The sequence below is a fragment of the Streptomyces sp. NPDC030820 genome (assembly GCF_055572075.1).
Genome location: NZ_JBVIEB010000004.1, coordinates 595085 through 648469, shown reverse-complemented (window position 1 = coordinate 648469; position 53385 = coordinate 595085). Strand labels below are relative to the sequence as shown.

Here is a 53385-nt window from a genome sequence, read left to right as displayed (position 1 = left end):
GCTGGCCAATCTCCTGTTCACCCTGGAACTCCAGCGCCGCCTCACCGAGGCCGGCTCCCCCGTCCGGGCCCTGGCCGCCCACCCCGGCTGGGCAGCGACCAACCTCCAGAGCCACCACGCGAACCCTCTGATGAGGGTTGCCATGGGGGTCGGCAACAGGCTGTTCGCCCAGAGCGACAAGGCCGGCGCCCTGCCCACCCTCTACGCCGCGAGCCAGGACCTCCCCGGCGCGTCCTACGTCGGCCCGGCCGGCCTCGGCGAGATGCGCGGCGCCCCCACGCTGGTCGGCCGCAGCGCGGCGGCCAGCGACCCGGCGGCGGCCCGGCGCCTGTGGACCCTGTCGGAGGAGCTGACCGGGGTGGAGTGGGCGCTGAAGCCGGTCAGCCGGCCGTGATGTGCCGGTCCATGTCTGAGCGGAGCGAGCCCGGGCAACGTGACCCCCAGCGGGCCCGTCGTGCTGTCCGTGACTCGATGTAATCGTGCCTGGTCGGGGAAGTCGCCGCTGGCGAGCCTCGCGCCCGTCAGGAGGTTTCACAGGAAAATCTCAGTTAAGTCGCAGCAGGAATCTCACGTTCGTGGGGGACAGTGAGGACTGATGAAGCGCATCTCACGCATCATGGTCACCTCGCGTCCCGCGCTGCTCGGGGCCGTGGTGATGCTTGCCCTGACCTCGGCGTCCGTAGCGGCCGCCGATGACGGGCCGGGGCCCCTCGGGGTCACCGCCGATGCCGCCGCGACCCGGCAGACGGCACGCGTCGGCGCGCTGTTCGGTGCCGACCGGGCCGAGGACCTGTCCGGCGGCCACTTCTGCACGGCCTCGGTCGTGCACAGCCCGCGGGGCAACCTCCTCGTCACCGCCGCGCACTGCGTGGACGGCGCCGACAGCGATCTGGTGTTCGTGCCGGGCTACCGGGACGGACAGGCGCCGCACGGGGTGTGGAAGGTCGGGAAGCGCTACCTGCCCGACGGCTGGGCCAAGGACCAGGACGAGGACAGCGACCTGGCCCTCGTCACCGTCGACGACCTGGACGGCAAGCGGATCGAGGACGTCGTCGGAGCCAGCCGGTTCACCGCCGGTACCGCCACCGGCGCCACCGCCGTGACCGTCACCGGCTACCCCGACTCGCGCGAGACGCCCATCAGCTGCACCAACAAACCGGCCGCGCACAGCCGCACCCAGCAGCGCATCGACTGCCCGGCCTTCACCAGCGGCACCAGCGGCAGCCCCTGGATCAACGGTGACGACCAGGTCGTCGGCATCCTCGGCGGCCACGAGGAGGGCGGCTCGACCGATGACGTGTCGTACAGCGTGGTGCTGGGCAGCGGTGCGGCCGAGCTGTACAAGGACGCGATCGGCGATCCCTGAAGAGCAGGGGACACGAAAGCGGCTGCCGCGGGGGGTGCACCCCCGGGCAGCCGCCCTTCGGTCGGCCTGACGGTCGATCAGCGGCTCGCCGCGACCGGGGAGGTCTTCCCGTCCGTCGCCGTCACCGTCGCCGTCACCGCCGGCTTGACGGCCGCGGCCTTCGCCGCCGCTGCCGCCGCCGTGCGCTGGGCGACCCGGCGCAGGTACAGGTTGTTGAAGATCAGCGCCAGCGCGGTCAGCGAGGCGCCGGCCACCTGCATGCCGGCCGGGACCACACCGGTCAGCGCCGAGATGACGAACGCGGTGACAGGGACGACGTCCATGAAGAGGACACCGTTGAGCGGGCCGAGGTAGCGGTTGCCGAAGTTCCAGCCGAGGACGCCCACGAACCCGGCGATGATGCTCATGTAGGCGAGCTCGGGGAGGATCGTCGTCACGGCGTGGCCGGACGGGACCGGGACGCCGCCCGTGGCCAGGATGACCGCCGTGATGACGGTGGCGCTGGCCAGGCCCAGGACCGTGGTGATCGCGGTGTACTTGATCGGCGACCAGCCCGGGAAGTACGTCGCACCGGAGGTGTAGATCACCCAGCACAGCGCGGCGAAGAGGAGCAGCGCGTCGGGGCCGAGGTCACCCGGGTGGGAGAGCAGCGTGGACAGGCTGCCGTCGGAGACCACCAGGATGACACCGACGAACGACATCGCGATGAAGGCCAGCGCGCCCTTGGGCGGAACCACCTTGCGCAGCACCCAGTTGACCAGGAAGCCCATCATGGGCATGGTCGCCATCATGATCGAGGCGTTCAGGGCGCCCCGGGCACCGATGAGGTCCTGACCGAAGAACACGAGGAACTGGAATCCGGCGAAGCCCGCCGTGCCGAACAGCCAGGCGAGGCCGATCCGCTCGCCCTTCAGCTTCAGCCCGGCCGAGCCCTCGCGCAGCCGCAGGAACACCAGGAACATCGCGCCGGCGATCGCGTACCGCAGGCAGGTGAAGGTGAACGGGTCGATGTGCTTCAGGGTCACGTCCATGAGGGGGAACATCGCTCCCCAGGACACGGTCGCGAGGAGGCAGAGCAGCACGCCCCGGCCGTAGTTCTTCTGATCGTTCATGACTCTTCCTGTCGAGTGGGGGACGGAACGGGGTGGGTCAGGCGGGGATGAGGTCGGTGGTGCCGCGGCGGGCCGCGGCCTCGGCGCGGACCGGCGGCAGGACCGTCTCCAGCAGCCGCGCGGCGCGCACCTTGCCGGTCGGGCTGTACGGGATCGCCTCCACCGGGACGACGTACGCCGGCAGGCACGGCACCCGGCGGGCGCAGGCGGCGGTGACCGCGCGCCGGCCGCTCTCCAGCCGCTCCGGGGAGACCGCGGCGAACGGCACGATCAGCACGTCCTCGCCGGTCTCGGGCAGCTTGGTGCGCAGCACGGCGGTCTCGCGGACACAGGGCAGGTCCATCAGGTCGTTCTCCAGGCCGAAGATGTTGACGTCGAGCGGCTTGCCCTCGGCCGCCTTGGAGACGCCGTCGTTGCGGCCGGTGAGTTCGAGCCGGCCCGCCTCGTCGATGAAGCCGCTGTCGCCGGTGAGCAGGAAGCGCTGGGTACGGCCGCCGTAGTCGAGGGTGAGGAACTCCGGCTCGGCGGTGGCGTAGGCGTCCATCAGCTGGTAGCTGGCGATCGCGACCCGGCCGCGCATGCCCTTGGGCAGCGGACGGTTCTCCGGGTCCAGTACGGCGATGGTGTTGCCCGGCATCGGACGCCCGGAGCGGCAGGGGGCCACATGCAGCTCCTCGGGGCCGATCATGACGTTCACGCCGGTCTCGGTGGTGCCGTAGTAGAGGTGCAGCACCGGGCCGAGGCGGTCCCAGGTGTTGTTGACGACCCAGCGGTTGAGATGCCGGCCGCCGGAGAGCACGAAGTGCAGCCGGGAGGTCTTGTGCAGATGCTCGGAGGCCGGGTGGGCCACGACCCGCTTGAGGACCGGCGGGACCATGAGCGTGGTGGAGACGCCCTCGTTCTGGATGAGCCGGATCAGGGCTTCCTCGTCGTCGTACGGGCCGAGCACGATCGTGCCGCCGAGGGCCAGGAAGATCCGCGCCCAGCCGGGGCCCGAGGCGTGGTACAGCGGGACCGTCACCAGGTGGACGTCGTTCTCGTCGAAGGAGTACTGGTCCACCAGGTCGGCGAACCGGCGCGCCTCGAAGGAGGCCCGGCGGATCACCAGCTTGGGGATGCCGCTGGTGCCGGAGGTGAAGGAGAACGCCTCGAACGGCTGCTCCACCGCCCGGGGTTCGCGCGGCTCGGACAGCAGCAGGTCGGTGAAGGAGACGCCGGCCGTGTTCTTCGGTGGGTCGCTGTCCAGCCGGATGTCGAGCACGTCCCGCCCGTCGGGCCAGCCGACCTCGGTGAGTACGGCGCGGTGGGCGGTGGTGCTGATGACCACGGTCGGCCGCAGCTGCTCCAGCGCGCCGGCGGTGGCCTCGGGCCCGGCGGTGTAGTCGAGGCCGACGCACGGGATGCCGAGCGAGGAGACGGCCGCCATGGCGACGACCAGCTCCCAGCGGTTCTCGGCGACGAACACGGCACGGGCGGGCCGTATGTCCGGCAGCCGTTCCTCGATGGCGCTCGCCACGCGGGCCACCTTGTCGGCGAGGCTGGCCCAGGTCAGCCGTACCTCACCGTCGACCACGGCGACGTGCCCGGGCCGGCGTGCGGCGTGCTTGCGGATGTCCGACAGCTTGATCATGGACGGTCACTTCCTTCCGGCGGGGATTGCGGGAGCAGCGGTAACAGCGGCGGTGGGGGTGGGGGCGGGCGTCGCGGGGACGGCCGGTCCCGAGGGGACGCCGTACGCGGCCGTGGAGGCGCCCGGCTGGTGGAGGGTGTAGATCTCGCAGCCGCTGGAGCGCAGCGCGTCGATCTCGCCGAGGGTGCGGTCGCACAGCCGCTCGCCGGGCACGGTGATGGGGATGCCGGGCGGGTAGGCGATGATGAAGTGGTCCGAGGTGCCCTGGGTCAGGGCCGCGGACGCGGTGCGGTAGGTGCGCTGGATGGTGCGCAGCGCCTCCAGCAGCCGCAGCAGCGTGGCCTCGTCGACGCCGATGTGGACGTGGAAGAGCACGGCGTCGCCGCTCTCCCGGGCCACGTACAGGGCGTAGTCGTCGAAGAGGATCCGGCGGAAGTCGGCCGCGGTGATGCCGAGCGCGCTGATGTCCACCAGCACCCGGGTCGGGTCGTCGCTCACCAGCAGCGCCGGGTCCGTCAGATGACCCTCGGGGCCCAGCGCCCGGTACGCCGACAGGCGCGGGTCGCCGCCGAGTTCGGCACGCAGGGTGCGGGCCAGGTTCAGCGACCGCTCCAGCAGCTGCTCGCCCTCGGTCTCGGCCTGCAGCCGGGCCAGGTCCAGACTGGCCAGCACCGGCCAGCTCGGCGAGGTGGTGTGGTGCTGGAACAGCGCCTGCGCGGTGCGTTCCTGGGCCTCGCCGTCGCCGATCAGATGCAGATACGAACCCTGCCGCAGCGCCGACATCGACTTGTGCGCGGAGTGCGTCACGGCCACCGCGAGCGGCAGCGGGCCCCCGGTGCGGCGCAGGTGCTCCACCGCGTGCAGCGCGGTGAGCGGCCGCAGTTGCGGGTGGAAGCGGTGCACCGCGCCCCAGGCCTCGTCGACCAGCACGGACACCGTCGGGTGGGCGGCGGCCAGGTGGGCCAGCACCGTCGGCAGGTCGTAGCGGACACCGTCGTACGACACCGCGGACAGCACGACCGTGTCGTACGGCCGCCCCTCTTGCACCGCCGTGCGGAACGTCTCCAGCAGCCGGGGCAGGTCGCCGAAGGTGCGCGGGCAGTCGGCGCAGCAGCGCTGCATGGGCGCGTAGGTGACGTCGACGCCGAGGGCGCCGAGCGCGAAGTGCACGGACTGGTGGCAGCTGCGGTCGGCGAGCACCCGGCTGCCGGGACGGGCCAGCGCGGTCAGGGCGACCCGGTTGGCGGTGCTGGTGCCGGTCGACAGGAAGAACGTGGCGTCGGCGCCGAAGCCGGCGGCGGCCAGCCGCTGGGCCTCGCGGAGCGGGCCGCGCGGCCGGAAGAAGGAGTCGAGCATCGTGCCGCTGTACGACACGTCGGCGGCGAGCTGGGCCGCGCCGAAGAGGGCCTCGTAGGACTCCCGGACGCGGGAGTCGCGGATCGATCGGCCGTGGGAGAGCGGAAGGGCGTGGAAGGAGGCGATGTCCCGGCGGGCCACCGCGAGCACGGCATCGGCCAGCGGCGTCCGGCTCGCCCCGTGACGCCCGGGCAGGGACGCCTGACGCCCGGGGGAGGGCGCCGGAGCGCGCTCCCCGTCGTCGGGAGTGGAGCTGGTGGGTTCGGTCATGAGTCCCATGAAACAAAACCTTCGCGAAGGTATCAATTATTATCGGGAACGCTGATGACAGCGGCCGACGGCCTCAAGCGATCATCCTCTGACCTGCGAAAACACGCCGGCCGTGTACGCCGCTGCCGCCGACCCCGGCTGGAGGGCGCCGTGCGCCGCCACGGCGTGCAGGTCGCGCCAGGCCCGCTGCAGCGGATTCGAACGGTCCAGGGCGCGGCTGCCGGCCGTCCGGAACAGTTGCTCCACCGCGCCGGTCAGCATGCCGGCGGCGAGCGAGGCGTCCCGCTGGTTGCACGCGGCCGTCTCCGGTTCGAAGGCGGCGGCCGGGGTGAGCGCCGCGCGGTCCGCGCGCTGCGCCGCCGCCTGGAGCAGCAGCGCGGCCGCGTCGATCTCGCCCGAGCAGCGGGCGAACGTCTGCTGCACACCGGGGTCCCCCGGCCCGCCGCGCTCACGGGCCAGCGCGGTCCACGCGTCCAGGGCACCGCGCGCCGCACCGAGCCCGGGCGCGCAGAACAGCAGCGCGGCGACCAGGGTGTACGGCACCCGGTGGCAGGGCGCCGCGTCGGCCTCGGGCACGCCCGTCATCAGGGTGTCGCGCAGACAGCTGCGGTGCTCCGGGACGAAGGCGTCCTCGACGGAGACCGAGTGGCTGCCGGTGCCGCGCAGACCGACGCTGTCCCAGGTGCGGTGTACGCGGATGTCGGCGCGGGGGAGCAGCAGGATGCGGTAGGCGGGGGGTGTTGTGGGGGGCTGCGGCTGCTGGTTGGTGGTGGGCGCTGTGGTCGGCGGTCGGTTGGGGGTGGTGGGCGGTTCGGTCGGCGGTCGGTTCGGGGTGGTGGGCGCTGCGGTCGGCTGCCGGTCGGGGGTGGTGGGCGCTGCGGTCGGCTGCTGGGTGAGGGTGGTGGGCGGTTCGGTCGGCTGCTCGTCGAACGGAGCGGTGGGTCTGCCCGCCGGTCGTTCGTCGAGAGTGGCGAGCAGGATCCAGTCGGCGTGTTCTATGCCGCTGGCGAAGGACCAACCGCCGGTGAGCCGCCAGCCGCCGGGCACCCGGGTGAGCCGGCCGGCGGGCGGTACGACGGCCGCCGCGATCGGCGTGTCGGGGGTGTCCGCCCACAACTCGGCCTGGGCCGCCTCGGGCAGATGGGCCGCCAGCCGACCGTGCCCGGCCAGCAGGGCGCAGCACCACGCGGTGGACGCGCAGGCCTCGCCCACGGCGGCCACCGCGTTCACCAACTCGGTGAAGCCGCCCGCCCGTCCGCCCCAGCGGCGCGGAACGAAGTGGCGTGCGAATCCGGCGGCGGGCAGGGCGGCGACCACCTCGGGGTGCAGACGGGCGGCCTCCTCGGAGGCGCGGGCGTGCCGCGCGGCGAGGCCGGACACGAGGTTCGGGGCGAGGGGAAGGACGGCGGGGAGGGTGTTGGGAAGCGCGGTGGGAAGCGCGGGGACGGTGGTGGTCATGGCTGCCTCTCTGGAGACGCTCGGAAGACGGGTAGAAAAAAATTCGATCGGGAAGGTATTTTCTTGGTGAGTACATCGGTCGACACGGGGACGGACGAGGTGAAGCAGGACAGAGCACGACGGACACACGAGCTGCTTCTCGACACGGCGGCGGCCGAGTTCGTCCTCCACGGATTCGCGGGCACGAACCTGTCCGACATCGCCGCCCGCGCCCGCCTCACCAAGGGCGCGCTCTACGGCCACTTCGCCTCGAAGGCGGAGCTGGCCGAGGAGCTGACCCGGGGTTTCGAGGAGGCGTGGGACAAGGTGCTGGCCTCGGCCGGGACTTCGCTGCGGGAACTGACCGTGGGGCTGGCCCGCAGGATGGACGAGGACGTGCGGTTCGCCGCGGGGTTGCGGCTGACGACGGATACGGCGCGGGTGGAGCGTACGGAGCCGACGCCCCTCGGTGAGCTGAGATGCCGGGTGAGGGAGTTGATCCTGGAGGCGCAGCGGGAGGGGCGGATCGACGCGGGGCACCGGCCGGAGGTGCTGGCGCGGATGGTGGTGGCGTTGGTGGTGGGCGTGCAGGGCACCGCGTGGGCCTCGGCCGGGGACTCCGCCGAGCTCTGGGAGTCCGTGCTGTTGGCGCTGTCGGGGTCGGGCGCGGCTCAGCTCGGGGAGTGACGGGTTCGCCGGCGGGTGCGGGTGTGCCGTGGCCGGTCGCGCAGTTCCCCGCGCCCCTTCGGGGGCGGCGACCCCGCCGTTCTCTTCGAGGCGCGGGAAACTACGGAATGACTGGCCGTCAGGCGGCCGGCGTCAGAAGACCGCTCAACGCCGGGCTCGGCAGGCGGGGCCAGTTGCTGAGGGCGGCCCGGGCGGTCAGGACCGGGTCACTCCCTACGACCACCGGGTGGCCCACGCTGCTCAGCAGGGGCAGATCGCTGGCGTCGTCCGCGTACGCGTGGCAGTCGGCGGGGTCGAGGCCGAAGGCCGTCATGACACGGTGGGCCGCGTCCGCCTTGGCGTCGCCGATCATGGGGCGGTCGACGAGGTCGCCGCTGAGGATGCCGTCGGTGACCTCGGGCGTGGTGCAGATGAGCAGGTCGGCGCCGACGGACCGGCTGATGGGGGCCAGGCAGGCGGCGAAGGAGCCGGACAGCAGGATCGTGAGGTGTCCGGCGCGGTGGTGGTGCCTCAAGGCCTCGCGGACCGGTGGGTGGAAGAGGCCGCGGGCGTGTTCGCGGGCGAACCACAGCCGGCCGCTCTCCTCCAGGTCCCGCTCGTGGCTGCCGCGCAGCAGGTGGTAGTAGGCGCGGTTGACCTGTTCCCGGGGGACGCCCGAGCGGAGCTGGTGGCCGAGGGCGGCGCGGGCCGCGGTGAGACGGGCGGGGGCGCGGCCCTCACGGTCCCAGTGGAAGGCGAGGAAGCTCAGCATGCTCTTGCAGGAGATGAGCGTCTCGTCGACGTCGAAGAAGGCGGCGGTGTCAGGTCTGTCGGGGTCGGTCGTCGTGGTCATGAGTCGGGAAACCTCTGCGGAAGAAGGGAAGCGTGGGCGGCGTGCGTGGTGGCCGTGGTGGGCCGGGTGTCGCAGCGCAGTTCCGTGCGGGCGGCCTCGACGAGGTCGAGGATTCGGTCGGCGTACGGGCACAACCGGGCGCCCGCCGGGGTCAGTTCGACGGCGCGGTTGCCGCGGCGGACGAACAGCGGCTGGCCCACGGCCTCCTCCAGGCCCTTGATCTGGGCGGTGATGGTCGGCTGGGAGTAGTGCAGATTGCGGGCCGCGCGGGTGAAGCTCAGCTCGCGGGCGACCTCGCGGAAGGTACGCAGGCGCTGGATGTCCATGCCGGGTCCTGTCAGTCCCATCAGTCCTGTCGGTCCCGTCAGGCCCGGACGAAGAGGGCGTCGGCCTCGGCGAGGGTGCGCTCGCCCTGGACGGCGGTGAGGCGCAGCAGCCCCTCGGGGCCGGTGGCCGAGCGGATGACGATGGGCTGGAACAGCTCCCCGAAGGACAGGAACCGGGCCTGGAGCGCGGTGAGGGCACAGTCGCGGGCCGCGGTCAGATGGCCCGCCTGGCGGAACGCCTCCAGCAGCATCATGCCGGGCACGTGGTCGGAAGGGTGTTCGAAGTACCCCGGGTGCCGCAGGTCGACGTGGAGCAGCCAGGTCGAGGAGTCGGCGTCGGTCGCGGTGCGCAGCAGCACGTTGGCGTCCTGGCGGCCGGCGATGACGGGTGCGGTCGAAGGGGCCGCCGTGCCCGGGGCTTCCGAGGCCGCCGGGGTTGCCGGAGTTGCCGGGGTGCTGCCGACGATGTCGCGGCCGCGGTGCCGTATGACCCCGTAGCGACGCGCGTCGACCACGACGACGGCGACCGAACCGTAGGCGCAGGGCCGGCCGTCGACCTCGATGGTGATGTCGAGCCGGGCGTCGAAGCGGCGGGCGTCGGAGGTGGCGGTCGAGGCGACGGTGACGTCCAGGACGGCGCCGAGCGGGGTGCCGCCCACGCGGAGGGCGTCGAGATCGCTGATGTGCAGGTCGAGCGACTTGAAGACGAAGTGGTGGCCGAGCGGGACGTCGTAGTACCGGTGGAGCAGGAAGATCCCGGCCTGCCGGACCGTTTCGGCAAGCAGCATGAAGTCGCAGCGGCCGGACGGGTCGGGGTGGTAGAGCGCGTGGTGGCGCGGCCACTGGGCGCCCACCACGAAGCGGTCGGTGGCGACCGGGGCGCCGTCGGTGAGGAAGACCTCGGTGACGGAGGCGCGGTGCACCAGTTGCCGCGGGACCGTGCGGTCGAAGGTGAGCGCGGCGCGGGCGTCCTCGGCGGACGCGGACGCGGATGTGGACCGGAGCGTGCTGACAGACATGCCTGTTTCCCCCCAAGGCTGAATGCGTACGCGCAAAGGGGACCTTCGTGACTCTTCGGCCTTACGCGGCCCCCCGCCAAGAAATATACCTTCGAGAATGTATATTGCAACGCAGAACATGGGGAAGGTGGAGCGACATGCAAACCAGCAGGGCGGAGCCGAAGCAGGAGCGGGCGCGGCGGACCAGGGCGCAGATCCTCCAGATGGCGGCCGAACTCTTCGCCGAGCGCGGCTACGCCACGGTGACGCTGCAGGACGTCGCCGAGCGGGCGTCCATGACCAAGGGGGCGGTGTACTTCCACTACAAGAACAAGGAAGACCTCGCCGTCGCCGTGGTGCAGGAGCACTACGCCCGCTGGCCGGTGCTGCTGGCGGAGGTCTCGGCCGGCGAACTGCCGCCGTACGAGGCGCTCGTCGCGGTGCTGGACCGGGTCACCGGGGCCTTCCGCGACGATGTGGTGGTGCAGGCGGGTGCGCGGCTGCAGATCGAGCGGTCGCTGATCGACGCGGACCTGCCCGAGCCGTACGTCGGCTGGGAGGACTATCTCACCGGGCTGGTCGAGGCGATGGACAAGGCCGGCGAACTGCGCCCCGGCGTCACCCCGCGCTCGGCGGCCCGGGTGCTCGTCTCCGCGTTCTTCGGCATGCAGCACATCTCCGACGTCCTCAGCCGTCGGGCCGATCTGGCGGAGCGGTACGGGGAGTTGCGGACGGTGGTGCTGGAGGGGTTGCGGGCCTGAGGTGGGGGAGGCGGGGCGCGGGCCGAGTCTGACGGGTCGGCGGGGGCCGCCTCCAGGCCGCCGCCTATGCCGAATGTGCCCGTTACCCCTCGGGCACGCAGATGAACGAGGTGGGCGAGCCGGGCTCCCGCCTCGGGTGACGCCGGTTCAGTTGCGGGGGTGAGGTCGTCCGGCCTCTGCGGGAGTGAGATGACTCACGGCGAGCCACCTGATCTTTACCCTGCTTTGGCGCAGCTCGCAGTCGTGAACGAAACACCGCTGGCTAGAGTCGAACTTCCGGGTAGTCAACGGAGGGGGAACGCCAAGTCATGGGCGACAGCGGAAAGATACTCGACATCAAGATCGATGATCTCAAGGCGACCGCGCCGCACTTCCACGATGAAAGCGTTGCTCTTGCACACGCTCTGACCAAGCTGAAGCACGGCCTAGAGGCGGCCGGGGCGCCATGGGGTGACGACGAGCAGGGGCAGAAGTTCCACAAGGTGTACGGCCCGCACGTGACGCAGATCGAACGCGCCACCCAGATCCTGGTCGACGGTCTGGCCAGTATCCGCGAGGCCATGGTCGACATGGCGGACGGCCACATCGACAACGAAGAGCTGGTCCGCAGCATGTTCAGTCGGATCCACGTCGACCACGGCGGTAAGGGCGCGCACCAGTGAGCGTCGCGGACAAGGCCCGCAAGATCGTCCAGGACATGACCGGCATGTGGTGGCCGGCTGCGGACGAGGGCGGGCTGCGGGACGCGGCGAAGACGTGGCGGGACTTCGCCGACGACGTGGAGAAGGTCACCTCGGGTGCCAACAACGCGGCCCGCACCATCATCGAGCACAACAAGGGCGAGGCCATCTCGGCCTTCGAGGACCCGTTCTGGCGCCGCTACTACTACGACAAGCGCGGCTGGCTGAAGGATCTCGCCGACGCCGCCCGTGACATGGCCAAGGCGCTGGACGCGTACGCGGATTTCATCCACGGGGTGAAGAAGAAGCTGGAGCACGAGCTGGAGATCGCCGGTGCCACGCTTGTGGTCGGCGGCGTACTCTCCGTCGTCACGTTCAGCTTGTCCGAGGACGCCGCCGTGGCGGTGGCGGCCGGAATCGCGGACGCTGCAGCCAGCCTGGGTGTCGCGGTGTCCGAGGAGATCGCCGCCATCGCCAGTACCACCTTGGCGACCGCGGCGTTCGCCGGCGTCGAATCCGTCGCCGTGAACCTCGCCCTTACCCAGCCGATGTCTATCGCGCTCGGCGAGCAGAAGGGCGGACTCAGCATCGACGAGGCCCGCGACGCGGGCGTGGACGGTGCCATCACCGGGGGCCTCCTGGGAGGGGCCGGTGCGACTTACCGGGTTGCTCGAGCCGGAGGGTTGAGCAGCTTCTTCGACAGCATCGATGTTGGTCTCGGCGGCCCTCGTATGGCCCTGGCCGGGATTCCGGGGGATCTTGCGGAAGTCCCCGGTGACCTTGCGGCCGGTGATCGCTATGCGATGAGGGTTGGTGACTCCGACGCAGGGGGGACCGGGCCGGGAAGAGGGCCATGGCCTGTAGCCGATGGCGTTGAGGGGCCTGCGGCCGGCAAGAATTTGATGACCCCGAACGCTCGCCATACGGTCTCAGGCGCAGCGCACACCGGCAAGATTGTCGAGGCGAACAGTGTCATCCTCCGCGGCTACGAGCAGCAGGTCAATCAGGACATCGCTGACATCGCGGCCGGTAGGGGCGTCTGGAATGATCAGACTTCTCGTTACGAGGTCAACGGGCGCACGTATGGAGTCGAACCCACAGGCAGGGTGTATCCCGACAGCGGCACGGGCATCGCTAAGCTCGACCGGAACGAATACGCCGCCCTCCAGCAGATCTCCAAGGCCAAGGGTGACATCAGTGCGGCACCTCAGTTGGCCCATGCCCCGCGCTTTGTAAACAACCCACAGGCCGTACAGAAGGCCCTGGACATCTACAACGGGACCTATCCGCAATGACGTACAACCTCCTCACTGTGAAGCTTCTGACGCTCGACGCCGTCACGGAGGCGCTCGCGCAGTGCTTGCACGTGCAGGTGCAGGAAGTGGACGTCGCCGACGAGGACACCGACCAGGAGTTGCGCAACTGGGACGCTCTGGTGTTCTGCGAGAAGGCGACTGTCTGCGGTGACGTGTCCACGTACCTGGACATTTACGTTCAGGAATCGGTGCACCCGCAGCCCACCGAGCGCGAACTGGCCTCCGCCCTCGCCCGCACGGCAGGTACCGCGGTTCTCTTCCATGCCGAGGAAATGCTGCCGAGCGCGTACTGGCTGGCCACGGAGGACGGGGTCGTTACACGAGCGCGTGTGTATGAGTCCGACGACGAAGAGGCCCACTACACGATCGACAGGGTCGAGACTCCCGTCGGCCGGCTACCTCATGTCACGGTTGCCCGTATCCCCGAAGTGGTCAGCGAAGCGAAGATCGCCACCCCGCTCGGCGACGTTTTCGCGGCGCACCTGCAGCGTCTGTACCCGGAGGAGGCCGGTACCCCGGGAGCGCCGCTGTGGCGGGCACGAAGCTCCTTGGGGGCCTGGGAGAAACTCGTCCGGCAGATGGATGCGTCTTGGGCACCCTCCGGCTGGTATCCGTCCGATCTCTACCGCCAGCGTCTCGAATCGCGGGACAAGCTGGAGCAGGTACGCGGTCAACTTCCTGAGAATGCAGTTGCCCTGCTCCAGAACGCTCTTGAACCCCTGGACGCCCTGTTCGTCGAGCTGACAGTGGAGGACACCAGCCGTCTGCTCGACAAGGAGCTGGCCCGCACGGAGGGCGCAGCCTCGGAACGCGGCTGGTGGTGGAACCGCCGCCCTGACCCGCTGCCCTGGTGACGGGAGCGGGCGCGTTCCCGGGACCGTGCTTCGAAGACGGGGCTACGGATTCTCGTCTGCGCTGGCTCGATTCCTCAGCACGTGGCGACAAAGTGGTCGAACTCGCCTGCCTGTACGCCGAGTACGAAGGCGTTCCACTTGTGGCGGGTGGTCGTGACGACGTTGTCCGCGGAACGGAGGCGGAGGGGGGCGTCGCCGTTGTCGTCCCGGCTCGTGGGGGCCGGTTCCTTCTTGAGGGCGGTGAGGAGGGCTTCGAAAGCGGCGGGGGTTGTGGTGAGGATCGCTCCGGTGGGGTCGGAGGATTCGGTGAGGTGGATGGTGCCGGGGGTGGCGGCGATGTGTATGCAGGAGGCGCCCTCGGAGCAATACGACGACTTCTGCCAGTGCGGGGTCATGGGGAATCCCTTCACAGCTCACGCATCACGTTGTGGATGAGGTCTCGGGTCTTCTCCGGGACGAGCGCGACAGCGTCGATCCGGCCGAACAGCGTGCGGTATTTGTGCAGTTGGGCCTCTGCGTCGAGGAACGCCAGCCCATGGGCCTGGTCGAGATAGACGGTGTCCAACTGGGGCACCGGGCCGTGGGCGTAGTGGATCGACTGCCCCGATCCCGGGTAGGCGCCGACGCCGAAGGTGATGGCGCGCAGGGTGATGTGGTCTCGCTCGCTCATGTCGAGGAGGTGCTGAAGCTGCTGCCGGGCAACCGTGGAGCCGCCGACCTTCATGCGCAGGGCAGCCTCGTGGATGATCGCCTCGTACGGAGTCGGGTCGTCCTCGCGGAAGAGGATCGCCTGTCGTTTGATGCGGAACGACAGCCGGTGCTCGATGTCGGGCGGCGACAGTTCGGTGACCGCCTGCCGGAAGATCTCGAGTGCGTATTCGCGGGTCTGGAGCAGGCCGGGGATGCGAGCTGTGGTGGAGTCGCGCAGTGAATGCGCGTGGTGCTCCAGCTCTGCCAGATCGATGAGTGGACCGGAGAGCACTTCGCGGTACTGCTCCCACCAGCCGCGTGTCCGTTCGGAGGTCATGGCGGCGAGTGCCTGGACGAGGGCCTCATCGGCGCAGTCGTAATGGCAGGCGAGCGTGCGTACCCGTTCAGCGCTCACCCCAATGCGCCCGGCCTCCGTGTTGCTGATCTGGTTCTGCTTCACGCCGAGCAGTTGACCGGCCTCCGTGGCAGTCAGTCCCGCGCGCTCGCGCAGTTTCCGCAGCTCGGCACCGAGCCGAAGCTGACGACCCGTCGGACTGCTTCTCACGGGCTTGCCGCCTCCTTGGCGCTCCGGTCACCCACACAGGTGAAAGCTAATACGGATCCCGATATTCGGCTAATGCATTAGCCGAACGCCGCTACCTTACAACTGGGCCCCTCGCTCAGAAGCGCACCGACCGACGGGACGGCAGGCCACTGGGCAATCGAACAACCGCACCTCAACCCCCCTCCTCGACTGGAGACTTCGATGCCCACCGTATCCCCGCCCTGGGCCTACACCCTCCACCTTCCCCGCGATCCACGCGCACCGGGGATCGCCCGCGCAACCCTCCGTACCGTCCTCGCCGCGCACGACTTCTCCTCGCTCACCCCCGCCGCCGAACTCGTGGCCGCCGAGCTGCTCGCCAACGCGCATCTGCACACTTCCGGCCCGTACGGCCTGCGTCTCCTCGGCAGGGAGCCAGGGCGGCTGACGGTGGGTGTCTGGGACAGTGACCCGCGCGTGCCGCCCGGCTTCGCCGCCGACGCTGCGCCCGAGGGCGTACCGGAGGACGCCGAATGCGGGCGGGGGCTGCAGCTCGTGCGGGCCTGCGCCGACTCCTGGGGTGTTTCCGTGCTGCGGGAGCTGGGCGCGTCCAGGGGCGGCAAGCTGCTGTGGGCGGATTGTCAGAGCCGTGACGTACCGTAATCGGGTGCGGCCAGAGTGTCAGGGAGGATGCCGTGGCGGCGGTGAGGGTGCGCAGTGCAGAGGCGGGGCGGGAGGCTGCCCAGTACCTTGGGTGCGAAGCCGAGCGGGACGTCGGGCCTCCCACCGAACCCGCTCGGTCGGCCGATGATGCCACCGAGGCGGAAGGACGGAGGCAGCGAGCCATGTCCGTGTCGTCCGGCACCTGGGGCGCCCCGCATTCCCGGTCGGGGAACCTGCGCGAGGTCGCGGAGAGCATCGAGGAAGCGACGGGTCTGCGGGCGCAGATCGTGGGAGGGAAGATCGTGATGTCCCCGACTCCGCGTGGTAAGCACGCGGGTGTGGTGAAGCGGTTGCGACGACAGCTCGAGGGCATGGCCCTTCCCGACGGGCTGGATGTGTACGAGGTGTCCTCGATCGCCCTCGCCGACGACCCGGACGACTATGTGACGCCGGATCTGATCGTTCTGCCCATGGAGTGGGAAGACGACGACGACTGGCTGGCCGCGTCCGAGGACGCCGCACTCGCCGTCGAGGTCATCTCCTCCTCCGAGAAGTCCCGGGACATCCGTGACAAGGCCGACTGGTATGCCGTAGCGCGCGTCCCTCTCCTGCTCGTCATCGACCCGCGCAAGGCCACCTGGGCCCTGCACAGCCGGCCTGACAACGGCGCCTACCAGGACGTGCTGCCGGGAAAGTTCGGGGAGCCGGTGCCGTTGCCCGAGCCGTTCGGAGCTGAGGTCGGCACTGGTGACTTCCCGGTGTACGGGTAAGCCGCGCGTCAAACAGGGGCCGCGACCAGCGATCAGTGAAACACCTCGGACGGCCAACTGATCTTCATGGCAGGGTGTGTCCGTGGACGCACTCAAGCCCCAGGATCCGACGCACATAGGCACGCACACGCTGCTCGCCCGGCTCGGGGCGGGTGGGATGGGGCAGGTCTATCTCGGGCGGTCGCCCGGTGGGCGGCTCGTCGCCATCAAGGTGATCCGGGACGAGATTACCGGGCATCCCGAGGCGCTGGCGCGTTTCCGGCGCGAGGTGGAGACAGCGCGGGCGGTCCGGAGTGCATACACCGCCAACCTGATTGACTCCTCGTTGGACAGCGCACCGTACTGGCTGGCCACGGAGTACGTCACCGGCCCCACCCTCGCCCAGGCGGTCGCCGAACGGGGTCCCCCTGCCCGTCGAGACCTGCCGCAGCCTCTTCGCTGCCCTTGCCGAGGGCCTCGCGGCCGTCCATGGGCATGGGGTGACGCATCGGGATCTGAAGCCGCAGAACGTCATCCTCTCGCCGCAGGGACCACTGCTCATCGACTTCGGCATCGCCCGCGGAACCGAGGACACGGCCCTGACCCAGACCGGGTTCACTCCGGGCACACCCGGTTACAGCGCCCCTGAGGTCCTGATCCGCAATCAGGAGAGCAGCTACGTCAACAGTGGTGACATGCCGCCATTTTCTTCAGCATTGGCAGTGAACCGTAGCCGCATGGGGGAAAGTTGAACCGTGCGGAAGGTATGGGTGATCGGTGGGGCGGCCGTCGGGCTCGGCCTGAGCTTCGTGATGCTGCTCGTCGTGGGGGTGTACGTCGTCGCCGGCAACCTCGCCAACGGCGTCGGCTCGGGCAGTGTGGGACTGGCCAAGGGAGCTGTTCCGGCGGCGTACAAGACACTGGTGCAGAAGTGGGGCAATATGTGCTCCGCCCTCAACCCCGCCCTGCTGGCCGCCCAGTTGTACCAGGAGAGCGGCTTCAACCCCAACGCCCAGAGCCCGGCGAAGGCGGAGGGGATAGCGCAGTTCATCCCCGGGACGTGGGCGACGCACGGGGTCGACGGCAACGGCGATGGTGTCCGCAACGTCTGGGACCCGAACGACGCGATTCCGTCGGCCGCCGCGTACGACTGCGAACTCGCCAAGTACGTCAAGGACGTGCCCGGGAACGTCTCGGAGAACATGCTCGCCGCCTACAACGCGGGTGCTTACGCGGTGATCAAGTACGGGGGCGTACCGCCGTACCAGGAGACCCGGAACTACGTGAAGACGATCACGACTCTGGAGAAGAGCTTCGCCGCGCCCGTCACCCGCGTCGACCCGACCCGGCAAGCCGCCGGTGCCATCGACTTCGCGCAGAAGAAGCTGGGGACGCCCTATCTGTGGGGCGGGGAGGGGTCTGCCGAGCAGGGTGGGCGGTTCGACTGCTCGGGGCTGACGCAGGCCGCGTACGCGACGGTCGGGATCACGCTGCCGCGTGTGGCCAATGACCAGTACAACGCCGGGCCGCATCCGTCACGGGATCAGTTGCTCCCGGGTGACCTCGTGTTCTTCTCCACCGATCCCAGCGACTCGCGGGCCATCCATCACGTGGGGATCTATGTGGGCGGCGGGTACATGATCGACGCGCCGAGGACCGGAGCGGTCATTCGGTTCGATCCGATCGACACGGGGGACTACTTCGGCGCCACCCGCGTCACCGAAGATGGCGCAAAAGCGCTCCCCACGACGGTTTGAGACGGTGTGACCGAGCGTGAACCAACCCCCTGAGCTGCGGTGATGAGTCTCTCTTCGATAACGTCTGCGTGATCATTCAGTGGAGAGTGGAACGTATTGATGGTGACCGTGCGTTCCTGTTGACGTAGCCGAGCGGACGTCAGTACGGGCAGTACGGCAGTGCAGCGGAAGCGGATCTACGCACCACGGGGGTAGGAGCGGCGCACACGAGGTGCGTCCGGTAGACGACGAAGGGGCCGCAGCACCATGGCTGTACTCGCCGAATCCGGATCGAACCCCGACGTCGAGCTGCTCTACGACATCAATGGCCTGGCCAAGGACGCGCCCCACTGGTTCGACCGGGCCATGGAGTTCGTCGGTGAGTACGGGCTGCTGCTCGCCATGGTGCTGCTCGTGCTGTGGTGCTGGTCGTCCGTGCGGCGGCGGGGCGGCGAGGACGCGGCGTCCTCCGTGGCCGCGTTGGTGTGGGCGCCGCTCGCCGCCGGTATCGCGGTGCTGGTGAACATCCCGATCCGGGGCTTCGTGGCACGCCCCCGGCCCTTCCTGGCCCACCAGGGGCTGGACGTCCTCGTCTCCGGCAAGACCGACTTCTCCTTCGTCAGCGACCACGCGACGATCACCATGGCCATGGGGGTGGGGCTGTTCGTCGCCAACCGCCGTTTCGGCATCGCCGGGATCGGGCTTGCGCTGCTGGAGGGCTTCTGCCGGGTCTTCATGGGCGTCCACTATCCGACCGACGTCGTCGGCGGCTTCGCCCTCGGTACGGCGGTCGTCCTGCTGCTGTCCCCGCTGGCCTCGGCGCTGCTCACGCCCTTGATGCGGGCGGTGGAGCGGTCGCCGCGGGCCGGGTGGATCGTACGGCGCCGGTCCGCACCGGGTGTCCCGCTCGTCCCCGGCGCCCGCCGTTCAGTGGAGTCCGAGGAGCGGGACCTGGCGGCGTAGCCCGGCCCCCTGCGAAGCCCCAGAGGCGCTGCAGGCCCTACAGCCCCTGCGCGTACGAGAAGAACCGCCCCGGGTCGTACTGCTTCTTCACCTTCGCCAGCCGCGTCACCGCGTCCCCGTAGTACGCCTTCCGCCAGTCGGAGAGGGTGGGATCCGTGTAGTTCTGGTAGGCCGCGCCCGAGGCGTACGGGGCCATCGCCTGGTGGGCCGACGTGAGCCAGGACTGGGCCGTGGCGCCGGAGGCCCCCGCGCCCCAGGACGCGATGTACTGGGCCAGCATCCGGGAGCGGCGGTGGACGAAGGCCGTCGCCGTGGGGGAGACGCGGTTGACCGCGCCGCCGAGGGCGGTGAACGCGATGCTGCCCGCGCCGCCCCGCACCGAGGCGATCTGCCGCAGCACCGTCTGGATGCCCGCCGCCGAGAGCGAGCGGTCGAAGAAGTCGGAGCGGGCCGCGTACGTCTCCCGGCCCAGGCGGCCCTGGGGGGAGCGGCCGGGGGTGGAGCCCGGGAGGTGGCACTGGGCGTCCGTGGCGAAGGAGGAGCAGCCGGCGTAGATCTCCATCGCTTCCTCGTAGCCGCGGCGGCGCAGGCTGACGGAGGAGGCGTTGGCGCCGGCCGCGTGGGCCAGGCGGTCGACCGCGTTCTGCAGTTCGCCGTAGGTGCCGAGGGAGAAGCAGGCCACCGAGATGGTGGGGGTGCGGCCCGGTGAGCACGCCAGGTGCAGGGAGGACCAGATCTCGTCCGGCTGGCTCGGGCCCCACTCCTGCCAGGCCTTCAGCACGGCCGCGGCCCTGGACCAGGGCCATGTCATGTACGCCGTCACCGCCTGCGGCGCCGGGTGGGTCCTGAACTGCAGCTCGGTGACGACGCCGAAGTTGCCGTTGCCGGCGCCGCGCAGCGCCCAGAAGAGGTCGGAGTGTGAGGACGCGTTCGCCGTCACCTGAGTGCCGTCGGCCGTGATGACCGTCGCCTGGGTGAGGCTGTCGCAGGTCAGGCCGTAGGCGCGGGAGGCGACTCCGTGGCCGCCGCCGAGGACCAGGCCGGAGACGCCGACCGTGGGGCAGGAGCCCGCGGGTATGGTCACGCCCTTCGCGGCCAGCGCCCGGTAGACGTCGATCAGCTTGGACCCGGCGCCGACGACGGCCTGTCCGCCGGAGGCGCGTATGCGGTTCAGCCGGGACACGTCGAGGATGAGGCGGTTGTCGCCGGAGGAGTAGCCCGCGTAGGAGTGGCCGCCGTTGCGTATGGAGACCCGGACGCCATGGGCATGGGCGAAGGCGAGGGTCGTACGGATGTCGCCGGCGTGGGCCACATAGGCGACCGCGGCGGGCTTCAGGGTGTCGAAGCGGGTGTTGTACAGCTGGTGGGCCGTGTTCCAGGACGCGTCGCCGGGGCGGACCAGGGTGCCGTCCAGGTCATGGGCGAGGGCCGTCCAGTTCGCGGCGGCGTTGGCGCTGGTGGTCTTGAGGGACGTGAGCGAGGATGGGCCCGTGCTCGCCGAGGCGGTGGACCTGCCCGCGCCCCAGCTGCAGCCGGTCAGTCCGGTTGCGGCCAGTGCGGCCGTGCCGCCCGCGATGAACGTACGCCGTTCCATGCCCATCGTCCTGTGTCGCCTTTCCGCGGGCCCCCTTGGCCCTTCCTGGAATGAGACGACCCCCCGGGCGCGTTGGTTCGTAACAGTTCACGCACAGGAAAACGAACGCCGAAGACGCGTGCGCGTAACCCGGTGGTCGGAACCGCCGCGTGCCCTCCCCGTAAGCATTCCGTGACCTTACCGGGCCGACGGCAGGGGTTCACCCCCCGTTCACTTCCGGCCATCGGCGGCTTCACCTCTTCTGCCTAATTTCGGCCGTGCACGGTGCGGAGCGCGGCATTGCGCTCGCGCTCCTCCATACCTCGCACGCCGCCGACCGCGGCGGCTCCTGGAAGGAACTCCCGAAAGTGATGCTTCAGCGCAAGAACCGGCTGCGGGCCCTCTCGCTCGGTGCGATCGCCGTGACCGGTGCCCTGGCCCTGACGGCGTGCGGCTCGGACGACAACGGTGGCGGCAGCAAGGCCTCGGGCAACCCGTCCGGCTCGGCGAACGCCTCCTCGATCAAGTGTGACAACGCCAAGGGCCAGCTGCTCGCAGACGGCTCCTCCGCGCAGAAGAACGCGATCGACGCCTGGGTCAAGGAGTTCTCCCAGGCCTGTGGCGTGCAGATCAACTACAAGGGTGGCGGCTCCGGCGCCGGTGTCACCTCCTTCAACCAGGGTCAGCTCGCCTTCGCCGGTTCCGACTCCGCGCTGAAGCCGGAAGAGGTCACCGCCTCCCAGAAGGTCTGCTCCGGCGGCCAGGGCATCGACCTGCCGATGGTCGGCGGCCCGATCGCCCTCGGTTACAACGTCCCGGGTGTCGACAACCTGGTCCTGGACGCCCCGACGATCGCCAAGATCTTCGACAGCAAGATCAAGAACTGGAACGACCCGGCGATCAAGAAGCTGAACCCGTCGGCGAAGCTCCCGGACCTGAAGATCCAGGCCTTCCACCGCTCCGAGGACTCCGGCACCACGGACAACTTCACCAAGTACCTGATCGCCACCACCCCGGACAACTGGAAGTACTCCGGCGGCAAGGCCTGGCAGGCCAAGGGCGGCCAGGCGGCCTCCGGCTCCGCCGGTGTGGCCCAGGGCGTCAAGCAGAACTCCGGCGCGATCGGCTACTTCGAGCTGTCCTACGCCAAGGACATGACCACCGTCTCCATCGCCACCGGCGCCAAGACCCCGGTCAAGCCCTCCGTCGAGAGCGCCACCGCCGACATCGCGGCCGCCAAGGTCGTCGGCACCGGCAAGGACCTGTCGCTGAAGCTGGACTACGCCACCAAGGCCGAGAACGCCTACCCGATCACCCTGGTGACGTACGAGATCGTCTGCGACAAGGGCAACAAGGCGGACACCCTGCCCGCCACCAAGGCGTTCCTCAACTACATCGCCAGCGAGGACGGTCAGAAGCTCCTGTCGAGCAACGACTACGCCCCGATCCCCGACGCGATCATCAGCAAGGTCCGCACCACCATCGCGGGCCTGAGCTGATCTGATCCGAAAGTGCGGCCCGGCGCCCACACGGGCCGGGCCGCACCGTCCGGTGCACCGCCGCCATGAGTCGCCGCCCCGCCCGGGCGGCCGGCTCCGCAGACCGGAGAACCCGATGGACATATCGACCAAGAGAACTGACACACCTCCCCCCACGCCCAAGCCCAAGGTGGCCGAGCAGAAGCGCAACGCCCGCGGCGCGTCCCGCCCCGGTGACCGTGTCTTCCTCGGCCTTACCCGCGGTTCGGGCATTCTGCTGCTGGTGATCATGGCCGCGATCGCGGTCTTCCTCGCCTACCGTGCCTCCCTCGCGATCAGCAAGGACCACGGGAACTTCCTCACCACCTTCGAGTGGAACACCAACCTGACGCCGCCGGTCTTCGGTATCGCGGTGCTGGCCTTCGGCACGATCGTCTCCTCGATCATCGCCATGGTCATCGCGGTCCCGATCGCCGTCGCGATCGCGCTGTTCCTCACCCACTACGCCCCGCGCAGGCTGAGCGGTCCCATCGCCTATGTGATCGACCTGCTCGCCGCCGTGCCGTCCATCGTGTACGGCCTCTGGGGTGCCCTGATCCTCGTCCCGCACATGGCGGGCCTGTTCGGCTGGCTGAACGACTACTTCGGCTGGACCGGCATCTTCTCCTGGGACGGCGGCGCCCCCCGTGCCATGCTCACCGTCGGCATCCTGCTGGCGATCATGATCCTGCCGATCATCACCAACGTCAGCCGTGAGGTGTTCCGGCAGGTCCCGCGGATGCACGAGGAGGCCGCGCTGGCCCTCGGCGCCACCCGCTGGGAGGTCGTCCGCATGGCCGTGCTGCCCTTCGGCCGCTCCGGTGTGATCTCCGCGTCCATGCTCGGCCTCGGCCGCGCCCTCGGCGAGACGATGGCCGTCGCCACCGTGCTCTCCCCGGACTACGTCATCCACGCCAGCCTGCTGAACCCGGGCGGCGGCACCTTCGCCCAGAACATCGCCAGCAAGTTCGGTGAGGCCACCGAGCAGGGCCGGGACGCGCTGATCGCCTCCGGTCTCGTCCTCTTCGTCATCACCCTGGTGGTCAACGGCGCGGCCCGCATGATCATCGCCCGCCGCAAGGAGTACTCGGGGGCCAACGCATGAGCCACGCACTCGCCGACAAGCGCGCTAGCACGCTGCGCGGCGCCAGTCTCCCGAAGTGGTCCCCCTGGGCCATCGCGGCCGGCTCGATCGTCCTGGCCGTGGCCATCGGCCTGATCGGCGGGCTCAGCAGCAAGGTCCAGTGGGGTCTGATCGCCGGGGTCCTCTTCGTCCTCGGCACCTACGGCATCGCCGCCAAGGTCGAGGGCCGCCGGCAGGCCAAGGACCGGGTCGCCACCTCCCTCGTCTGGGTCGCCTTCCTGCTCGCCGTCATCCCGCTGGTCTCCCTGATCTGGACGACCATCTCGCGCGGCGTGAAGGTCCTCGACGTCTACTTCCTCACCCACTCCATGGGCGTCGTCGCCGACTCCGAGCCCGGCGGCGGTATCTACCACGCCATCATCGGCAGCCTGGAGCAGGTCGGCCTCGCCACCGTCATCGGTGCGCCGATCGGCATCCTCACCGCGATCTACCTGGTGGAGTACGGGCGGGGCAGGCTCGCCAAGGCCGTCACGTTCTTCGTGGACGTCATGACGGGTATCCCGTCGATCGTCGCCGGCCTGTTCATCCTGTCGCTGATGCTCATCTTCGAGATGCAGCCGTTCGGTTTCGCCGGTTCGCTGGCCCTGGCCATCCTGATGATGCCGGTCGTCGTCCGCTCCACCGAGGAGATGCTCAAGCTCGTTCCGAACGAGCTGCGCGAGGCCTCGCTGGCGCTCGGTGTGCCCAAGTGGCGGACGATCCTCAAGGTGGTTCTGCCGACCTCTATCGGCGGTATCACCACCGGTGTCATGCTGGCCATCGCCCGTATCGCGGGTGAGACCGCTCCGGTGCTGCTGCTGGTGTTCGGCAACCCGTTCATCAACAACAACCCCTTCGAGGGTGCGCAGGCGTCGCTGCCGCTGTTCATCTTCCAGCAGTACCAGCAGAGCGCGGGTGCCAGCGCGGCGTACGACCGTGCCTGGGCGGCCTCCCTCACGCTGATCGCCTTCGTGATGATCCTCAACCTGGTGGCCCGCGGCATCGCCCGCTGGAAGGCCCCGAAGACCGGTCGCTGACGCGGCCATACAGCGACCGAGCCTGAATTTCTGGAAGTGAAGTAGACATGGCCAAGCGAATCGACGTAAGCGGACTGACCGCCTACTACGGCTCCCACAAGGCGATCGAGGACATCTCGATGACCGTCGAGCCGCGTTCGGTGACGGCGTTCATCGGCCCCTCCGGTTGCGGCAAGTCGACGTTCCTGCGCACGCTGAACCGGATGCACGAGGTCACCCCTGGTGGCCGCGTCGAGGGAAAGGTGCTCCTGGACGACGAGGACCTGTACGGCGCCGGGATCGACCCGGTGTCGGTCCGCCGTGAGGTAGGCATGGTCTTCCAGCGCCCGAACCCCTTCCCCACGATGTCGATCTTCGACAACGTGGCGGCGGGTCTGCGCCTGAACGGCAACTACAAGAAAAACCAGCTGAACGACATCGTCGAGAAGTCGCTCAAGGGCGCGAACCTCTGGAACGAGGTCAAGGACCGCCTGAACAAGCCGGGCTCCGGCCTGTCCGGTGGCCAGCAGCAGCGCCTGTGCATCGCCCGCGCGATCGCCGTCGAGCCGAAGGTCCTCCTCATGGACGAGCCCTGCTCGGCCCTGGACCCGATCTCGACCCTCGCCATCGAGGACCTGATCGGCGAGCTGAAGGAGCGCTTCACGATCGTCATCGTGACGCACAACATGCAGCAGGCGGCGCGTGTCTCGGACCGTACGGCGTTCTTCAACCTCGCGGCGGTGGGCCAGCCCGGCCGCCTGATCGAGATCGACGACACCGAGCGCATCTTCTCCAACCCGTCCGTCCAGGCGACGGAGGACTACATCTCGGGCCGCTTCGGCTGAGCCGACGCCCGATGTCATAGGACCCCTCGCGGTGCTGCATGGCGGTGCCACCGCGAGGACGCAAGAGGGCCCGCCCCTGGCTCCCGGGGGCGGGCCCATTGCGTTCGGCTCGGGCCGTCAGGCCTTCACGGATCGAGGTCCAGCACCCGCACCGGCTCGCCGATCCACCGGTCCGGGGTGGGCTGGGCAGCGTACTGACAGTGCGCCGCGGCCCTGGCGGTGCCGCTGGGCCACCGCCAGGGCCGCGGGCAGGTCCAGGTGCAGGAGGATGCCTGCCGGGCAGCGCGGCGAGACTACGTGGGCGCGGTGGATCAACCGGGAGGCAAGGACGTGGCCCCGGTCGGCCGCGGCCATGGCGGTGTCGTCCACAGGACGTGCATCGCGTCGCTCAGCGGGCCGCCGCCCGGGCCAGCCGGCGGTCCAGCTCGCTGTCGAGGTCTCGTTCCTCTGCGGGAGTGGGTGCGTAGCCGGTCCACTCCGTCAGGGCGGCGCGGGCCTGTTCGGCCCGCTCGGCCCGCTCGGCGGGAGTGAGCAGGGTTTCGGCGAGCCGCGTCAGGTAGGCGCGCAGCGACATCCCCTCGGCTGCCGCTATGGCGGCGAGCCGGTCCCGTGTTTCCTCAGGGATACGCAGGTTGGCGTCGGCCATCATCGGGCTCCGCTGCACGGAATGGGTACGGGTACGTACCCGTACCGTACTGACGGCTTTACAGCACCGTCAGCTTCTCCAAGCCGAAGGCCAGCGCAGCGACCAGCGCCGCTGCCGGCATCGTGATGAACCAGCCCAGGACGATGTTCTTGGCCACGCCCCAGCGGACGGCGTTGACGCGCTTGGTCGCGCCCACGCCCATGATCGCCGAGGTGATGACGTGGGTCGTGGAGATCGGCGCCTTGAAGAGGAAGGCCGTGCCGAACATGATCGAGGCGCCGGTGGCCTCGGCCGCGAAGCCCTGCGGAGGGTCCAGCTCGATGATCTTGCGGCCCAGGGTGCGCATGATGCGCCAGCCGCCCGCGTAAGTGCCCAGGGACAGCATCACGGCCGAGACGATCTTCACCCAGACCGGGATCGGCTCGCCGAACGTCTGGTTGCCGGAGATCACCAGTGCCATCACGACGACACCCATCGTCTTCTGGGCGTCCTGGAGGCCGTGCCCGAGGGCCATGCCGGCCGCCGAGACCGTCTGCGCCATACGGAAGCCGCGCTTGGCCTTGTGCGGGTTGGCTCGGCGGAACATCCACATGATCGCCAGCATGACGAGGTAGCCGACGATCAGGCCGACCACCGGGGACAGGAACATCGGGATGATGATCTTGTCCAGTACGCCGTTCCAGTGCACCGCCGTACCGCCCGCCAGGGCCGCGCCGACGAGGCCGCCGAACAGGGCGTGGGAGGACGAGGACGGCAGGCCGAAGTACCAGGTGATCAGGTTCCAGGTGATCGCGCCCAGCAGGGCCGCGAAGAGAATGCCCATCCCCGTCGAGCCCGAGGGTGTCTCGATCAGGCCCTCGCTGACGGTCTTGGCGACCCCGGTGCCGAAGAACGCACCGGCCATGTTCATGACCGCGGCCATGGCGAGCGCCGCCCGCGGGGTCAGCGCCCGCGTCGACACCGACGTCGCGATCGCGTTCGCCGAGTCGTGGAAGCCGTTGGTGTACGTGAAGAAGAGCGCGACCGCGATGGTCACGACCAGGGCGAAGGTGTCCATCGACGCCTCAGGACTCCTTGACGGCGATGGTCTCCACCGTGTTCGCCACGTGCTCGAACGCGTCCGCCGCCTCTTCCAGGACGTCCACGATCTGCTTGAGCTTGAGCACCTCGATCGCGTCGTACTTGCCGTTGAAGAGGTGGGCCAGCAGCTTGCGGTGGATCTGGTCCGCCTGGTTCTCCAGCCGGTTGACCTCGATCCAGTACTCGGTCAGGTTGTCCATCGTGCGCAGGTTCGGCATCGCCTCCGCCGTCAGCTCGGCGGCCCGGGCCAGGACCTCGATCTGCTGCTCGACACCCTTCGGCAGTTCCTCGACGTTGTAGAGGACGACCAGGTCGACGGCCTCCTCCATGAAGTCCATGATGTCGTCGAGGGACCCGGCGAGGGAGTAGATGTCCTCGCGGTCGAACGGCGTGATGAACGAGGAGTTCAGCTGGTGGAAGATCGCGTGCGTGGCGTCGTCACCCGCGTGTTCCGCGGCCCGCATACGCTCTGCGATCTCGGCTCGGGCAGGTGCGTCCGCCCCGAGCAGTTCCATCAGGAGTTTCGAGCCGGTGACGATGTTGTCCGCGGAGGCGGCGAACATGTCGTAGAAGCTCGTCTCCCTGGGGGTCAGACGAAAGCGCACGTGGGGTCCTCGGGGTGCTTCGGTTTCGGTCAGGCTGATGCTAGGCGCATCATCCGGCCACGGCTAATGGGCCGCATCCCAGTGTCGCCCATCGGGCAGGGTGATCAGCACGGGGGCGTACCAAGGGCTCCCTACCCCGCAAAATTGGTTACCATATACCCATTAGGGGTATGTAAGCGCAGCTCGTCTCGAGAGGGAGGCCTGTGATGACGACGACCGAGGCCGGCGCCACGCACGGCTACCACAAGCAGAAGGACGAGCACCTCAAGCGGCTGCGCCGGATCGAGGGGCAGATCCGCGGCCTGCAGCGGATGGTCGACGAGGACACGTACTGCATCGACATACTGACCCAGGTCTCCGCCTCCACCAAGGCGCTGCAGTCCTTCGCGCTGCAGCTGCTGGAGGAGCATCTGCGGCACTGCGTGGCCGACGCGGCCCTCAAGGGCGGCGACGAGATCGACACCAAGGTGGACGAGGCGACGAAGGCGATCGGCCGCCTCCTGCGCTCCTGACCCGGCCGGCTCCCGCGCTCCCGACCGCTCAGGACTCCCGGGACCGTCGCTCTTCGGCCACCCGCAGCACCTCGTCGATGCTCTCCATGCTGAGCCGGTCCTCGGCCGCGGAGGCCGCGATGATCAGCTCCCCGCACAGCTCGATCTCGGCGAGGGCCACGTGGTCCTGCACCGCCGTACCGCCGACCGGAGCCACCCGCCTCACCTCTTCCCTGCCGTCACCGGCTTCCTAGAGTAGGCAGCGCTCTACACACCGCGCATGGCACGGACGGGCTACTTACGGGGTGGCGCCAGGGACTAGTTGTCGTTCTCGGCGATACGGCCCGCGTAGATGTCCGCCGGGCGCGGCAGCCGTACGACCGCGGGGGCGCCGAAGTCGTAGAGCAGGGTCGTCGAGGCGACCGCCACGGGGGTCTGCTGCCTGCCGTTGACGAAGCTGAAGCGCTGCCTGAGCTTCCGGATGCGGCCCTCGTCGTCGAGATAGGCGTCGAACGGCACTTCGGCCGTGGCGAACCCTTTCGCCGCCGCGGCCAGTGGCGCCCTGTTCTCGGCGGAGGCACGGCGGGCCGCGCTGCTCAGGTCCGCCGTGCCCCGGTAGTGCCGTACGGCGGTCCCGCCGACCTCGGTCCTGCCGACGTAGGTCGCCGTCCGCGTCCCGCGCAGCACCTCGGCCGCCGCGTACGGGTCGGTGACGCCGCCGGTGACCAGGTTGCCGTCGGACAGGGTGGCGGTGTCCACCCGGACCCATTTGTCGGCGGGCACGCCCGCGCCCCGGTTCTTCATGAACAGGGCGTGCGGAGCGAGGAGTTCGGTGATCGGCTGGTGCTCGGAGGTGCCCGCCGGGTCCTCGGGCAGGACGACGGTGAGCCGGCCGAGCCGGCGCCGGTAGTCGTAGACGCCCTGGCCGCGGATGGTGACCCGGGTGCCGCCCGTGGCCATCTCCATGGAGGTGGTGGCCTTGGAACTGCCCGCGTCGCGCAGGGTGTCGGCGGCCCGGTGCAGGACGGCGACCGGATCGCCCCCGTCCTTGACGTCCTCGGCGGCGGCCCCGCTGCCGGAACAGCCCGTGGCACCCGCTCCGAGGCCGAGCATGATGCCGACCGCGACGACCGTCCTGCCCGCGCGCCTGTGCTGCCGCCGTTCCATCGCCTGCCTACCCCCAAGCCGGTGTGTCCGTCACGGGCCCCCTGTCGTCCGGTTAACGACGGGTAGGGGGCGCCGTCACGCGCCGCCGGGGGCGCAGAAAGCCATACCGGCCCTTTAACCGCGGTGTCGGTAACGTTGTCGGCGTGGCGCAGCAGGAGGGGCCGGAGCGCGTCCGGCAGGGGCAGGAGCACCTCACCTCGACGACGGAACAGGGCCGCTTCTGCCTGGCCCGCTGTACGTGCGGCTGGCGCGGTCCGGCCCGCCGGGCCCGCAGCCAGGCCCGTACGGACGCGGAGGCTCACGCGGCGGATCGGTGAAGGGCGTCGATGAGTTCGCGGTCGCGCGGCTGGGTGAGACGGCTGCGGGCCGCGGCGGGGGAGAGCCACAGGATGCGGTCCACCTCGGCGTTCGGGGTGAAGCGCCCGGAGACCGCCTCGGCCGCCCAGTAACGCACCTGCTTCGGGCGGCCGTTCGCGAGATACCGCACGGCCGGCAGCTCCGCGCCGGGCACGGCCGTGTACCCGGTCTCCTCCAGGACCTCCCGAAGGGCGCCCGCGAGTGCGTCCTCGTCGCGCTTGAGCTTGCCCTTCGGGTGCGACCAGTCGTCGTACTTGGGCCGGTGGACCAGACAGATCTCCAGGTCGCCGGAGACCGGCGAGCGGCGCCACAGCACACAGCCGGCTGCCCGCACCAACGTGTCGCTCACACCACCGCCTCCTCGGGGGAACTCAGGGCGCGTTGACGGTCTGCTTCTGCCAGGCCTGCTGGAAGGCGAACCTGGCGGCCTCCACCTCGTGCCGCTGGTCGGCGTGGAGCACGCCGAGCGCGTACGCCGTCGCCGGGGCGATCCGGGGGGTACGGGCGGCCTGGGCCGCCGCCGCTGCCGCCTCCGAGGCGTCCCGGTGCCGGTTCAGGGCCTGGCCGGCCGCGAGCAGGCGTACGTCCACGGGCAGTCCCCCAGGCTCTCGGCTTCGCTCGAACTGGGAGGTACCCCCACCGCCGTGCAGCGCCTCCTGGGCGTACCGGTGCAGGCGCAGCAGCAGCCGGACCTGGTGCCAGGGGCCGTCCTGGGGGTGCGGGGACGGGTCCGGGGACAGTCCGTGCACCAGGGCCTCCGCGTTGTACGGGTGGCCCGCCACGACCAGCGGGAGCCCGGCGATGGCGTCTGTCAGCCGTTCCTCCGCAGCGGCTGCCAGGGGGCGCAGGTCGGTGGTGGGGGCGGCGGAGGTGAGGGGGACCTCGCTGGCCAGTACGGCGACCTTGTCCGCGACGGCGTGGAAGCGGCTCGATCCGAGGGCTTGCAGAGCCGTGGAGTGAGCCCTGGTCCGGGCCAGGGTCAGCTGTCGTTCCAGCAGGGCGCCTGCTTTTGCCGCGCCTACCGTCAAGTTGCCGCGTTCCTGAGCTGCCGCCGGGTGGGCCGGGCCACTGGCGTTGGAACGTGCCGTTGCGCCCGCGGCCACGTCGACGGAAACCACCTGGCCCGGGAAGGCCGTCGCCCCCGACAACCGGTGCAGTGCCAGCAGCAGGCGTTCCAGCCGGGCCTCGTACGCGTGCTCCAGGCCCAGCGTGCCGGACAGCCACGCCAGTTCGGGCCGCATCTCCTCGGACCAGTCGGCGTCGAGGAGCGGGCGGAAGGTGTGCAGGCTGCCGCTGATGCGGCGGGCCGAACGGCGCAGGGCACGCGCCGCGTCGACGGACTCCTCCGCGCCCTTCTCCCCTGCGCTCGCATGGGCCCGCGCGGGGCCGGCCCCGTTCGCACCGCCCGTCTCGCGGTGCAGGCGCAGGGCGCGGAGGAACTCCGTGGCCTGGGCGCGCAGATACGCCGCGAGGGCGTCCCCGGTCACCACCTCGGCCGTGGGGTCCGTCGGGTCAAGGTGTTGCTGTGCCACGCCGGCGCCTCCGGGCGTCTATGAGCATCTCCTGGACGTTGCGCAGGGGTTGGCCGTCCGCGTCGGTCGCGTGTCGCGTCCACTCGCCGTCCGGACCGAGGTGCCAGGAGGAGGTCGAATCGGACATGCCGGTGTCGAGCAGCCGGTTGAGGGCTGCCCGGTGGGCGGGGTCGACGACCCGCACCAGGGCCTCTATCCGGCGGTCGAGGTTGCGGTGCATCATGTCGGCGCTGCCGATCCACACCTCGGGCTCGCCGCCGTTGCCGAAGGCGAACACGCGGGAGTGCTCCAGGAAGCGGCCGAGGACCGAGCGGACCCGGATGTTCTCGGACAGGCCGGTGACGCCGGGGCGGACGGCGCAGATGCCGCGCACCCACACGTCCACCGGCACGCCCGCCTGGGAGGCGCGGTAGAGGGCGTCGATGACCGCCTCGTCGACGATCGAGTTGACCTTGAGCCGGATGAACGCCGGACGGCCCGCACGGTGGTGCTGGACCTCCTTGTCTATCCGCGAGATCAGGCCGTCGCGCAGGGACTTGGGGGCCACCAGCAGGCGGCGGTAGGTCTCCCGGCGGGAGTAGCCGGACAGGCGGTTGAAGAGGTCGGAGAGGTCCGCGCCGACCTGCTGGTCGGCGGTGAGCAGGCCCAGGTCCTCGTACAGGCGCGCCGTCTTCGGGTGGTAGTTGCCCGTGCCGACGTGGCTGTAGCGGCGCAGGGTCTCGCCCTCCTGGCGGACCACCAGGGACAGCTTGCAGTGCGTCTTCAGGCCGACCAGGCCGTAGACGACATGGCAGCCGGCCTCCTCCAGCTTGCGCGCCCACTTGATGTTGGCGTGCTCGTCGAAGCGGGCCTTGATCTCGACCAGGACGAGGACCTGCTTGCCGGACTCGGCGGCGTCGATGAGCGCGTCGACTATCGGGGAGTCGCCGGAGGTGCGGTACAGGGTCTGCTTGATCGCGAGGACGTCCGGGTCGGCCGCCGCCTGCTCCAGGAAGGCCTGCACGGAGGTGGAGAAGCTGTCGTACGGGTGGTGCAGCAGCACGTCCCGGGTGCGCAGGGCCGCGAAGATGTCCGGCGCGGACGCCGACTCCACCTCGGCGAGGTCGCGGTGAGTGCCGGCGACGAACTTCGGGTACTTCAGCTCGGGCCGGTCGAGGCTGTGGATGCGGAAGAGGCCGGTGAGGTCGAGCGGGCCCGGCAGCGGGTACACCTCGGCCTCGCTGATCTTCAGCTCGCGCACCAGCAGGTCAAGCACCTCGCGGTCGATGGACTCCTCGACCTCCAGGCGCACCGGCGGGCCGAAGCGGCGCCGCATGAGCTCCTTCTCCAGGGCCTGGAGCAGGTTCTCGGCGTCGTCCTCCTCCACTTCCAGGTCCTCGTTGCGGGTGAGGCGGAAGGTGTGGTGCTCCAGCACCTCCATGCCCGGGAACAGCTCTTCCAGGTGCGCGGCGATGACGTCCTCGATGGGGACGTACCGGCCGGGGCTGCTCTCCAGGAAGCGGGACAGCAGCGGCGGCACCTTCACGCGCGCGAAGTGCTTGTGCCCGCTGACCGGGTTGCGTACGACCACGGCCAGGTTCAGGGAGAGGCCGGAGATGTACGGGAAGGGGTGCGCGGGGTCGACGGCCAGCGGGGTGAGGACCGGGAAGATCTGGTGCCGGAAGAGCGTGAACAGGCGCGCCTGTTCCTTGTCGGTCAACTCGTTCCAGCGGACCAGGTGGATGCCCTCCTCCGCGAGCGCGGGGGCGACGTCCTCGTGGTAGCAGGCGGCGTGCCGGGCCATGAGCTCGCGCGAGCGGGCCCAGATCATCTCCAGCACCTCGCGCGGCTGCAGCCCCGAGGCGGACCTTGTGGCGACCCCGGTGGCGATACGGCGCTTCAGGCCGGCGACCCGGACCATGAAGAACTCGTCCAGGTTGCTGGCGAAGATCGCGAGGAAGTTCGCCCGCTCCAGCAGTGGCGTGTCGGGGTCCTCGGCCAGCTCCAGTACGCGCTCGTTGAAACCGAGCCAGCTGCGCTCACGGTCGAGGAAACGGCCCTGGGGTAGCGGCGCACCCCCGGCCTTCGACTCGTCGTACGCGTCGAGATCCGCGTCGAGGTCCGGCTCCAGATCGGAGACCGAGCCCGCGACGGTGCGCGAGCGGTGCGCGGCTATGGAGCCCACGTCGGGCTGGATGTGCTGGACCTCTGCCTGGGTGTCTTGCTGACTCATGAACCCATTCTTCCGCGCTACAGGCATGACAGGCGCGTCGGAACGTGCGGGCGGGAGCGTCACGGCCCCGTTTACCGCGGGCCCCTCGGGGGGCGGCGAAGGCTCTGGCACGGCGGGCTTCATTGGCCGAGCGTCGCAAGTCTGGCTGAATCGATGGTTACGGAGACATGACGTGCGGGATAGCGCGGGGCGGCCCCCGGGGGTCTTACCCGCGCCCCAAAGGGGCGCGGGGCTGTGCTTTGTATCAGGCGCTGACGACGACGACCTTCGTTTCCCTGGCCATCCCCAGCGCTCCGGTCAGCCGCCGCAGCACCAGGTAGGAGGCGAACACCAGCACCCCGGCGACCGCCAGGAGCAGCGCGCTGACGGTGAGCTGGAGCGGCCAGTAGTGAGAGTAGGGGTGATACGTGTTGAAGTAACCGACCGCGTCCACGGAGGCCCGGTCGCACGCCCCGGAAGAGCAGGGCACATGAGCGCCGGTCCTGGTCACCAGCCCCTGGTCGACGACGATGCCGTCACCGAGGTAGCCCTGGTGGAGGGTGCCGATCCGGGTGACCGCCGGCCACAGGTGGGGCAACAGCTGCTGGGCCAGGCCGGCGACGCCCGCGGTGAACAGGGTGCCGACGACCAGCGCGGGCAGCGTACGGTGCAGCACCAGGCCCGCCAGGGTGCCGGCCGCCAGCCCGGTCAGGGCCAGCGCGGCGGTGGTGGGGCCGTTGGCGTGGAAGGTCGTCAGGTCGTACCAGCGCTTGGCGGAGTCGATCCGGCCCAGCCCCGCCGACCAGGCCCGGTGGTGCAGCCAGAACAGCAGACCGGCGCCGGCGGCGATGAGCGCCGCCGGGACGGCCAGCCGGACGGTGAGCCAGCGGGCCGGGGAGATGCCCTGGGTCCAGGACAGCCGGGCGGTGCCGGTCTCCATCTCCCGGCCGGTCAGGGCGGCGCCGGCCCAGGCGGCCACCAGGAACGGCAGCGCGTCCAGGGCGTCGGTGGCGTAGTCGTAGTAGTCCTTGTAGCGCAGGATCGCGGCCTGGTCGTACGTGCATACGCCCATGCCGCAGGCGTCGAACTGGCGCCAGCCCGCGGCGGCCGCGTCGGCGAGCGGGCCGGCCAGGGCGAGCTGCACGGCGGTCAGGACGATCAGCAGGCCGGTGAAGGCGTACAGCGCGGGGCGGTGCAGCCGCAGCAGCCAGCGGGCGGTGCGGGGCCGCAGGGCGGTCGGGGCGGTGGTCACGCGGCACTCTCCTCGGTGACGGCCGGGGCGGTGGTCAGGGCGGGGGCCTCGGGATTGCGCAGGTGGGCGAGGACCAGTTCCTCCAGCGTGGGAGCCGCGGCGCGCCAGTCGGCGGGGAGCGGTCCGGCGGGTCGGATCAGCGCGGTCAGCTGGCGGCCGGTGACCCGGGACTCGACGACGGTGTGCGCGTCGAGGCCGGCCGAGTCGGCGGCGCCGGTGACCCGGACGTGGGCGGTGAGCAGGTCGTCGATCTCGCCGGCCAGCCGGATCCGGCCGCCGCCGACGAGCAGCAGATGGTCGCAGGAGTCCTCCAGCTCGGCGACGACGTGCGAGGACATCACGATGGTGGTGCCGTACTGGGCGGCCTGGGCCATCAGCGTGCCCATCAGCTCGTGCCGGGCGAGGGGATCGAGGTCGGCCATCGGCTCGTCCAGAAGCAGCAGTTCGGGTCGCTTGCCGAGGGCGAGGGCGAGCGCGACCCGGGTGCGCTGGCCTCCGGAGAGGGAGCGGATGCGGGCGGCCGGGTCCAGGTCGCCGCCCGCGACGACGTGCTCGGCGGTGGCCGGGTCCCAGCGCCCGGGGTTGAGGTCGGCGCCCATGCGCAGGATCTCGGCGATCGTGAGTTGCCCGTAGAGCGGCTTGTCCTGGGCGATGTAACCGACCCGCGGGCGGGCCGCGGCCGGACTGGTGCCGAGCACCCGCAGTCGGCCCTCGGTGGGCGGGAGCAGCCCCGCGGCGAGGGCGAGCAGCGTCGACTTGCCGGCGCCGTTGGGCCCGACGACGGCGCACACCCGCCCGGCGGGCAGCCGGAAGGCACAGTCGTGCAGGGCCCAGCCTCCCCGGCGCCCGAAGCGCTTGCCGAGGCCGGTCGCCTCGATCGCCGTGTCGCTCATGAACGTTCTCCCTGGAAGTGCGTGTCGAGTACGGCGGTGAAGAGTGCGGCCACGTCGTCCCGCTCCAGCCCGGCGCAGCGTGCCCGCTCGGCCCATGCCTCCAGCTCGGTACGGAGGGAGGGGTCGACCGGGGTGCCGCCGAGCGCCCGCCGCACGAAGGTCCCGAGGCCACGGCGCGCCTCCACCAGTCCCTCGCGTTCCAGTTCCCGGTACGCCTTCAGGACGGTGTTGGGGTTGATCGCGGTGGCCTCCACGACCTCGCGTGCGGTGGGCAGGCGGTCTCCCGGCTCGAGCAGGCCCATGCGCAGGGCCTGTTTGGTCTGCTGGACGATCTGGACGTAGGTGGCGACCCCGCTGTGCCGGTCGATGCGGTACTCGACCATGCGTTGAACCACCCTTTCACTAATTGAGTAGTGAAAGGGTGGTGCAAGAGAGGGGCGGCCGTCAAGCCGGCCGCCCCTCGTCCCGCCGAATGTCAGGTCTTCGTGCGGTACATGCCGTATGTCAGGTCTCCGTGCGGTACATCAGGTCCGTCTCGTACGTCGTGAACCCCAGCCGCTCGTACACCGACACCGCCGCCTGGTTGTCGGCGTCGACGTAGAGCATCGCGGTCGGCAGCTGCTGGCCGGCCAGGTGGCGCAGGCCGATCGTGGTGAGGGCCTTGCCGAGGCCGCCGCCCTGTTCGCCGGGCCGGACCCCGAGGACATACACCTCGCCGAGGCCCTCCTCGGCGTGCACCTTGGTCCAGTGGAAGCCGATCACCTCCCCGCGCCGCTCGGCGAGGAAGAACCCGGCCGGATCGAACCACGGCTCGGCCTTGCGGTCGTCGAGGTCCCGCTGGGTCAGCGAACCCTGCTCGGGGTGGTGGGCGAAGGCGGCCGCGTTGACCGCGAGCCAGGCCGGGTCGTCCTTGCCGGGCACGAAGGTGCGCACGCTCACGCCCTCCGGCAGCACCGGATCGGGCAGCTGCAGATCGGTCAGCGACCGCCGCATCTGCCGCAGTTCGCGGAACAGGGTCAGGCCGAGCACCTGGGCGAGATGCCGGGCGGCGGGATGCCCGCCGTGCGCCCACACCCGAAGCCGCTTGCCGGAGGCGGCGAGCAGCGCCGCGCCGAGCGCCCGGCCGTGCCCCTGCCCGCGGTGCACGGGCCGTACGACGAGTTCGGCGGCCGGCGCCTCGACCGGGTCGGTGTCCTCCAGCTGGGCGTAGCCGACGAGTTCGCCGTCGACGCACAGCAGCAGATGCGAGACGCCCTCGCGGGCGCCACCGCGCAGTTGCAGCCGGCCCTGCTCGGACACCGGCTGCTGCCCGTCGACCGCGGCGGCCTCCGCGAGCAGGGCCCGCACGGCATCGGCCTGGTCCGGGGTGAGCGCGGAGCGGGTCTCGATGGAGCGGGCGGGGAAGGCTCGTACGGTGTCGTCGCTGCTCATGCGTAGAGGGTACGGCAGCCGCCCCCTAAAACCCATGTGAATGGCGCCGCGGTTCCCGAAATTCCCCGTGAATTACTCGCAGCGCTCTCTAATTGAGGTCTCGCTGGAATTGGCTTTTCCGGGCTTCCGAATGCCGTAATTTTTTCGGTGCCGGAATTCTCTCGACGTGAATCGCAGGAGACGGAGAATCGCCGTATGTTTCCACCCGCTCGCCCCCGCCAAGCGGTCGCCGAGCTGGTCGGTTGTCTCGGCAATTCCCTGGCCACCTGGACCGCCGAGAGATTCGTGCTGCGATTGCGCGCGGCCGTCTTCCGCCATGCCCCGGACCTGCCGCCGCACTTCTTCCAGCGGCAGCGTCGGGGAGACCTGGTAGAACGGCTCACCGGAGACGCGGACTCGGCCGCATTCTCCGCCGTTTTCGTCGAGGTCGTCGAGGTCGTCGAGGTCGTCGAGACGCTCTGCGTGCTCGCGGTGATCGGACTGGGCGCCTGGGAGATCTCCGCCGGCCGTATGACCCTCGGTCAACTCCTCGCGTTCGCCGCCCTCCTCGGCTGCCTCTACCCGCCGGTCCGCCACCTCGGCCGACTGGGCCTGACCGTCACCGCGGCCACCGCCGGCGCCCGCCGCATCGGCGAGACCCTGGACGCCGAGCCCGCCGTCACCATGCGGCTCCGCCGGGTGTGCGCGACCAGCCACGATGGCGCCGCAGACGGCCGACGGCGCATCGCGGCACTTCCAGCGGAGCGCTCAGCGCGGCAGCCGCAGGGCGCGGACGGCGAAGTAGCGGGCGAGCAGGAGCCCGAGCAGGCCGAAAGCGGCCAGCGGTATGACCAGGAGCAGCAGGTAGAGGTTGGCCGGTGTCCCGGCGATGTCCTCCGCCAGCGCGACCAAGACCATGAAGGCGAACAGCACCACGGTCGCGACGCTCGCCCACTGCCATCCCCGGCGCCGCCCGGCCTGCCGCAGGATCCGTTCCTCGGTCTCGGCCCGCTGCCCGTAGGGCATCCCGTACCGCCAGGCCGCCTCGCGCAGGGTCGCGACCTCGGCGTAGGGATCGTCCAGCTGCCACTCGTTGATCTGCGGGAGCAGGAAGCGGCGGCCTTCCAGGTCGTACAAGTAGGCCGGCCACCGGGGGTGGGCGTTGAGCGGCTGGCTGCCGGTGGCCTCGATCCGGATGTCGTACACGGTGGACCAGGCCCAGGTGCGCGCCCGCAAGGGCCCCTGGCGGGTGATTCCCCGGGCCGTCACCACGGTGTGCGCCCGCCACTCCGACAGGGCGCCCCACACGCCGACCGCCACGAGAGCGGCGAGCAGGACGGGGGTCCACCAGATCGGCACGGCGTGGTGGCTGCGGATGGTCTGCAGCGCGGCGTTGCCGAGGAGGATGAGCGGCAGCAGCGCGGCCTGCAGGGGCCGTCTTCGCTGCCTGCGGTACACCCGTGCCGACTCGCCCTCGTCCATGGAGATCCCCTCCCCGGCGCACCGGAAGAGTGCGCGACCGAGGAGAGGCTAGACCTCGTGTGCGGGGCGGTGGGGAGGGGGTGGGTGAAACCGAAACGGTCGGGGCTCCTCAGCTGCGGGGTGCGTGCAGCAGGGTGGGCCAGTCCTGGCCGGCCGCCCACCGCGCGAAGGTCTGCCAGCCGACCTCCGGGTACGCCCGGCGCAGGGCGAGGGTGTCGACGTCGAGGCCCGTGGTGGTGAAGTACGTGAACATGGCCGCGAGGTCCGCCGAGTGGGTGCGGACGACGTCGAGGCCGACCTCGTGGTGGGTGACCGGGCGGCCCGTGGCGGAGGTGAGGGCGTCCGCGATCTGCTCCGGGGTGCGGGTGTCGGAGGCGATGTCGATACGGCGGCCGACGAACTCGGTCCGGCGGGTGAAGGTGAGTGCGGCGAACGCGCCGATGTCGGCGGCGGGGATCAGGGCGAAGGGGCGGTCGGCGGGCATGGGCCAGCCGAAGACGCCCTCGCGCAGGCCGGAGAGGGTCCAGCCGTCGGCGTGGTTGTCCATGAACGCGGCCGGCGCGACCACCGTCCAGGGCACACCGGACGCGCACAGGTACCGCTCGACCTGGTGCTTGCTGTCGTAGTGCGGGACGCCGGTGCCGCGGTCGGCGTGGGCGGCGGAGGTGAGGACGACGTGTCCGAGGCGGGCGGCCGTCGCGGCGTCGACGAGGGCTCTGCCCTGGCGCACCTCGGTCTCGGTGTCGGTGCCGAACGGAGTCGTGACCGCGAAGAGCGCGTCCGCGCCGGTGAGGGCCGCGTCGAGGGAGGCACGGTCGTCGAAGTCGGCGTGGCAGATTTCGGCGCCGAGGGCGTGCAGGGCCTTGGCGGCCGGTGATCCGGGGTCGCGGGTCAGGGCGCGGACGTGGTGGCCGGCGGTCAGGAGGACGCGGGCGGTGGCTCCGCCCTGGGCGCCGGTGGCGCCGGTGACGGCGATGGTGAGCATGGGTGTCCCCCGGTGGAATAGGATGGCTGACGGATGATTACTGCGTGACGCAATAGCTGCGCCACGCAGTAAAGTACCGCGAGTCTGCTGCACCGTGCAGTGTTTTTCGGAGGCGAGTCACGTGACGGACGCGACCGACCCGCGCCGGGCCCGGTTGTACGAGGAGTTGTCGGCGGAGTCGCGGCGCTATCTGGCGTCGTACGTGCTGTTCAACCAGGCCGTCGCCGACCACCTCGGCCTGCACCCCACCGATGTGCAGGCCCTGAGCCTGCTGACGGCCGAGCCCGAACCGCTCACGGTCCGGCAGATCGCCGATATGACCGGCCTCACCACGGGCTCGGCCACCCGGCTGGTGGACCGGCTCGAACGTGGCGGCTATGTGGCCCGTACCCCGGATGTGCGGGACCGCCGGCGGGTGCTGGTCACCCCGGTGCCGGAGCGCATCGCCCGGGTCACCGCGGTGTGGGACGAGCTCGGGCGCACCTGGCAGACCCTCCTCGACGACCACAGCGAGGACGAACTGCGGGCGATCACCCGCCACATGCGCCACGCGAACGAACTGAGCCGCACCCAGATCCAGCGTCTGCGCGCCCTGCCGAAGCCGGAGTGACGCGACGACTCGCTCAGCCGGCCAGGATCTCGGCCGGCTCCGGCGTCTCCGGCGGCGGCGTAGGCGCGCCCGGCAGCCGTACTGTCGCCACCGTGCCGCCGCCCTGCGCGCGTGCCAGGGTGACCTCGCCGCCCGCCTGCTGGACCGTGCGGGCCACGATGGACAGGCCGAGGCCCGAGCCGGGCAGCGCGCGGGCGCTGGGGGAGCGCCAGAAGCGGTCGAAGACGTGCGGGAGTTCGTGCTCGGGGACGCCGGGGCCGTGGTCGCGGACGGTCAGGACGCCGTCGGTCAGCCGCACCTCGACCATGCCGCCCTCGGGGCTGAACTTCACCGCGTTGTCGAGGACGTTGACGACCGCCCGCTCCAGCGCGGAGGGCTCCGCCCGCACGTACCAGGGCTCCAGGTCCGACGTGATGGTCAGCTCCGGGCCGCGCAGGCGGGCCCGGCGCAGGGCCGCCTCGACCGTGTCCTGGAACGACACCACCTGGACCCGCTCGCCGCGCTGCCCCTCCGAACGGGACAGCTCCTGCAAGTCGCCGATCAGCGCGGCCAGTTCGGTCATCTGCGCCTTCACCGAGGCGAGCAGCGCCTTGCGGTCCTCCGGCGGGAGCGGACGGCCCGTCTCCTCGCTGCGGGTGAGGAGTTCGATGTTCGTGCGCAACGAGGTCAGCGGCGTACGGAGTTCATGGCCGGCGTCGGCGATCAGCTGCTGCTGGAGATCGCGGGAGCTGGCCAGGGAGGCGGTCATGGAGTTGAAGGACCGGGAGAGCCGGGCGACCTCGTCCTCGCTGTCGTCCTCCACGGGGATGCGGATGGTCAGGTCCTCGGTCCTGGCCACGTGCTCCACGGCCTCGGTCAGCTTGTCGACGGGACGCAGGCCGGCCCGGGCGACGGCGAGACCGGCGGCGCCGGCTCCTATGACACCGACCCCGGATACGAGGAGCAGGATCAGGGCGAGGTCGTTGAGTGTCTTCTCGGTGTTCGCGAGCGGTACGGCGGTCATCCAGGCGGCACCCCGGTACACCTGGGGCCCGGTGTCCGTGACGACCACGAGCGGCATGGTGAGCACCCGGACCCGGTTGCCCTCGGTGTCCGTGCCGTCCCGGAGAATGCCGCCCTGGCTGGTGTCGCGCCCCACGATCGCCCGGTCGACCGGGGTGGTCTTCACCACGCCCGGGGAGTCCGAGGAGACGCAGGCCGTGCCGTCCGCCTTGACCAGCTGCGAGTAGAGGGTGTTGTGGGTCGGCAGGCCGCTGGAGGACTCCGTCGGCTTCTGCGGGCATGCGGCCAGCAGATCGAGTACCTGCCCGGCCCGCACGGGACGCTGCGAGGAGTTCTGCAGATCCTTGTCGACCAGGTCGTACAGCTTGCCCTGCACGATGAACCAGGCCGTCACCGACACCGCCGCCACCGCGAACGCCACCGCCGCCGCGACCAGCATCGCCAGCCGGGCCCTGATCGGCAGGGCCCGATAGCGCCGTACCAGCCGGCTCACTCCGCGCCGCCCTGCCGCAGGACGTACCCCACGCCCCGCACGGTGTGCACGAGGCGCGGCTCGCCGCCGGCCTCGGTCTTGCGGCGCAGGTACATGACGTAGACGTCGAGGGAGTTGGAGGAGGGCTCGAAGTCGAAGCCCCAGACCGCCTTCAGGATCTGCTCGCGGGTGAGGACCTGGCGCGGGTGCGCCATGAACATCTCCAGGAGGGTGAACTCCGTGCGGGTCAGTTCGACCTGCCGGCTGCCGCGTGTGACCTCACGGGTCGCGAGGTCCATGCGCAGGTCGGCGAAGGTCAGCGCCTCGTCCTCCTGGGCCTCGGCGGACACCGCCCCCGCGTACGAGCTGCGGCGCAGGAGGGCGCGGATACGGGCGAACAGCTCGTCCAGCTCGAAGGGCTTGACCAGGTAGTCGTCGGCGCCGGCGTCGAGGCCGGTCACCCGGTCGCCGACGGTGTCGCGGGCCGTGAGCATGAGGATCGGGGTGGTGTCGCCCGCCCCGCGGATGCGGCGGGCCGCGGTCAGGCCGTCCATGCGCGGCATCTGGATGTCCAGGACGACCAGGTCGGGCTTGTAGGCGGTCGCCTTCTCCAACGCGTCCGCGCCGTCGACGGCCACCTCCGTGTCGTACCCGTCGAAGGCGAGGCTGCGCTGGAGCGCCTCGCGTACGGCCGGCTCGTCGTCGACGATCAGGATGCGCTGGGGGTCACGGTCGCCTTCGGCGGGGCTCATCGCTCGCGATTCCTCGGGGTGCGGTGGTTGGGGCGGGTGGACGGGGTGTCTCTCGGCTGCGTCTCCGCTGCCTCTCAGCCTGCCACGCCCGACGGCCGGGGAGGCAGACCTGCCGGGTCCGGTCCGGCCGCTGGTCGGTTTGGGGGGCGGTTCGTGCTCGGCCTTCGGTGGCCCAACCCCGGGGCGGATCCAACCCGGCCGGTCAGGCCCAACCCGGGGGAGCCCCGCGAGGTCAGATCCATCCCGGTGGGTCAGGCCCAACCCTGGGGTGAGATCCATCCCGGTGAGTCAGCCCCCCGGGGGAGAGAGCCAATCCGGGCGGTCAGGCCCACCCCGGGGGAGAGAGCCAACCCGGGCGGTCAGGCCAAACCCCGGACGGTCAGGCCCACCCGGGGGCAAGCCCACCCTTGGCCGTCAAGCCCACCCCGGTGGGCAAGCCCAACCCGGGCGGTCAGGCCCACCCGGCGGTCAGGCCCACCCGGCGGTCAGGCCCACCCGGCGGTCAGGCCCACCCCGGGGGAGAGAACCAATCCGGGCGGTCAGGCCCCGGGCGGTCAGGCCCACCCCGGTGGGCAAGTCCAACCCGGATGGTCAGGTTCACCCGGCGGTCAAGCCCCCCCAGGGGGGAGAGATCCAACGCGGTCAGGCCCACCCCCGGGCGGTCAGGCTCACCCCGGTGGGCAAGCCCAACCCGGATGGTCAGGTCCACCCGGCGGTCAGGCCCACCTCGAGGGAGAGAGATCCAACCCGGGCGGTCAGGCCCACCCCCGGGCGGTCAGGCTCACCCCGGTGGGCAAGCCCAACCCGGATGGTCAGGCCCGCCCCGGTGGGCAAGTCCAACCCGGATGGTCAGGTCCACCCGGCGGTCAGGCCCACCTCGAGGGAGAGAGATCCAACCCGGGCGGTCAGGCCCACCCCCGGGCGGGCAGGCCCACCCGGCGGTCAGGCCCGCCCCCCGCGTCAGGCCCGCACCGCGGTCAACCGGTTCAGGGGAACCTTGCGGCGGTGGGTGCGGACGGGGGCGGTGCGCAGGCCCATCAGTTGCGGGACCGGCGTGGCGATCACCTCGGGGGCACGGGGCGCCGGCTCGGACTTGCGGGGCGCCGGGATCGGCAGGTGCAGGTCCCAGGTGACCGTGAGGGCCAGGGTGAGGTCGGCGGGACCGTGGTCGGCGATCTGGTGCGGAACCTTGCTGATCATGACGTACTCCCTGCTGACTGGTGCCGTGCTACGCGCTGCCTGGTGCAGTGCTCACGCGCTAGCTGTTGTTGCCCGACCGCAGCTTGGCCAGGTCGGACTTGACGGTGTTGACGGGGATCGCGAAGCCGAGGCCGATGCTGCCCGCGTCCGAGGACGAGGAGGACTGCCGGCTCGACGAGTACATCGCGGAGTTGATGCCGATGACGTGGCCGCTCGCGTCGATCAGGGCGCCGCCGGAGTTGCCGGGGTTGAGGGAGGCGTCCGTCTGGATGGCCTTGTACGTCGTCGTGGACGAACCCGTGTCGCCGTTGAACTGACGGCCGCCGAACTGGAACGGCCACTGTCCGTCGCCGCCCTGCCCCTGACCCTGGCTCTCGTCGGTGGAGACGGTCACGTCCCGGTTGAGGGCGGAGACGATACCGCTCGTGACGGTGCCGGTCAGGCCCTCCGGGGAGCCGATCGCGACGACCGAGTCGCCGACCTGGACGCCGGAGGAGTTGCCGAGGGCGGCCGGCTTCAGACCCGACGCGCCGCGCAGCTTGATCAGCGCGAGGTCCTTGGAGCTGTCGGTGCCGACGACATCGGCGGTGTAGCTCCTGCCGTCACTGGTGCGCACCTTGATCGACTGCGCCCCGGAGACGACGTGGTTGTTGGTGACGATCTCGCCGTTCGACGAGATGATCACGCCGGAGCCGGTGGAGGCGCCGTTGCCGAGGGCCGCGTTTATCTCGACCACGCTCGGGCTGACCGCGGCAGCGATCGCGGCGACGTCACCCCGCTTGCCGGTCGGCACCACGTTCGTGGTGGTACCGGAGGAGGCGACCGTGTCCTTGCCGGTCAGCTCCTGGAAGCCGTACGCCGTGGCACCGCCCACCGCGGCGGCGACGACGGCGACAGCCGCGAGGAGGGCGACCGGACCCCGGTTGCGCTTCTTCGGCGGCTCCGGCGCCACGGCCGTCACCGGCTCGTACGGCGGCGGAGGCGGCCACTCGGGATTGACGGGGCCGGAGTAGCTGCTGGGCTGCTGGGTGTATCCACCCTGGCTCTCGGTCATGCCTAGAAGCCTCCCCTGTGACCATGAGAGCTTCCTGAGTGCTCGCTGAGAAGCCCGGCAGAACCTCGTTTGCCCGATATAAAGATCTGCCGGTGCGGCTCAGGACAAAGACCTGCCGGTGCGGCTCAGGCCTCGCAGCCGCAGCTCGTGCGCACCACCAGCCGGGACGGGAACGTCCTCAGCCGCTCCCGCCGCGACCCCGCCACCCGCAGCCCGTCGTCCAGCACCAGGTCGACCGCCGCCCGGGCCATCGCCGAGCGGTCCGAGGCGACCGTGGTCAGCGGCGGGTCGGCCAGCGCGGCCTCCTTGATGTCGTCGAACCCGGCCACCGCCAGCTTGCCGGGCACGTCGATGCGCAGCTCGCGAGCCGCTCGCAGCAGGCCGATCGCCTGGTCGTCGGTGGAGCAGAAGATCGCCGGCGGCCGGTCGGGGCCGGAGAGGATGTCCAGGGCGACCCGGTAGGCGTCGTAGCGGTTGTACGGCGCCTCGAACAGCCGGCCCTCGGTGGACAGGCCCGCCTCGGCCATGGCCCGCTTCCAGCCCTCGACGTGGTCGGAGACCGGGTCGCCGACGGCCGGCGTCTCGGCCGTACCACCCATACAGGCGACGTACTCGTAGCCGTGCTCCAGCAGGTGGCGCACGGCGAGCTGGGCGCCGCCCAGGTCGTCCGTCACCACGGCGACGTCGTCGATGGCCTCGGGGCGCTCGTGCAGCAGCACCACCCGGGCGTCCCAGGCGTCGATCTCGGCGGCGGCGAGGTCGTTCAGGGCGTGGGAGACGAGGATCAGGCCCGAGACGCGCATGCCGAGGAAGGCGCGCAGATAGTGGACCTCGCGTTCACCGATGTAGTCGGTGTTGCCGACCAGGACCATCTTGCCGCGCTCGGAGGCGGCCTGCTCGACCGCGTGCGCCATCTCGCCGAAGAAGGGCTGGCGGGCGTCCGGGATGATCAGGCCTATGAGATCCGTGCGCCGGGAGGCCATCGCCTGGGCGACCCGGTCGGGGCGGTACCCCAGTTCCTTGATCGCGGCGAGGACACGCTCGCGCGTGGCCGGGGCGACCGGCCGGGGTCCGTTGTTGATGACATAACTGACGACGGCGGTGGAGGTTCCAGCCAGCCGTGCCACGTCATCCCGAGTCACCTTGGCCACGCGCGGAGTCTACGCGGATTGACCCGTTCTGGGCAGGGCGTATCAGTGCTTGGATGTGCGGAAGCAATGCCCCGCCCGAACGGCTTTCATGCCTGCGCTAGGCGTCGGCGTGGACCTCGGAGCCGTCAGGGACGGTGGATGCGTCCGTATCCTCCGCCTTTGCCTGCTCCGCCCTGGCCTTGGCCTGCTCGCCGGCCCGGTCGGTCTTGTCGGCCTTCTCGGGCGTAACGAATCGATAACCGACGTTCCGGACGGTGCCGATCAGTGACTCGTGCTCCGGCCCGAGCTTGGCCCGCAGCCGCCGTACGTGCACGTCGACCGTGCGGGTGCCGCCGAAGTAGTCGTAGCCCCACACCTCCTGCAGCAGCTGGGCGCGGGTGAAGACCCGGCCCGGGTGCTGGGCGAGGTACTTCAGCAGCTCGAACTCCTTGAAGGTCAGGTCGAGGACCCGGCCCTTGAGCTTGGCGCTGTAGGTCGCCTCGTCCACGGAGAGGTCGCCGTTGCGGATCTCCATCGGGGAGTCGTCGTTGACGATCTGCTGGCGGCCCATGGCCAGCCGCAGCCGCGCCTCCACCTCCGCGGGGCCGGCGGTGTCGAGGAGGACGTCGTCGATGCCCCAGTCGGCGGTGACGGCGGCGAGACCGCCCTCGGTGACGACGAGGATCAGCGGACAGCCGGGGCCGGTGGAGCGCAGCAGCTGGCACAGGCTGCGCACCTGGGGCAGGTCACGGCGGCCGTCGACGAGGATGACGTCGGCGCCGGGGGTGTCGACGAGGGCGGGGCCCTCCGCCGGGGCCACCCGCACGTTGTGCAGGAGCAGGCCGAGGGCCGGGAGCACCTCCGTCGACGGCTGAAGGGCGTTGGTCAGGAGCAGCAGAGAACTCATACGTCTGGTTCCTCCTCGGTCCCTGCGAGGACTGTGCGGACGGGCACTGCTCTGCGATCCCGAAGGCCCCGTACACCGCGGTCCCCCCGGCGCCTTCGCCTGGGGTTTCCCACTTCGTATACAACGCTTCCGAAAGCACAAAAGGACCCGGGGGCTGCGCTGCCCGAGTCCTCTGCCCAGCAGAATAGCCCACATGAGGAACCGTTCGGCAGGTCAAGTGGCGCATTCCGCCGTTCGTCCGAATCGCGAGACGCCCAGACAGGCGCCTATCCGGACGTTTCTGCGTACAGCCGACGGAATTCCGATCGATTCCGTATACGATCCGGGCGCCGTCGTATACGAAACCTCCGGATCCGATCCGGACACCCGCCGTTCGCCCCGCCGCGACCTGGTGTTCGTCGTCGCCCACGGGTTCACCGGGGACGCGGACCGACCGCACGTACGACGGGTGGCGGGCGTCCTGCGCGGTTACGGCGCGGTCGTCACCTTCTCCTTCCGCGGCCACGGGCGCTCCGGCGGCCGGTCCACGGTCGGCGACAAGGAGGTCCTGGACCTCGCCGCAGCCGTCGCGTGGGCCCGCGGCCACGGGCACGCGCGCGTGGCGACCGTCGGCTTCTCCATGGGCGGCTCGGTGGTCCTGCGGCACGCCGCCCTGGAGCCCGGCACGGTCGACGCGGTGGTCTCGGTCAGCGCCCCGGCCCGCTGGTACTACCGGGGCACGGCCCCCATGCGCCGCCTGCACTGGCTGGTCACCCGCCCCGAGGGCCGCCTGGTCGGCCGCTACGGCCTGCGCATCCGCATCCACCACCGCGAGTGGGATCCGGTTCCCCTCTCCCCGACGGAGGCGGTCCGCGGGATCGCTCCCGCCCCGCTGCTGATCGTGCACGGCGACCGCGACGGCTACTTTCCCCTCGACCACCCCCGGATGCTCGCCGAGGCCGCCGGTGACCACGGCGAACTCTGGGTGGAGGCGGGCATGGGGCACGCGGAGCACGCGGCGGACGACGCCCTGCTCGCCCGGATCGGGGAATGGGCGGCCGTCAAGGCGGGCTAGCCTGACTGCACTCTTTATTTCCTTCTCGCTGTCGATTGAGGAATCAGATGCCCAAGGTCACGGTGCGCTACTGGGCCGCCGCCAAGGCCGCGGCCGGTGTCGCCGAAGAGCCGTACGACGCGGCCACGCTCGCCGACGCGCTGGCCGCCGTGCGCGCGCGCCACCCCGGTGAACTCACAGGCGTGCTGCAGCGCTGCTCCTTCCTCGTCGACGGTGACCCCGTCGGGACCCGCGCGCATGAGACGGTACGGCTGGCCGAGGGCGGCACGGTCGAGGTGCTCCCGCCGTTCGCAGGAGGGTGAGATGAGCGACCAGCCGTATCAGGGCCAGGGCCCCTACGAGGGCTACGACCCCTATCAGCAGCAGTGGCCCCAGCAGGACCAGTACGCCGGATACGGGCAGCAGCCCGGCTACGACCCCCAGCTCACCCAGCAGTGGCAGGGGCAGACCTGGGATTCGCAGACGCACGCGTCGCTGCAGATGCCCGCACCGGCGGCTCAGGCGGCGTATCCGCCGCAGCAGACGTACGAGGGGCAGTACCAGCAGCAGCACCAGCAGTACCAGCAGCACCAGCACCAGCATCAGCAGCAGTACGCGGCCGCTCCGCAACCGGAGCCGCACACTGCACCCGCACCCGCACCCGCGCCGGAAGCCGTACCCGAGTCCGAGCCGGCCTACGGCCCCGCCACGCTCGCCGGGAACTCCCGGATCACGGATGCCCAGCGGGCGCGGCTCGAGGGCCGTTCGCCGATCATCGACCCCGGTATGCAGCCGGCGCTGCTGACCGCGCTGCTGGGCCTGCTGCTGGCCGCGACGGCGCCGGTCGCCTCGTACGCGCTGGTGCTGCCGCTGGTGGTGCTGCAGGGCGTGACGGCGGCGGGCTGGTTCCGGCTGAACGGCATGTGGCCGGCCCGGCAGGGCATCGCGCTGGCGTTCCTGGGCGGGCTGGCGGCCGACGCGGCGGTGCTGGTCGCCGGCCGTGACAACGCCCCCGCGGCGATCCTCGGCCCGCTCGGCATCTGGGTCCTGCTGGCCCTGGTCCTGCAGCTGCGCTCGCACGCATCGCCCGACGAGCGGATGTACGGCCTGATGGCGACGGTCGTCTCGGCGGCGCTGTCGGTTCTCGCCACCGGGTACCTGGGCGCCGACACGCACGCGGTGTCCGTGGGCGCCGCGGCGGTGGCGGTGGCGGTTCTGGCCCGGGCCCTGCCCCTGCCGACACCGGCGTCGGTGGTCGTGTCGCTGCTGGCGGCGGCCGGCGCGGGTATCGCCGTGGGCGGGATGACCGGGCTGGGCGCGAAGGGTGCGCTGCTGGGCGCGGCCGCCGGGGTGTGCGCCCTGATCGGTCACCGCGTGGCCGGCTACGACTACCCGTCGAGGTTCGTGCACTTCACGGCCGGGGTGGCGTTGCCGCTGTCGGCTGCCGCGCCGGTGGTGTGGGTGCTGGGAAGGGCACTCGGCTAGAGCTGTTCTCCCTTGATCACACCCCCGTCCGTTGCCGGACGGGGGACAAGCTGGAGCCCCGGCCCGATTCCGGCGGGCCGGGGCTCCATGTCATACAGCGGGCTGTGAGTTACCAGCCGGCTGTGGGTTGCCAGCGGACTGTGGGTTACCGGCCACCACCGTCGCCGCCCCAGCCGCCTTCGTCGCCGCCCCAGCCGCCGTCGCCGCCGTGGCCGCCTTCACCGCCGCCCCAGCCGCCGTCGCCGCCCCAGCCGCCGCCCCAGCCGCCGTCCCAGCCGCCGTCCCAGCCGCCGTGGTGACCGCCGACCACGCGGAAGCTGGCGACCACGCCGTCCTTGACGTGGATGCCCCGCGTGTGGTGGACGTGCACGCCGTCGCTCTGGCTGTGGGGTCCGACGACAGCGACGGGAGCGCCGTTGTCGCAGACGGCCCCGCGGAACACCTCGACGACCCTGTGGCTCTCGTTGACGATGTTCAGCGTCTTGGCGTCCAGGCCACTGATCACGGTGATGCAGTCACCCGGGTGGGCGGAGTAGGACCGCTCGTTGATCAGGATCCGGCCTCCGTCCCACCAGCCGCCGTGGCCGCCGCGGCCGCCCTCGCGGCCACCGCGGCCCTCGTTGCCCTTGCCGAAGTTGTTGTTGCCGTTGTTGTTGCCATTGCCGTTGTTGTTGCTGTTGCCGCTTCCGGCGCCACCGAGCGGTGCGGCAGCGGCCGGGGCCGCCTGGTGGGCGGCCGGCGCCGCCTCCGGCGCGGAGGCGGCCGAGGCGTAGGTGACGCCAGTCGCGGCCAGAGCCGCGGCTGCCGCTGCCGCAGCGGTGACGACGGTGGAACGCGAGATCTTCATCGTGCTTCTCCAGTCTCTGAGACACCGACTCGTTGGCCGGTCGTCATGGAACGTATTCGCCGACCGCTATGGCTGTCATGTCGGGAATGTCCGGAGACTTGGTTTTTGTGCACCAATTGGGGGAATTATGGCCGCTGTCAGCCACTCGTCGTTCATCGAAGGGGCGTCAAATCGCCGCAGAAACAGGGGAATTGACTCACCGCTAGACCTTTTGGATGATCTTAGTACTAGTGCCTACCCCAGCAGCAAGCGTGTCGTTACTGGCGCAATGGGGCGCGTCGCGCTAGCAACCGCCTCCCGCGCATGCCGAAGGGCCGCACCCCCACTGGCGTCCAACCCCAGGGGTGCGGCCCTTCGACCGTCACTGTGCCGCTGCTTCGCGCAGGCCCGCTCAGACCGCGATGGCGACCTCGGCCAGCGCGCCCTTCTCCGCCACGACGACCGTGCGGTCGGCCGTCGCGCCCGGGACCAGCGCCCGGACCGTCCACGTGCCCTCGGCCGCGTAGAACCGGAACTGACCGGTCGCCGAGGTGGGAACCTCGGCGGTGAACTCGCCGGTCGAGTCCAGCAGACGGACATAGCCCGTCACCGGCTCGCCGTCGCGGGTCACCTGACCCTGGATCGTGGTCTCACCGGGCTTGATCGTCGAGGCGTCCGGGCCGCCGGCCTTCGCTCCGCACATGCTGTTTCTCCAGAGGGGTGTGACCGGGAGGTCGGTCGGGATGGATGAGGGGTGGGCTTACTTGTTCGCGCCGAGCTCGATCGGCACGCCGACGAGGGAGCCGTACTCGGTCCAGGAGCCGTCGTAGTTCTTGACGTTCTCGACGCCGAGCAGCTCGTGCAGCACGAACCAGGTCAGGGCCGAGCGCTCACCGATGCGGCAGTAGGCGATCGTGTCCTTGGCCAGGTCCACGTTCTCCTCGGCGTAGAGGGCCTTCAGCTCCTCGTCCGACTTGAAGGTGCCGTCGTCGTTGGCGTTCTTCGACCACGGGATGTTGCGGGCGCTCGGGACGTGACCCGGACGCTGCGACTGCTCCTGCGGCAGGTGGGCCGGGGCGAGCAGCTTGCCGGAGAACTCGTCGGGGGACCGCACGTCGACCAGGTTGTGCGAGCCGATCGCGGCGACGACGTCGTCACGGAAGGCGCGGATCGAGGTGTCCTGCGGCTTGGCCTTGTACTCCGTCTTGGCGCGCTCCGGGACCTCGTCGCCGGCGACCAGCTCGCGGGCGTCCAGCTCCCACTTCTTGCGGCCGCCGTCGAGGAGCTTGACGTTCTCGTGGCCGTAGAGCTTGAAGTACCAGTACGCGTACGAGGCGAACCAGTTGTTGTTGCCGCCGTAGAGGACCACCAGGGTGTCGTTGGCGATGCCCTTCTCCGACAGGAGCTTCTCGAAGCCCTCCTGGTCGATGAAGTCGCGGCGGACCGGGTCCTGCAGGTCCTTGGTCCAGTCGATGCGGATCGCGTTCTTGATGTGGTTCTTCTCGTAGGCGGACGTGTCCTCGTCCACCTCGACGATGGCGATGGCCGGGTCGTCCAGGTGCTCCTGCAGCCAGTCGGCGTCGACCAGGACGTCGGTGCGGCTCATGCTCTTTCTCCTCCGGGGCAGTTGCGGCGGGGTGTGCGAGTACAGGGGTGCGCGCTCGTGAGGGCCGGGCGGCGCACGGGTGCCCTTCCAGCAGGGCGGCGGTGAGATGCGGAAGTCGGGGACTTTCGCTCAGAAGGGGCGACAGAGCATGGCGGCAACGCGGCACAGGTCCACTGCCCGCCGCTTCGTGAGATCCGCCTGTCGCTTCATGGGCTCGATCGTAGGGACGTCCGGGCGGGCGTGTCACCGGTGTGTCATATGACGAGACACGATCGTCCGTATGACGGGATGAGAAAAGCGCCCGGCGGCCGCCCCGCGGCCTTCCGGGCGCTCGCGCGGGTCGCCGCGTCTACTCAACGGACGACCCGTCTCGCCAGTCGGACGTTCGCCTGCCGTCCGGCCGTGGTGCTACCCCGCCAGCTTGACGTCGGAACCCTTCACGCTGATCTCCACTCCGTCCGGCGCGGCCTGCACCTTGTCCAGCTTGACGCCGCCGGGCAGCTGGTTGATGGCCTGCTGGAAGTCGGTGATCTCGCGGATGCGGTTCTCGGCGATCGCGGCGGCGGCGAGCTTGGGCAGGGAGTCGGCGCGTACCTGCACCCTGTTGTTCTCGACGGTCACGGTGCTGAGCACGGACACGGTCTGGTTGACCGGCACGGGGCCGAGGGCGCCGGTCAGCCTGGCCGTCACCTTGATCTTCCCGTGGCCGCCGTCGGCGAGACTGACGACCTTGGCCTTGAGGCCGGGGACGACCTCGGTCGGCTCGGGCTTGGCGGTCTTCAGCAGCTCGGCGTAGGAGATCGTCGCGGTTCCGGTGGCGCTGGAGGCGGTGGCGGAGCTGTAGTCGCCGGAGAAGGAGACGCCCTTCATGTCGGCCTGCAGATCGTCGATCCGGATCGTCTTCCCGGCGGTCCCGGTCGTGGCCTCGTAGTCCTTGATCCCGACCTCGACGTCGTCGAGCGAGCCGCCCGCGACCTGGGTGAGGAACGGGAACCCCTTGATGTTCACCTCCGGCGTCGAGGCCAGGTTCTCCGTCGACTTCAGCTTGTCGGCGGCCTCCCCCTCGGCGAAGTGCACGGCCACCCGGTCCGCGATCACGAACAGCCCGCCCAGGATCACGACGAGGATCAGGATTATTCGCAGGGCGCGCATGTGGTGTTTCCCCCGGGTCGGCGGTCGGTGTGTGGCTACGCCAAGGTAACTCCGCGGCGCACGACCCGGGGAAGAATGTGGATCACTTGTGACAGCCGCCGCCGCCCCCGGGTGCCGGATCCGGGCCACGGCCTACCCTGAACTTATGTACGCGCGGCGGCGTCACATCTACTTCGCCATGATGGGGACGTGCATCGGCCTCTTCGTCCTGGCCTGGGGAGTCGTGCGCATCTGGTCGGTGCCGGCGGCCGTCGGCATGTGCATCGTGGCCATGATCATCCCGCCGGTCGCCGCGATGATCGCGAACCGGCGGGGCCCTGAGGACCGCTGGTGGGACGACCCCTCCGGCGATCCCCAGTCGGACGAGTGGTGGGACGAGCTGGACGGCAAGAAGCGCCCCAGGCAGTGAGGGGTCAGTAGACGAGCGCCTGGGTGTCGTCGGCGAGCGTCTCCTGTACGAAGACCTGGGCGCCCGCGATGCGTACGCCCTCGATGACGTCCTTCTCGGTGATCTCGCGCCGGGCGGCACACTGCGTGCACAGCGTGATGCGCCCGCCGGCCAGGATCGACTCGACCAGATCCGGCAGCGGGGCCGCGTGCGGCAGCTCGAACTCCGCCGCCCGCCCCGGCAGCGCGAACCAGGACGACTCCCCGGTCAGCCACAGCGAGACCTCGACGCCACTGGCCACGGCCACCGCCGCCACGGTGAACGCCTGCGAGCATCGCTCGGGCGCGTCGGCCCCGGCCGTCACCTTGATCACGAGCTTCTTGGTCATACCCGAAGCGTAGCCGTGAGGACGACCGTCGCGATCAGCGTGGCCACACACAGGGCGGTGAGTACGCCGCTGACGGTGGCGCCGTCGACCGGTCGCCGCGGGCGCCGTCGTTCCCGGGCCTGCTCCGCGAAGTACGGGTGGAAGGGCGGGACCGCGTACCCCGGGGAGATCGGTGTCCGGTCGTACGGCGGGGCGTGCTCGCGCTGCCGCCTGCATTCCTCGTACGGCAGTCCCTCGCCCCTCAT

61 protein-coding genes and 3 pseudogenes (2 of these 64 only partly in view) are annotated in these 53385 nt (G+C 70.5%); 25 read left to right on the top strand and 39 right to left on the bottom strand.

Annotation, left to right across the window (positions count from 1 at the left end):
* Together ACZ418_RS14915 and ACZ418_RS14910 are read left to right on the top strand one after the other, a co-directional pair.
* Window positions 1–394, top strand: partial view of an oxidoreductase gene (locus ACZ418_RS14915; protein WP_468362289.1) — the end only. It extends 509 nt beyond the left edge of the window; the window shows 394 of its 903 coding nt (coding positions 510–903); the start codon falls outside the window, past its left edge; it ends in the stop codon at window positions 392–394.
* Window positions 395–595: 201 nt separating this feature from the next.
* Window positions 596–1366 (top strand): trypsin-like serine peptidase, encoded by a 771-nt coding sequence (locus ACZ418_RS14910; protein WP_468362287.1) that lies wholly within the window; start codon window positions 596–598, stop codon window positions 1364–1366.
* 77 nt (window positions 1367–1443) lie between these two features.
* Here the strand turns inward: ACZ418_RS14910 and ACZ418_RS14905 are convergent, their stop codons facing one another.
* The 4 genes from ACZ418_RS14905 to ACZ418_RS14890 all read right to left on the bottom strand — a co-directional run bounded on the left by ACZ418_RS14905 (window position 1444) and on the right by ACZ418_RS14890 (window position 7192).
* Window positions 1444–2478, bottom strand: a complete 1035-nt coding sequence (locus ACZ418_RS14905; protein WP_468362285.1) for a DMT family transporter — start codon at window positions 2476–2478, stop codon at window positions 1444–1446.
* A gap of 37 nt (window positions 2479–2515) precedes the next feature.
* Window positions 2516–4108, bottom strand: coding sequence for a class I adenylate-forming enzyme family protein (locus tag ACZ418_RS14900; protein WP_468362283.1), 1593 nt, complete (start codon window positions 4106–4108; stop codon window positions 2516–2518).
* A 6-nt stretch (window positions 4109–4114) separates the two neighbouring features.
* Complete coding sequence (locus ACZ418_RS14895; protein WP_468362281.1) at window positions 4115–5734, bottom strand: aminotransferase class I/II-fold pyridoxal phosphate-dependent enzyme; 1620 nt, start codon at window positions 5732–5734, stop codon at window positions 4115–4117.
* Between the two features lie 81 nt (window positions 5735–5815).
* Window positions 5816–7192, bottom strand: a complete 1377-nt coding sequence (locus ACZ418_RS14890) for an acyl-CoA dehydrogenase family protein (protein ID WP_468362279.1) — start codon at window positions 7190–7192, stop codon at window positions 5816–5818.
* A 66-nt stretch (window positions 7193–7258) separates the two neighbouring features.
* Between ACZ418_RS14890 and ACZ418_RS14885 the strand changes: the two genes are divergently transcribed.
* On the top strand, window positions 7259–7858 hold the full coding sequence (locus ACZ418_RS14885) for a TetR family transcriptional regulator (RefSeq protein WP_468362277.1): 600 nt from the start codon (window positions 7259–7261) through the stop codon (window positions 7856–7858).
* A gap of 118 nt (window positions 7859–7976) precedes the next feature.
* Here the strand turns inward: ACZ418_RS14885 and ACZ418_RS14880 are convergent, their stop codons facing one another.
* The 3 genes from ACZ418_RS14880 to ACZ418_RS14870 are packed head-to-tail and all read right to left on the bottom strand — an operon-like array spanning window position 7977 to window position 10035.
* On the bottom strand, window positions 7977–8690 hold the full coding sequence (locus ACZ418_RS14880) for an HAD family hydrolase (protein ID WP_468362275.1): 714 nt from the start codon (window positions 8688–8690) through the stop codon (window positions 7977–7979).
* On the bottom strand, window positions 8687–9016 hold the full coding sequence (locus tag ACZ418_RS14875; protein WP_468362273.1) for a LysR family transcriptional regulator: 330 nt from the start codon (window positions 9014–9016) through the stop codon (window positions 8687–8689). The genes ACZ418_RS14880 and ACZ418_RS14875 overlap by 4 nt, the downstream gene beginning before the upstream one ends.
* Window positions 9017–9054: 38 nt before the next feature.
* The gene (locus ACZ418_RS14870) at window positions 9055–10035 is read right to left on the bottom strand and encodes a ScbA/BarX family gamma-butyrolactone biosynthesis protein (protein WP_468362271.1); all 981 of its coding nucleotides are present in this window, start codon (window positions 10033–10035) and stop codon (window positions 9055–9057) included.
* A gap of 137 nt (window positions 10036–10172) precedes the next feature.
* On the opposite strand from ACZ418_RS14870, the gene ACZ418_RS14865 reads away from it, so the two are divergent.
* The 4 genes from ACZ418_RS14865 to ACZ418_RS14850 all read left to right on the top strand — a co-directional run bounded on the left by ACZ418_RS14865 (window position 10173) and on the right by ACZ418_RS14850 (window position 13625).
* On the top strand, window positions 10173–10775 hold the full coding sequence (locus tag ACZ418_RS14865; RefSeq protein WP_468362269.1) for a ScbR family autoregulator-binding transcription factor: 603 nt from the start codon (window positions 10173–10175) through the stop codon (window positions 10773–10775).
* A 308-nt stretch (window positions 10776–11083) separates the two neighbouring features.
* Window positions 11084–11437, top strand: a complete 354-nt coding sequence (locus tag ACZ418_RS14860; RefSeq protein WP_468362267.1) for a hypothetical protein — start codon at window positions 11084–11086, stop codon at window positions 11435–11437.
* The gene (locus ACZ418_RS14855; protein WP_468362265.1) at window positions 11434–12750 is read left to right on the top strand and encodes a WXG100-like domain-containing protein; all 1317 of its coding nucleotides are present in this window, start codon (window positions 11434–11436) and stop codon (window positions 12748–12750) included. The genes ACZ418_RS14860 and ACZ418_RS14855 overlap by 4 nt, the downstream gene beginning before the upstream one ends.
* On the top strand, window positions 12747–13625 hold the full coding sequence (locus ACZ418_RS14850) for a hypothetical protein (RefSeq protein WP_468362263.1): 879 nt from the start codon (window positions 12747–12749) through the stop codon (window positions 13623–13625). Before ACZ418_RS14855 ends, ACZ418_RS14850 begins: the two co-directional genes overlap by 4 nt.
* Before the next feature lie 74 nt (window positions 13626–13699).
* Here ACZ418_RS14850 and ACZ418_RS14845 read toward each other — a convergent pair whose 3' ends face one another.
* Both ACZ418_RS14845 and ACZ418_RS14840 read right to left on the bottom strand, forming a co-directional pair.
* On the bottom strand, window positions 13700–14020 hold the full coding sequence (locus ACZ418_RS14845) for a DUF397 domain-containing protein (RefSeq protein ID WP_468362261.1): 321 nt from the start codon (window positions 14018–14020) through the stop codon (window positions 13700–13702).
* Window positions 14021–14031: 11 nt separating this feature from the next.
* Window positions 14032–14880, bottom strand: a complete 849-nt coding sequence (locus ACZ418_RS14840) for a helix-turn-helix domain-containing protein (protein ID WP_468362259.1) — start codon at window positions 14878–14880, stop codon at window positions 14032–14034.
* Between the two features lie 201 nt (window positions 14881–15081).
* Between ACZ418_RS14840 and ACZ418_RS14835 the strand changes: the two genes are divergently transcribed.
* The 6 genes and pseudogenes from ACZ418_RS14835 to ACZ418_RS14810 all read left to right on the top strand — a co-directional run bounded on the left by ACZ418_RS14835 (window position 15082) and on the right by ACZ418_RS14810 (window position 18970).
* Window positions 15082–15522 (top strand): ATP-binding protein, encoded by a 441-nt coding sequence (locus ACZ418_RS14835; protein WP_468362257.1) that lies wholly within the window; start codon window positions 15082–15084, stop codon window positions 15520–15522.
* A gap of 182 nt (window positions 15523–15704) precedes the next feature.
* Window positions 15705–16292: a Uma2 family endonuclease gene (locus tag ACZ418_RS14830; protein WP_468362255.1), complete on the top strand. Its 588-nt coding sequence runs from the start codon at window positions 15705–15707 to the stop codon at window positions 16290–16292.
* A gap of 157 nt (window positions 16293–16449) precedes the next feature.
* A pseudogene (locus ACZ418_RS14825) lies at window positions 16450–16635 on the top strand (serine/threonine-protein kinase); the annotation flags it as partial.
* Entirely contained in the window at window positions 16607–17023 is a 417-nt protein-coding gene (locus ACZ418_RS14820) for a protein kinase domain-containing protein (protein ID WP_468362253.1), read from the top strand. The pseudogene ACZ418_RS14825 and the gene ACZ418_RS14820, both read left to right, overlap by 29 nt.
* 60 nt (window positions 17024–17083) lie before the next feature.
* Window positions 17084–18028 (top strand): C40 family peptidase, encoded by a 945-nt coding sequence (locus ACZ418_RS14815; protein ID WP_468362347.1) that lies wholly within the window; start codon window positions 17084–17086, stop codon window positions 18026–18028.
* A gap of 246 nt (window positions 18029–18274) precedes the next feature.
* Window positions 18275–18970, top strand: coding sequence for a phosphatase PAP2 family protein (locus tag ACZ418_RS14810; protein ID WP_468362251.1), 696 nt, complete (start codon window positions 18275–18277; stop codon window positions 18968–18970).
* A gap of 37 nt (window positions 18971–19007) precedes the next feature.
* On the opposite strand, the gene ACZ418_RS14805 is transcribed toward ACZ418_RS14810, so the two are convergent.
* On the bottom strand, window positions 19008–20564 hold the full coding sequence (locus ACZ418_RS14805) for an FAD-binding oxidoreductase (protein WP_468362249.1): 1557 nt from the start codon (window positions 20562–20564) through the stop codon (window positions 19008–19010).
* 347 nt (window positions 20565–20911) lie between these two features.
* On the opposite strand from ACZ418_RS14805, the gene pstS reads away from it, so the two are divergent.
* From pstS to pstB, 4 genes are all read left to right on the top strand, one after another.
* Window positions 20912–22042, top strand: coding sequence for a phosphate ABC transporter substrate-binding protein PstS (gene pstS, locus ACZ418_RS14800; protein WP_468362345.1), 1131 nt, complete (start codon window positions 20912–20914; stop codon window positions 22040–22042).
* A 115-nt stretch (window positions 22043–22157) separates the two neighbouring features.
* A complete protein-coding gene (gene pstC / locus ACZ418_RS14795; protein ID WP_468362247.1) occupies window positions 22158–23165 on the top strand; it encodes a phosphate ABC transporter permease subunit PstC in 1008 nt (335 codons plus the stop codon).
* Window positions 23162–24220, top strand: a complete 1059-nt coding sequence (gene pstA, locus ACZ418_RS14790; protein ID WP_468362245.1) for a phosphate ABC transporter permease PstA — start codon at window positions 23162–23164, stop codon at window positions 24218–24220. The genes pstC and pstA overlap by 4 nt, the downstream gene beginning before the upstream one ends.
* A gap of 47 nt (window positions 24221–24267) precedes the next feature.
* A complete protein-coding gene (gene pstB, locus ACZ418_RS14785; RefSeq protein ID WP_468362243.1) occupies window positions 24268–25044 on the top strand; it encodes a phosphate ABC transporter ATP-binding protein PstB in 777 nt (258 codons plus the stop codon).
* 125 nt (window positions 25045–25169) lie between these two features.
* Here pstB and ACZ418_RS14780 read toward each other — a convergent pair.
* From ACZ418_RS14780 to ACZ418_RS14765, 4 genes and pseudogenes are all read right to left on the bottom strand, one after another.
* Window positions 25170–25436: pseudogene (locus tag ACZ418_RS14780) on the bottom strand (hypothetical protein).
* Window positions 25433–25690, bottom strand: a complete 258-nt coding sequence (locus ACZ418_RS14775) for a hypothetical protein (protein WP_468362343.1) — start codon at window positions 25688–25690, stop codon at window positions 25433–25435. The pseudogene ACZ418_RS14780 and the gene ACZ418_RS14775 overlap by 4 nt, the downstream one beginning before the upstream one ends.
* A 58-nt stretch (window positions 25691–25748) precedes the next feature.
* Window positions 25749–26747, bottom strand: a complete 999-nt coding sequence (locus ACZ418_RS14770) for an inorganic phosphate transporter (protein WP_468362241.1) — start codon at window positions 26745–26747, stop codon at window positions 25749–25751.
* A gap of 7 nt (window positions 26748–26754) precedes the next feature.
* Window positions 26755–27375 carry a DUF47 domain-containing protein gene (locus tag ACZ418_RS14765; protein WP_363218280.1) on the bottom strand — a complete coding sequence of 207 codons (621 nt, stop codon included), beginning with the start codon at window positions 27373–27375 and terminating at the stop codon, window positions 26755–26757.
* A gap of 206 nt (window positions 27376–27581) precedes the next feature.
* Between ACZ418_RS14765 and ACZ418_RS14760 the strand changes: the two genes are divergently transcribed.
* Window positions 27582–27887 (top strand): metal-sensitive transcriptional regulator, encoded by a 306-nt coding sequence (locus ACZ418_RS14760; protein WP_208900074.1) that lies wholly within the window; start codon window positions 27582–27584, stop codon window positions 27885–27887.
* Window positions 27888–27915: 28 nt separating this feature from the next.
* Here the strand turns inward: ACZ418_RS14760 and ACZ418_RS14755 are convergent, their stop codons facing one another.
* Together ACZ418_RS14755 and ACZ418_RS14750 are read right to left on the bottom strand one after the other, a co-directional pair.
* Window positions 27916–28083 (bottom strand): hypothetical protein, encoded by a 168-nt coding sequence (locus tag ACZ418_RS14755; protein ID WP_468362239.1) that lies wholly within the window; start codon window positions 28081–28083, stop codon window positions 27916–27918.
* Window positions 28084–28184: 101 nt separating this feature from the next.
* Window positions 28185–29033, bottom strand: coding sequence for an SCO4651 family lipoprotein (locus ACZ418_RS14750; protein WP_468362237.1), 849 nt, complete (start codon window positions 29031–29033; stop codon window positions 28185–28187).
* Window positions 29034–29176: 143 nt separating this feature from the next.
* Here ACZ418_RS14750 and ACZ418_RS14745 point away from each other — a divergent pair, with 143 nt between their 5' ends.
* Complete coding sequence (locus ACZ418_RS14745; RefSeq protein WP_468362235.1) at window positions 29177–29350, top strand: hypothetical protein; 174 nt, start codon at window positions 29177–29179, stop codon at window positions 29348–29350.
* Here the strand turns inward: ACZ418_RS14745 and ACZ418_RS14740 are convergent.
* The 7 genes from ACZ418_RS14740 to mshD all read right to left on the bottom strand — a co-directional run bounded on the left by ACZ418_RS14740 (window position 29332) and on the right by mshD (window position 36689).
* On the bottom strand, window positions 29332–29739 hold the full coding sequence (locus ACZ418_RS14740; protein ID WP_468362233.1) for an NUDIX hydrolase: 408 nt from the start codon (window positions 29737–29739) through the stop codon (window positions 29332–29334). The two genes, ACZ418_RS14745 and ACZ418_RS14740, sit on opposite strands and share 19 nt — an antisense overlap.
* 22 nt (window positions 29740–29761) lie before the next feature.
* A complete protein-coding gene (locus tag ACZ418_RS14735; RefSeq protein WP_468362231.1) occupies window positions 29762–30922 on the bottom strand; it encodes a CHAD domain-containing protein in 1161 nt (386 codons plus the stop codon).
* Window positions 30903–33257, bottom strand: coding sequence for an RNA degradosome polyphosphate kinase (locus ACZ418_RS14730; RefSeq protein WP_468362229.1), 2355 nt, complete (start codon window positions 33255–33257; stop codon window positions 30903–30905). The genes ACZ418_RS14735 and ACZ418_RS14730 overlap by 20 nt, the downstream gene beginning before the upstream one ends.
* 121 nt (window positions 33258–33378) lie before the next feature.
* A complete protein-coding gene (locus ACZ418_RS14725) occupies window positions 33379–34365 on the bottom strand; it encodes an ABC transporter permease (protein ID WP_468362227.1) in 987 nt (328 codons plus the stop codon).
* A complete protein-coding gene (locus ACZ418_RS14720) occupies window positions 34362–35258 on the bottom strand; it encodes an ABC transporter ATP-binding protein (protein ID WP_468362225.1) in 897 nt (298 codons plus the stop codon). The genes ACZ418_RS14725 and ACZ418_RS14720 overlap by 4 nt, the downstream gene beginning before the upstream one ends.
* Window positions 35255–35641 (bottom strand): GntR family transcriptional regulator, encoded by a 387-nt coding sequence (locus tag ACZ418_RS14715; protein ID WP_468362223.1) that lies wholly within the window; start codon window positions 35639–35641, stop codon window positions 35255–35257. Before ACZ418_RS14715 ends, ACZ418_RS14720 begins: the two co-directional genes overlap by 4 nt.
* Before the next feature lie 121 nt (window positions 35642–35762).
* Complete coding sequence (gene mshD, locus ACZ418_RS14710) at window positions 35763–36689, bottom strand: mycothiol synthase (RefSeq protein ID WP_468362221.1); 927 nt, start codon at window positions 36687–36689, stop codon at window positions 35763–35765.
* 234 nt (window positions 36690–36923) lie between these two features.
* Here mshD and ACZ418_RS14705 point away from each other — a divergent pair.
* Window positions 36924–37352: pseudogene (locus ACZ418_RS14705) on the top strand (ABC transporter transmembrane domain-containing protein); the annotation flags it as partial.
* 84 nt (window positions 37353–37436) lie between these two features.
* Here ACZ418_RS14705 and ACZ418_RS14700 read toward each other — a convergent pair.
* Together ACZ418_RS14700 and ACZ418_RS14695 are read right to left on the bottom strand one after the other, a co-directional pair.
* Window positions 37437–38150 carry a PH domain-containing protein gene (locus tag ACZ418_RS14700; protein WP_468362219.1) on the bottom strand — a complete coding sequence of 238 codons (714 nt, stop codon included), beginning with the start codon at window positions 38148–38150 and terminating at the stop codon, window positions 37437–37439.
* 109 nt (window positions 38151–38259) lie between these two features.
* On the bottom strand, window positions 38260–39135 hold the full coding sequence (locus ACZ418_RS14695; RefSeq protein WP_468362217.1) for an NmrA/HSCARG family protein: 876 nt from the start codon (window positions 39133–39135) through the stop codon (window positions 38260–38262).
* A gap of 121 nt (window positions 39136–39256) precedes the next feature.
* On the opposite strand from ACZ418_RS14695, the gene ACZ418_RS14690 reads away from it, so the two are divergent.
* Window positions 39257–39745: a MarR family winged helix-turn-helix transcriptional regulator gene (locus ACZ418_RS14690; RefSeq protein ID WP_468362215.1), complete on the top strand. Its 489-nt coding sequence runs from the start codon at window positions 39257–39259 to the stop codon at window positions 39743–39745.
* A 13-nt stretch (window positions 39746–39758) separates the two neighbouring features.
* On the opposite strand, the gene ACZ418_RS14685 is transcribed toward ACZ418_RS14690, so the two are convergent.
* The 6 genes from ACZ418_RS14685 to ACZ418_RS14660 form a co-directional block, all read right to left on the bottom strand.
* Complete coding sequence (locus tag ACZ418_RS14685) at window positions 39759–41240, bottom strand: HAMP domain-containing sensor histidine kinase (RefSeq protein ID WP_468362213.1); 1482 nt, start codon at window positions 41238–41240, stop codon at window positions 39759–39761.
* Complete coding sequence (locus tag ACZ418_RS14680; protein ID WP_468362211.1) at window positions 41237–41971, bottom strand: response regulator transcription factor; 735 nt, start codon at window positions 41969–41971, stop codon at window positions 41237–41239. The genes ACZ418_RS14685 and ACZ418_RS14680 overlap by 4 nt, the downstream gene beginning before the upstream one ends.
* 960 nt (window positions 41972–42931) lie before the next feature.
* A complete protein-coding gene (locus ACZ418_RS14675) occupies window positions 42932–43171 on the bottom strand; it encodes a hypothetical protein (RefSeq protein WP_468362210.1) in 240 nt (79 codons plus the stop codon).
* Between the two features lie 58 nt (window positions 43172–43229).
* Window positions 43230–44225 (bottom strand): S1C family serine protease, encoded by a 996-nt coding sequence (locus tag ACZ418_RS14670; RefSeq protein ID WP_468362208.1) that lies wholly within the window; start codon window positions 44223–44225, stop codon window positions 43230–43232.
* A 125-nt stretch (window positions 44226–44350) separates the two neighbouring features.
* Window positions 44351–45376 carry a LacI family DNA-binding transcriptional regulator gene (locus tag ACZ418_RS14665; RefSeq protein ID WP_468362206.1) on the bottom strand — a complete coding sequence of 342 codons (1026 nt, stop codon included), beginning with the start codon at window positions 45374–45376 and terminating at the stop codon, window positions 44351–44353.
* A 97-nt stretch (window positions 45377–45473) separates the two neighbouring features.
* Entirely contained in the window at window positions 45474–46262 is a 789-nt protein-coding gene (locus ACZ418_RS14660; RefSeq protein WP_468362204.1) for a response regulator transcription factor, read from the bottom strand.
* 193 nt (window positions 46263–46455) lie between these two features.
* Between ACZ418_RS14660 and ACZ418_RS14655 the strand changes: the two genes are divergently transcribed.
* Genes ACZ418_RS14655 through ACZ418_RS14645 form a run of 3 tightly spaced genes read left to right on the top strand, consistent with a single transcriptional unit; the run spans window position 46456 to window position 48780 of the window.
* Window positions 46456–47316, top strand: coding sequence for an alpha/beta hydrolase family protein (locus ACZ418_RS14655; RefSeq protein WP_468362202.1), 861 nt, complete (start codon window positions 46456–46458; stop codon window positions 47314–47316).
* Between the two features lie 47 nt (window positions 47317–47363).
* Entirely contained in the window at window positions 47364–47618 is a 255-nt protein-coding gene (locus tag ACZ418_RS14650; protein ID WP_468362200.1) for a MoaD/ThiS family protein, read from the top strand.
* A 1-nt stretch (window position 47619) separates the two neighbouring features.
* Window positions 47620–48780: a hypothetical protein gene (locus tag ACZ418_RS14645; RefSeq protein WP_468362198.1), complete on the top strand. Its 1161-nt coding sequence runs from the start codon at window positions 47620–47622 to the stop codon at window positions 48778–48780.
* A gap of 145 nt (window positions 48781–48925) precedes the next feature.
* Here the strand turns inward: ACZ418_RS14645 and ACZ418_RS14640 are convergent, their stop codons facing one another.
* The 5 genes from ACZ418_RS14640 to ACZ418_RS14620 all read right to left on the bottom strand — a co-directional run bounded on the left by ACZ418_RS14640 (window position 48926) and on the right by ACZ418_RS14620 (window position 52364).
* Complete coding sequence (locus ACZ418_RS14640; protein WP_468362196.1) at window positions 48926–49627, bottom strand: hypothetical protein; 702 nt, start codon at window positions 49625–49627, stop codon at window positions 48926–48928.
* Between the two features lie 391 nt (window positions 49628–50018).
* Window positions 50019–50309, bottom strand: a complete 291-nt coding sequence (locus tag ACZ418_RS14635; protein WP_004000115.1) for a DUF1416 domain-containing protein — start codon at window positions 50307–50309, stop codon at window positions 50019–50021.
* A gap of 57 nt (window positions 50310–50366) precedes the next feature.
* On the bottom strand, window positions 50367–51212 hold the full coding sequence (locus ACZ418_RS14630) for a sulfurtransferase (protein ID WP_450985659.1): 846 nt from the start codon (window positions 51210–51212) through the stop codon (window positions 50367–50369).
* 129 nt (window positions 51213–51341) lie between these two features.
* Window positions 51342–51422 carry an Ms5788A family Cys-rich leader peptide gene (locus ACZ418_RS14625; RefSeq protein ID WP_350751515.1) on the bottom strand — a complete coding sequence of 27 codons (81 nt, stop codon included), beginning with the start codon at window positions 51420–51422 and terminating at the stop codon, window positions 51342–51344.
* A 198-nt stretch (window positions 51423–51620) separates the two neighbouring features.
* The gene (locus ACZ418_RS14620) at window positions 51621–52364 is read right to left on the bottom strand and encodes an LmeA family phospholipid-binding protein (protein ID WP_468362194.1); all 744 of its coding nucleotides are present in this window, start codon (window positions 52362–52364) and stop codon (window positions 51621–51623) included.
* Between the two features lie 145 nt (window positions 52365–52509).
* Here ACZ418_RS14620 and ACZ418_RS14615 point away from each other — a divergent pair, with 145 nt between their 5' ends.
* A complete protein-coding gene (locus ACZ418_RS14615) occupies window positions 52510–52773 on the top strand; it encodes a DUF3099 domain-containing protein (protein WP_468362193.1) in 264 nt (87 codons plus the stop codon).
* Between the two features lie 4 nt (window positions 52774–52777).
* Here ACZ418_RS14615 and ACZ418_RS14610 read toward each other — a convergent pair whose 3' ends face one another.
* Window positions 52778–53140, bottom strand: a complete 363-nt coding sequence (locus tag ACZ418_RS14610; protein WP_468362191.1) for a DsrE family protein — start codon at window positions 53138–53140, stop codon at window positions 52778–52780.
* A complete protein-coding gene (locus tag ACZ418_RS14605; protein ID WP_468362189.1) occupies window positions 53137–53385 on the bottom strand; it encodes a hypothetical protein in 249 nt (82 codons plus the stop codon). Before ACZ418_RS14605 ends, ACZ418_RS14610 begins: the two co-directional genes overlap by 4 nt.
* A protein-coding gene (locus tag ACZ418_RS14600; protein WP_468362187.1) for a hypothetical protein crosses the window boundary here: on the bottom strand, window positions 53382–53385 show its 3' portion. 254 nt of this gene lie beyond the right edge of the window; the window shows 4 of its 258 coding nt (coding positions 255–258); its start codon lies off the right edge, out of view — the gene reads right to left on this strand; its stop codon occupies window positions 53382–53384. The genes ACZ418_RS14605 and ACZ418_RS14600 overlap by 4 nt, the downstream gene beginning before the upstream one ends.

Excerpts from the sequence above, each read along its gene's own strand:
- ACZ418_RS14730 (WP_468362229.1), bottom strand. The coding sequence starts at position 33,257 with ATGAAGCCCGCCGTGCCAGAGCCTTCGCCGCCCCCCGAGGGGCCCGCG.
- ACZ418_RS14905 (WP_468362285.1), bottom strand. The coding sequence starts at position 2,478 with ATGAACGATCAGAAGAACTACGGCCGGGGCGTGCTGCTCTGCCTCCTC.
- ACZ418_RS14660 (WP_468362204.1), bottom strand. The coding sequence starts at position 46,262 with ATGAGTTCTCTGCTGCTCCTGACCAACGCCCTTCAGCCGTCGACGGAG.
- ACZ418_RS14880 (WP_468362275.1), bottom strand. The coding sequence starts at position 8,690 with ATGACCACGACGACCGACCCCGACAGACCTGACACCGCCGCCTTCTTC.
- ACZ418_RS14900 (WP_468362283.1), bottom strand. The coding sequence starts at position 4,108 with ATGATCAAGCTGTCGGACATCCGCAAGCACGCCGCACGCCGGCCCGGG.
- ACZ418_RS14750 (WP_468362237.1), bottom strand. The coding sequence starts at position 29,033 with ATGGAACGGCGGCAGCACAGGCGCGCGGGCAGGACGGTCGTCGCGGTC.
- pstC (WP_468362247.1), top strand. The coding sequence starts at position 22,158 with ATGGACATATCGACCAAGAGAACTGACACACCTCCCCCCACGCCCAAG.
- ACZ418_RS14910 (WP_468362287.1), top strand. The coding sequence starts at position 596 with ATGAAGCGCATCTCACGCATCATGGTCACCTCGCGTCCCGCGCTGCTC.
- ACZ418_RS14670 (WP_468362208.1), bottom strand. The coding sequence starts at position 44,225 with ATGACCGAGAGCCAGGGTGGATACACCCAGCAGCCCAGCAGCTACTCC.
- ACZ418_RS14895 (WP_468362281.1), bottom strand. The coding sequence starts at position 5,734 with ATGACCGAACCCACCAGCTCCACTCCCGACGACGGGGAGCGCGCTCCG.
- ACZ418_RS14655 (WP_468362202.1), top strand. The coding sequence starts at position 46,456 with ATGAGGAACCGTTCGGCAGGTCAAGTGGCGCATTCCGCCGTTCGTCCG.
- ACZ418_RS14610 (WP_468362191.1), bottom strand. The coding sequence starts at position 53,140 with ATGACCAAGAAGCTCGTGATCAAGGTGACGGCCGGGGCCGACGCGCCC.
- ACZ418_RS14775 (WP_468362343.1), bottom strand. The coding sequence starts at position 25,690 with ATGGCCGACGCCAACCTGCGTATCCCTGAGGAAACACGGGACCGGCTC.
- ACZ418_RS14635 (WP_004000115.1), bottom strand. The coding sequence starts at position 50,309 with ATGTGCGGAGCGAAGGCCGGCGGCCCGGACGCCTCGACGATCAAGCCC.
- ACZ418_RS14615 (WP_468362193.1), top strand. The coding sequence starts at position 52,510 with ATGTACGCGCGGCGGCGTCACATCTACTTCGCCATGATGGGGACGTGC.
- ACZ418_RS14860 (WP_468362267.1), top strand. The coding sequence starts at position 11,084 with ATGGGCGACAGCGGAAAGATACTCGACATCAAGATCGATGATCTCAAG.
- pstB (WP_468362243.1), top strand. The coding sequence starts at position 24,268 with ATGGCCAAGCGAATCGACGTAAGCGGACTGACCGCCTACTACGGCTCC.
- ACZ418_RS14650 (WP_468362200.1), top strand. The coding sequence starts at position 47,364 with ATGCCCAAGGTCACGGTGCGCTACTGGGCCGCCGCCAAGGCCGCGGCC.
- ACZ418_RS14675 (WP_468362210.1), bottom strand. The coding sequence starts at position 43,171 with ATGATCAGCAAGGTTCCGCACCAGATCGCCGACCACGGTCCCGCCGAC.
- ACZ418_RS14720 (WP_468362225.1), bottom strand. The coding sequence starts at position 35,258 with ATGAGCGACACGGCGATCGAGGCGACCGGCCTCGGCAAGCGCTTCGGG.
- ACZ418_RS14805 (WP_468362249.1), bottom strand. The coding sequence starts at position 20,564 with ATGGAACGGCGTACGTTCATCGCGGGCGGCACGGCCGCACTGGCCGCA.
- ACZ418_RS14640 (WP_468362196.1), bottom strand. The coding sequence starts at position 49,627 with ATGAAGATCTCGCGTTCCACCGTCGTCACCGCTGCGGCAGCGGCAGCC.
- ACZ418_RS14680 (WP_468362211.1), bottom strand. The coding sequence starts at position 41,971 with ATGAGCCCCGCCGAAGGCGACCGTGACCCCCAGCGCATCCTGATCGTC.
- ACZ418_RS14890 (WP_468362279.1), bottom strand. The coding sequence starts at position 7,192 with ATGACCACCACCGTCCCCGCGCTTCCCACCGCGCTTCCCAACACCCTC.
- ACZ418_RS14810 (WP_468362251.1), top strand. The coding sequence starts at position 18,275 with ATGGCTGTACTCGCCGAATCCGGATCGAACCCCGACGTCGAGCTGCTC.
- ACZ418_RS14870 (WP_468362271.1), bottom strand. The coding sequence starts at position 10,035 with ATGTCTGTCAGCACGCTCCGGTCCACATCCGCGTCCGCGTCCGCCGAG.
- ACZ418_RS14835 (WP_468362257.1), top strand. The coding sequence starts at position 15,082 with ATGCCCACCGTATCCCCGCCCTGGGCCTACACCCTCCACCTTCCCCGC.
- ACZ418_RS14815 (WP_468362347.1), top strand. The coding sequence starts at position 17,084 with ATGCTGCTCGTCGTGGGGGTGTACGTCGTCGCCGGCAACCTCGCCAAC.
- mshD (WP_468362221.1), bottom strand. The coding sequence starts at position 36,689 with ATGAGCAGCGACGACACCGTACGAGCCTTCCCCGCCCGCTCCATCGAG.
- ACZ418_RS14770 (WP_468362241.1), bottom strand. The coding sequence starts at position 26,747 with ATGGACACCTTCGCCCTGGTCGTGACCATCGCGGTCGCGCTCTTCTTC.
- pstA (WP_468362245.1), top strand. The coding sequence starts at position 23,162 with ATGAGCCACGCACTCGCCGACAAGCGCGCTAGCACGCTGCGCGGCGCC.
- ACZ418_RS14845 (WP_468362261.1), bottom strand. The coding sequence starts at position 14,020 with ATGACCCCGCACTGGCAGAAGTCGTCGTATTGCTCCGAGGGCGCCTCC.
- ACZ418_RS14620 (WP_468362194.1), bottom strand. The coding sequence starts at position 52,364 with ATGCGCGCCCTGCGAATAATCCTGATCCTCGTCGTGATCCTGGGCGGG.
- ACZ418_RS14865 (WP_468362269.1), top strand. The coding sequence starts at position 10,173 with ATGCAAACCAGCAGGGCGGAGCCGAAGCAGGAGCGGGCGCGGCGGACC.
- ACZ418_RS14830 (WP_468362255.1), top strand. The coding sequence starts at position 15,705 with ATGTCCGTGTCGTCCGGCACCTGGGGCGCCCCGCATTCCCGGTCGGGG.
- ACZ418_RS14645 (WP_468362198.1), top strand. The coding sequence starts at position 47,620 with ATGAGCGACCAGCCGTATCAGGGCCAGGGCCCCTACGAGGGCTACGAC.
- ACZ418_RS14760 (WP_208900074.1), top strand. The coding sequence starts at position 27,582 with ATGACGACGACCGAGGCCGGCGCCACGCACGGCTACCACAAGCAGAAG.
- ACZ418_RS14695 (WP_468362217.1), bottom strand. The coding sequence starts at position 39,135 with ATGCTCACCATCGCCGTCACCGGCGCCACCGGCGCCCAGGGCGGAGCC.
- ACZ418_RS14630 (WP_450985659.1), bottom strand. The coding sequence starts at position 51,212 with ATGAGCCGCACCGACGTCCTGGTCGACGCCGACTGGCTGCAGGAGCAC.
- ACZ418_RS14850 (WP_468362263.1), top strand. The coding sequence starts at position 12,747 with ATGACGTACAACCTCCTCACTGTGAAGCTTCTGACGCTCGACGCCGTC.
- ACZ418_RS14605 (WP_468362189.1), bottom strand. The coding sequence starts at position 53,385 with ATGAGGGGCGAGGGACTGCCGTACGAGGAATGCAGGCGGCAGCGCGAG.
- ACZ418_RS14875 (WP_468362273.1), bottom strand. The coding sequence starts at position 9,016 with ATGGACATCCAGCGCCTGCGTACCTTCCGCGAGGTCGCCCGCGAGCTG.
- ACZ418_RS14700 (WP_468362219.1), bottom strand. The coding sequence starts at position 38,150 with ATGGACGAGGGCGAGTCGGCACGGGTGTACCGCAGGCAGCGAAGACGG.
- ACZ418_RS14625 (WP_350751515.1), bottom strand. The coding sequence starts at position 51,422 with ATGAAGCGACAGGCGGATCTCACGAAGCGGCGGGCAGTGGACCTGTGC.
- ACZ418_RS14715 (WP_468362223.1), bottom strand. The coding sequence starts at position 35,641 with ATGGTCGAGTACCGCATCGACCGGCACAGCGGGGTCGCCACCTACGTC.